Annotated in this window: 48 protein-coding genes and 3 pseudogenes (2 of these 51 cut by a window edge); 21 read left to right on the forward strand and 30 right to left on the reverse strand. The window is 63.3% G+C overall.

All coding sequences use genetic code 11. The annotated features are described in order from the left end of the window. From adh to SLG_RS13480, 3 genes are all read left to right on the forward strand, one after another. Positions 1-250: the 3' portion of an aldehyde dehydrogenase gene (gene adh / locus SLG_RS13470; RefSeq protein WP_014077037.1), read on the forward strand. It extends 1277 nt beyond the left edge of the window; the window shows 250 of its 1527 coding nt (coding positions 1278-1527); its start codon lies off the left edge, out of view; its stop codon occupies positions 248-250. 66 nt (positions 251-316) lie between these two features. Continuing rightward, the gene (adhP, locus tag SLG_RS13475; RefSeq protein WP_014077038.1) at positions 317-1348 is read left to right on the forward strand and encodes an alcohol dehydrogenase AdhP; all 1032 of its coding nucleotides are present in this window, start codon (positions 317-319) and stop codon (positions 1346-1348) included. A gap of 11 nt (positions 1349-1359) precedes the next feature. Then, positions 1360-1740: a DUF779 domain-containing protein gene (locus tag SLG_RS13480; RefSeq protein ID WP_014077039.1), complete on the forward strand. Its 381-nt coding sequence runs from the start codon at positions 1360-1362 to the stop codon at positions 1738-1740. A gap of 27 nt (positions 1741-1767) precedes the next feature. On the opposite strand, the pseudogene SLG_RS22230 reads toward SLG_RS13480, so the two are convergent. From SLG_RS22230 to SLG_RS13490, 3 genes and pseudogenes are all read right to left on the reverse strand, one after another. Further along, a pseudogene (locus SLG_RS22230) lies at positions 1768-2209 on the reverse strand (IS481 family transposase); the annotation flags it as partial. A gap of 17 nt (positions 2210-2226) precedes the next feature. Next, the gene (locus SLG_RS20465; RefSeq protein ID WP_014077040.1) at positions 2227-2679 is read right to left on the reverse strand and encodes a DUF3237 family protein; all 453 of its coding nucleotides are present in this window, start codon (positions 2677-2679) and stop codon (positions 2227-2229) included. After that, on the reverse strand, positions 2679-3227 hold the full coding sequence (locus SLG_RS13490) for a DUF3237 domain-containing protein (protein WP_014077041.1): 549 nt from the start codon (positions 3225-3227) through the stop codon (positions 2679-2681). Before SLG_RS13490 ends, SLG_RS20465 begins: the two co-directional genes overlap by 1 nt. 214 nt (positions 3228-3441) lie before the next feature. On the opposite strand from SLG_RS13490, the gene SLG_RS13495 reads away from it, so the two are divergent. After that, positions 3442-3861 carry a MarR family winged helix-turn-helix transcriptional regulator gene (locus SLG_RS13495; RefSeq protein ID WP_158512725.1) on the forward strand — a complete coding sequence of 140 codons (420 nt, stop codon included), beginning with the start codon at positions 3442-3444 and terminating at the stop codon, positions 3859-3861. Here SLG_RS13495 and SLG_RS13500 read toward each other — a convergent pair. From SLG_RS13500 to SLG_RS13545, 10 genes are all read right to left on the reverse strand, one after another. Beyond that, positions 3846-4649, reverse strand: a complete 804-nt coding sequence (locus SLG_RS13500; RefSeq protein WP_014077043.1) for an alpha/beta fold hydrolase — start codon at positions 4647-4649, stop codon at positions 3846-3848. The two genes, SLG_RS13495 and SLG_RS13500, sit on opposite strands and share 16 nt — an antisense overlap. 14 nt (positions 4650-4663) lie before the next feature. Next, positions 4664-5533, reverse strand: a complete 870-nt coding sequence (locus SLG_RS13505) for a hypothetical protein (RefSeq protein WP_014077044.1) — start codon at positions 5531-5533, stop codon at positions 4664-4666. Continuing rightward, complete coding sequence (locus tag SLG_RS13510; protein ID WP_014077045.1) at positions 5530-6858, reverse strand: spinster family MFS transporter; 1329 nt, start codon at positions 6856-6858, stop codon at positions 5530-5532. The genes SLG_RS13505 and SLG_RS13510 overlap by 4 nt, the downstream gene beginning before the upstream one ends. After that, positions 6848-8308, reverse strand: coding sequence for a carotenoid oxygenase family protein (locus SLG_RS13515; RefSeq protein ID WP_014077046.1), 1461 nt, complete (start codon positions 8306-8308; stop codon positions 6848-6850). Before SLG_RS13515 ends, SLG_RS13510 begins: the two co-directional genes overlap by 11 nt. A 68-nt stretch (positions 8309-8376) precedes the next feature. Next, the gene (locus SLG_RS13520; RefSeq protein WP_041392034.1) at positions 8377-9912 is read right to left on the reverse strand and encodes an MmgE/PrpD family protein; all 1536 of its coding nucleotides are present in this window, start codon (positions 9910-9912) and stop codon (positions 8377-8379) included. Then, positions 9899-12721 carry a TonB-dependent receptor gene (locus SLG_RS13525; protein WP_014077048.1) on the reverse strand — a complete coding sequence of 941 codons (2823 nt, stop codon included), beginning with the start codon at positions 12719-12721 and terminating at the stop codon, positions 9899-9901. Before SLG_RS13525 ends, SLG_RS13520 begins: the two co-directional genes overlap by 14 nt. Positions 12722-12847: 126 nt before the next feature. Continuing rightward, positions 12848-13795 (reverse strand): LysR family transcriptional regulator, encoded by a 948-nt coding sequence (locus tag SLG_RS13530; RefSeq protein WP_014077049.1) that lies wholly within the window; start codon positions 13793-13795, stop codon positions 12848-12850. Positions 13796-13838: 43 nt separating this feature from the next. Further along, entirely contained in the window at positions 13839-15332 is a 1494-nt protein-coding gene (locus SLG_RS13535; protein ID WP_014077050.1) for a PepSY-associated TM helix domain-containing protein, read from the reverse strand. Further along, complete coding sequence (locus SLG_RS13540) at positions 15329-15907, reverse strand: hypothetical protein (RefSeq protein WP_014077051.1); 579 nt, start codon at positions 15905-15907, stop codon at positions 15329-15331. The genes SLG_RS13535 and SLG_RS13540 overlap by 4 nt, the downstream gene beginning before the upstream one ends. Next, entirely contained in the window at positions 15904-18168 is a 2265-nt protein-coding gene (locus SLG_RS13545) for a TonB-dependent receptor (protein WP_014077052.1), read from the reverse strand. The genes SLG_RS13540 and SLG_RS13545 overlap by 4 nt, the downstream gene beginning before the upstream one ends. Before the next feature lie 104 nt (positions 18169-18272). On the opposite strand from SLG_RS13545, the pseudogene SLG_RS22500 reads away from it, so the two are divergent. The 3 genes and pseudogenes from SLG_RS22500 to SLG_RS21010 all read left to right on the forward strand — a co-directional run. Continuing rightward, positions 18273-18395: pseudogene (locus SLG_RS22500) on the forward strand (FAD-binding protein); the annotation flags it as partial. A gap of 25 nt (positions 18396-18420) precedes the next feature. Continuing rightward, positions 18421-18528 (forward strand): annotated as a pseudogene (locus tag SLG_RS22235) (formylglycine-generating enzyme family protein); the annotation flags it as partial. A 164-nt stretch (positions 18529-18692) separates the two neighbouring features. After that, positions 18693-18956: a DksA/TraR family C4-type zinc finger protein gene (locus SLG_RS21010; protein ID WP_014077054.1), complete on the forward strand. Its 264-nt coding sequence runs from the start codon at positions 18693-18695 to the stop codon at positions 18954-18956. Between the two features lie 110 nt (positions 18957-19066). Here the strand turns inward: SLG_RS21010 and SLG_RS13560 are convergent, their stop codons facing one another. Together SLG_RS13560 and SLG_RS13565 are read right to left on the reverse strand one after the other, a co-directional pair. Beyond that, entirely contained in the window at positions 19067-19789 is a 723-nt protein-coding gene (locus tag SLG_RS13560) for an anti-sigma factor family protein (RefSeq protein ID WP_041392035.1), read from the reverse strand. Positions 19790-19793: 4 nt separating this feature from the next. Continuing rightward, entirely contained in the window at positions 19794-20333 is a 540-nt protein-coding gene (locus tag SLG_RS13565) for an RNA polymerase sigma factor (RefSeq protein ID WP_014077056.1), read from the reverse strand. A 61-nt stretch (positions 20334-20394) separates the two neighbouring features. Here SLG_RS13565 and SLG_RS13570 point away from each other — a divergent pair, with 61 nt between their 5' ends. Together SLG_RS13570 and SLG_RS13575 are read left to right on the forward strand one after the other, a co-directional pair. Beyond that, the gene (locus tag SLG_RS13570; protein ID WP_231848677.1) at positions 20395-21684 is read left to right on the forward strand and encodes a S8 family serine peptidase; all 1290 of its coding nucleotides are present in this window, start codon (positions 20395-20397) and stop codon (positions 21682-21684) included. 97 nt (positions 21685-21781) lie between these two features. Further along, positions 21782-22441 carry a hypothetical protein gene (locus tag SLG_RS13575; RefSeq protein ID WP_014077058.1) on the forward strand — a complete coding sequence of 220 codons (660 nt, stop codon included), beginning with the start codon at positions 21782-21784 and terminating at the stop codon, positions 22439-22441. 453 nt (positions 22442-22894) lie between these two features. Here the strand turns inward: SLG_RS13575 and SLG_RS13580 are convergent, their stop codons facing one another. Continuing rightward, positions 22895-23416, reverse strand: coding sequence for a DUF1993 domain-containing protein (locus SLG_RS13580; RefSeq protein WP_014077059.1), 522 nt, complete (start codon positions 23414-23416; stop codon positions 22895-22897). A 217-nt stretch (positions 23417-23633) separates the two neighbouring features. Between SLG_RS13580 and SLG_RS13585 the strand changes: the two genes are divergently transcribed. After that, positions 23634-25118, forward strand: a complete 1485-nt coding sequence (locus SLG_RS13585; RefSeq protein WP_083853398.1) for an MFS transporter — start codon at positions 23634-23636, stop codon at positions 25116-25118. A 120-nt stretch (positions 25119-25238) separates the two neighbouring features. On the opposite strand, the gene SLG_RS13590 is transcribed toward SLG_RS13585, so the two are convergent. The 6 genes from SLG_RS13590 to SLG_RS13615 form a co-directional block, all read right to left on the reverse strand. Then, positions 25239-26423, reverse strand: coding sequence for a hypothetical protein (locus SLG_RS13590; RefSeq protein WP_051003764.1), 1185 nt, complete (start codon positions 26421-26423; stop codon positions 25239-25241). A 198-nt stretch (positions 26424-26621) separates the two neighbouring features. Continuing rightward, the gene (locus SLG_RS13595) at positions 26622-27533 is read right to left on the reverse strand and encodes a LysR family transcriptional regulator (protein WP_014077062.1); all 912 of its coding nucleotides are present in this window, start codon (positions 27531-27533) and stop codon (positions 26622-26624) included. Between the two features lie 34 nt (positions 27534-27567). Then, complete coding sequence (locus SLG_RS13600) at positions 27568-28635, reverse strand: hypothetical protein (protein ID WP_148276599.1); 1068 nt, start codon at positions 28633-28635, stop codon at positions 27568-27570. 50 nt (positions 28636-28685) lie between these two features. Beyond that, positions 28686-30158, reverse strand: a complete 1473-nt coding sequence (locus SLG_RS13605) for an FAD-dependent oxidoreductase (protein ID WP_051003876.1) — start codon at positions 30156-30158, stop codon at positions 28686-28688. Positions 30159-30237: 79 nt separating this feature from the next. Then, positions 30238-33126: a TonB-dependent receptor plug domain-containing protein gene (locus SLG_RS13610; protein WP_014077065.1), complete on the reverse strand. Its 2889-nt coding sequence runs from the start codon at positions 33124-33126 to the stop codon at positions 30238-30240. Between the two features lie 515 nt (positions 33127-33641). Further along, complete coding sequence (locus tag SLG_RS13615) at positions 33642-34556, reverse strand: SDR family oxidoreductase (protein ID WP_173385004.1); 915 nt, start codon at positions 34554-34556, stop codon at positions 33642-33644. 211 nt (positions 34557-34767) lie between these two features. Between SLG_RS13615 and SLG_RS13620 the strand changes: the two genes are divergently transcribed. Both SLG_RS13620 and SLG_RS13625 read left to right on the forward strand, forming a co-directional pair. After that, complete coding sequence (locus tag SLG_RS13620) at positions 34768-35229, forward strand: MarR family winged helix-turn-helix transcriptional regulator (RefSeq protein WP_014077068.1); 462 nt, start codon at positions 34768-34770, stop codon at positions 35227-35229. Beyond that, positions 35226-36041, forward strand: coding sequence for an NAD-dependent epimerase/dehydratase family protein (locus SLG_RS13625; protein ID WP_014077069.1), 816 nt, complete (start codon positions 35226-35228; stop codon positions 36039-36041). Before SLG_RS13620 ends, SLG_RS13625 begins: the two co-directional genes overlap by 4 nt. A 51-nt stretch (positions 36042-36092) precedes the next feature. Here the strand turns inward: SLG_RS13625 and SLG_RS13630 are convergent, their stop codons facing one another. Further along, positions 36093-37070, reverse strand: a complete 978-nt coding sequence (locus SLG_RS13630) for an AraC family transcriptional regulator (RefSeq protein WP_014077070.1) — start codon at positions 37068-37070, stop codon at positions 36093-36095. Between the two features lie 110 nt (positions 37071-37180). On the opposite strand from SLG_RS13630, the gene SLG_RS13635 reads away from it, so the two are divergent. Continuing rightward, the gene (locus tag SLG_RS13635) at positions 37181-38497 is read left to right on the forward strand and encodes an MFS transporter (RefSeq protein WP_014077071.1); all 1317 of its coding nucleotides are present in this window, start codon (positions 37181-37183) and stop codon (positions 38495-38497) included. Between the two features lie 112 nt (positions 38498-38609). Continuing rightward, positions 38610-39404: a MipA/OmpV family protein gene (locus SLG_RS13640; protein WP_014077072.1), complete on the forward strand. Its 795-nt coding sequence runs from the start codon at positions 38610-38612 to the stop codon at positions 39402-39404. Between the two features lie 59 nt (positions 39405-39463). Here SLG_RS13640 and SLG_RS13645 read toward each other — a convergent pair whose 3' ends face one another. Next, on the reverse strand, positions 39464-40360 hold the full coding sequence (locus SLG_RS13645) for an SDR family oxidoreductase (RefSeq protein WP_041393363.1): 897 nt from the start codon (positions 40358-40360) through the stop codon (positions 39464-39466). 98 nt (positions 40361-40458) lie between these two features. Between SLG_RS13645 and SLG_RS13650 the strand changes: the two genes are divergently transcribed. From SLG_RS13650 to SLG_RS13675, 6 genes are all read left to right on the forward strand, one after another. After that, positions 40459-41283 (forward strand): helix-turn-helix transcriptional regulator, encoded by an 825-nt coding sequence (locus tag SLG_RS13650; protein WP_014077074.1) that lies wholly within the window; start codon positions 40459-40461, stop codon positions 41281-41283. A 213-nt stretch (positions 41284-41496) separates the two neighbouring features. After that, the gene (locus SLG_RS13655; RefSeq protein WP_014077075.1) at positions 41497-44433 is read left to right on the forward strand and encodes a TonB-dependent receptor domain-containing protein; all 2937 of its coding nucleotides are present in this window, start codon (positions 41497-41499) and stop codon (positions 44431-44433) included. A 214-nt stretch (positions 44434-44647) separates the two neighbouring features. Continuing rightward, positions 44648-46021 (forward strand): MFS transporter, encoded by a 1374-nt coding sequence (locus SLG_RS13660; RefSeq protein ID WP_014077076.1) that lies wholly within the window; start codon positions 44648-44650, stop codon positions 46019-46021. Between the two features lie 58 nt (positions 46022-46079). Then, positions 46080-46667, forward strand: coding sequence for a MarR family winged helix-turn-helix transcriptional regulator (locus SLG_RS20470; RefSeq protein WP_051003766.1), 588 nt, complete (start codon positions 46080-46082; stop codon positions 46665-46667). Positions 46668-46706: 39 nt separating this feature from the next. Continuing rightward, the gene (locus SLG_RS13670; RefSeq protein ID WP_041392040.1) at positions 46707-47996 is read left to right on the forward strand and encodes an aconitase X; all 1290 of its coding nucleotides are present in this window, start codon (positions 46707-46709) and stop codon (positions 47994-47996) included. Then, positions 47993-48424: an aconitase X swivel domain-containing protein gene (locus SLG_RS13675; protein ID WP_014077079.1), complete on the forward strand. Its 432-nt coding sequence runs from the start codon at positions 47993-47995 to the stop codon at positions 48422-48424. Before SLG_RS13670 ends, SLG_RS13675 begins: the two co-directional genes overlap by 4 nt. A gap of 178 nt (positions 48425-48602) precedes the next feature. Here the strand turns inward: SLG_RS13675 and SLG_RS13680 are convergent, their stop codons facing one another. From SLG_RS13680 to SLG_RS13695, 4 genes are all read right to left on the reverse strand, one after another. Next, a complete protein-coding gene (locus tag SLG_RS13680) occupies positions 48603-51119 on the reverse strand; it encodes a TonB-dependent receptor (protein ID WP_051003767.1) in 2517 nt (838 codons plus the stop codon). Positions 51120-51212: 93 nt separating this feature from the next. After that, positions 51213-52568, reverse strand: coding sequence for a spinster family MFS transporter (locus SLG_RS13685; RefSeq protein ID WP_014077081.1), 1356 nt, complete (start codon positions 52566-52568; stop codon positions 51213-51215). Continuing rightward, positions 52565-54193 (reverse strand): thiamine pyrophosphate-requiring protein, encoded by a 1629-nt coding sequence (locus SLG_RS13690; protein ID WP_014077082.1) that lies wholly within the window; start codon positions 54191-54193, stop codon positions 52565-52567. Before SLG_RS13690 ends, SLG_RS13685 begins: the two co-directional genes overlap by 4 nt. A gap of 1 nt (position 54194) precedes the next feature. Beyond that, a complete protein-coding gene (locus tag SLG_RS13695; protein ID WP_014077083.1) occupies positions 54195-55148 on the reverse strand; it encodes a TauD/TfdA dioxygenase family protein in 954 nt (317 codons plus the stop codon). Between the two features lie 360 nt (positions 55149-55508). On the opposite strand from SLG_RS13695, the gene SLG_RS13700 reads away from it, so the two are divergent. Next, positions 55509-56279 carry an IclR family transcriptional regulator gene (locus tag SLG_RS13700; RefSeq protein ID WP_014077084.1) on the forward strand — a complete coding sequence of 257 codons (771 nt, stop codon included), beginning with the start codon at positions 55509-55511 and terminating at the stop codon, positions 56277-56279. Between the two features lie 110 nt (positions 56280-56389). On the opposite strand, the gene cobA is transcribed toward SLG_RS13700, so the two are convergent. Both cobA and SLG_RS13710 read right to left on the reverse strand, forming a co-directional pair. Continuing rightward, entirely contained in the window at positions 56390-57184 is a 795-nt protein-coding gene (gene cobA / locus SLG_RS13705; protein ID WP_014077085.1) for a uroporphyrinogen-III C-methyltransferase, read from the reverse strand. Then, positions 57177-57671 carry the final stretch of a nitrate reductase gene (locus tag SLG_RS13710; protein ID WP_014077086.1) on the reverse strand. Its footprint extends 2097 nt past the window's final position, so the window shows 495 of its 2592 coding nt (coding positions 2098-2592); the start codon falls outside the window, past its right edge; it ends in the stop codon at positions 57177-57179. Before SLG_RS13710 ends, cobA begins: the two co-directional genes overlap by 8 nt.

Consider the following 57671-nt stretch of genomic DNA (forward strand, 5'->3'; position numbering starts at 1 on the left):
CGACACGCTTTACGGCCTTGGCGCCGGCGTGTGGAGCCGCGAAGCCAACACCTGCTATCGCTTCGGCCGCGGCATACAGGCCGGGCGCGTCTGGACCAACTGCTACCATGCCTATCCCGCTCATGCGGCCTTCGGTGGCTACAAGCAGTCCGGCATCGGACGAGAGAATCACAAGATGATGCTCGATCACTATCAGCAGACCAAGAATATGCTGGTCAGCTACAGCCCCAGGAAGCTCGGCTTCTTCTGAACGCCCCCCTGCCCGCGCGCCCCTCCTCTTCCGGCGCGCGGGCCCCTCGATCTTAGGAGAAAAGCAATGGCCAAGACCATGAAAGCAGCGGTCGTCCGTGAATTCGGCAAGCCTCTCATCATCGACGAAGTGCCGATCCCGCAAGTCGGCCCCGGCCAGATCCAGGTCGCCATCCAGGCCTCGGGCGTGTGCCACACCGATCTCCATGCTGCCGAGGGCGACTGGCCGGTCAAGCCCAATCCGCCCTTCATCCCCGGACATGAGGGCGTGGGCTTCGTTTCCGCTGTAGGTGCGGGCGTCAAGCATGTGAAGGAAGGCGACCGGGTCGGCGTGCCCTGGCTTTACTCCGCTTGCGGTCACTGCGTGCATTGCCTGGGTGGCTGGGAGACGCTGTGCGAGGAGCAGCAGAACACCGGCTATTCGGTTAATGGCGGTTTTGCAGACTATGTGATCGCCGATCCCAATTATGTCGGTCACCTCCCCGCTAATCTGAGCTTCAACGAGCTGGCTCCGGTGCTCTGTGCCGGTGTGACGGTCTATAAGGGCCTCAAGATGACGGACACCAAGCCGGGCGATTATGTCGCCATTTCCGGCATTGGTGGCCTCGGGCATATGGCGGTGCAATATGCCAAGGCGATGGGCCTGAACGTCGCCGCCATCGACATTGACGACAGCAAGCTCGCACTGGCCCGCAAGCTGGGCGCGGACCTGACGGTCAACGCTCGCCATGAAGACCCTGCCACCCTCATCAAGAAGGCCACCGGAGGCGGCGTGAACGGCGTGCTGGTCACGGCGGTCAGTCCCAAAGCGTTCGAGCAGGCGATCGGCATGGTCGCGCGTGGCGGCACGGTGGCCCTCAATGGGCTTCCGCCGGGCACCTTCCCGCTCGACATTTTCGGCATGGTGCTGAACGGCATCACGGTGCGCGGTTCCATTGTCGGCACCCGGCTGGACCTGCAGGAAAGCATCGACTTCGCGGCGGAAGGCAAAGTCAAGGCGACCATCGAGACCGCAAAGCTGGAAGACATCAACACCGTCTTCGATCGCATGCACAAGGGCCAGATCGACGGGCGAATCGTGCTGGAAATCGCGAGCTGAGGAGTTCAGCCATGTCCGACGGGGTGAAAAAGGTGCAGCGCGTCGTCGCCACCCCGGCGGCGCTCGACCTGATCGCCGAAATCCGTGCCGAACACGGCCCCTTGCTGTTCCACCAGTCGGGCGGATGCTGCGACGGCTCATCACCTATGTGCTACCCGGCGGGCGAGTTCCGCATCGGGGACGGAGACATATTGCTTGGCGAAGCCGGAGGTGCACCCGTCTATATTGGCCGTGCGCAGGGCGCTGCGTGGGCGCACACGCAGTTGGTCCTCGATGTCGTGGCCGGGCGGGGCGGCATGTTCAGTCTGGATAACGGACGCGAAAAGCGGTTCCTGACGCGCGGTCGGGTATTCGATGACGCGGAACAGGCATGGTTGCGCGACAACCTCTGACGTGAGCGGCAGCTTTCAAAAATCCCAACGCCCCTCGGCCGCCTGCACCCGGGCGATGTCGATGTGAAAGTAGTCGATCGGATGAGCCCTGAAGCACTTCTTCCAGGCGGCCTCGCTTTCCAGCGCGGCAGACGACCGATGCCGTGGCGTTGCAGGCAGCGATGCAGGATCGCGTCAGGTGCGGAAGCAATGGTTGCAACGCGCAGAGACAATCGTCCAGGGGCAACAGCGTGCAGTGGCGGAACGCCCCAACCATCGCCTCTTCCTCAGTTGTGAGGACGGTGAAATGAGTGGCCCTGCACCCATCGGCGCATCGCTGACATGGGTCCGCTTGCGCCACTTCCGTACCGTCGTCGGGCTGATCCCATAACGACCGGCCAGTGCTCTCGCGCCCTCTTCACTATGCCGTATCGCTCGACGGACTGTCTGTCGTTGGGGCGCTGCCCATGATGATCAATCGTACCACCATATTGCGGGAGCAGACGCCTAAAGCACTTCGAAAAATCTTATCAGCGCAGAAGCGTCGTTCGGCTCCTCTATCACGCCGACGAAAAACAGGCCGAGCACCCAATTATGGTCGCTGCGCACATCGACATCCATACAGCTCGTGACGCGCTGGTACCCGTCGAGGCGCGCGTAGCCGATGTTACGAATATAGAGCCATTCACCTTTCTTGTCGCGCAGGACGATGTGCGTGTTGAGATCGGTTACGCCGTCGGTTCGTTTGAGCGAGTAGTCGCCTCCGCCGCTCGGATAGACTGCGCCCTCGATCTTGCCCGATATGGCGCCCCCGACGATCTTGCGCATGCGGCGCTCGCCATGCGGGGTCTGCTCAATGCGCACGGGCTCGAACTCCAGGCGGACCTCGAAGGCGGGCGCGAAACCGATTTTGGCAATGAACTGTGGCTCACGATCGAGCGCAATGGACAACTCAGTCATTACAACACCTCGTAATAGGTGAAGACGGTCCGATCGGGATCGGTCCTGCGCAGCCCGTGGCCGATGATCAAGCTGTGATTCAGCCAGTCATGCGGGCTATCCTTAGGCGCATCGAAAAAGGGCGAGGTCCTCATTCTGAGCGGCACGTCCTTGTCTGGTGGCGCGACGAAGTCCTGATTGATCGGCGCGCCAGCTTCCCGCGGTGGCAGCCCCCGGTCGAGCGCAGTCGCCGGATCCCAGTCGACCCGGCGCATATAGCCGCGATTGTTGATGTAGATCTGGTGCCCATCGTTCGCCTCGAACATGTAGTGCGCGTCCAGCGGGCCACCGCCGCCGCCAAAGTCCGCACCGCCATAAGGCACGACCTTGCCCTGCAGACGCGGCCCCCAGATATCGCCGCCAATCGTCGGCACGAAGGCACGCCGGAAGGGCGCCTCGATCATGATGCGCTCGCGGAAGAACACGCTGACGGAGAAGGCCCAGCGATAGGAGACGCCACTCATCGTTTCGATGGGCGAAAGGGGCGGAGATATCTGCGGATCGCTCATGTCATGACCTTCCTCTCGAGGGTTGGAGCGGCACTGTATTGATCCCTTGCCGGACCGGAAATTTTGCGGAAGGGGCCACTGGACATGCGGCGATCAACCGCCCATTCAAGCGTCCATGAGTGGCGCCAAACCGACCGAAACTCGCGCTGTTGGAAATAGCCAGCGGCCTGCGCGAGCCAGCCGACTGAGCGCGGTCCATCGTGGCGATGTCACCTTGCCGGCGGAACTTAGCAACGCCGTGGGCTTCCAGATCAGGCGTGCGACGGGCGTTGCCGATGCGCTGTTCGCCGAGACATTTGGCGACATGGAAATCAACGCGGCACAATATGCCATTCTGATGGTCGTTCGCCACAATCCGGGTTGCCCGACCTCGGCGGCGGGAAGCCTGGTCGGCATTGCCCCTAATAATTTCGTTCCCCTGCTCGATAGCCTGACGGCGCGGGGCTATATCCGCCGGACTCTGAGCACCAAGGACCGCCGCGTCCGGCACCTGCGGCTCACCCCGCGCGGCGAGGAGTTCTGCGAGGCGCTGGTGGCGCGGCACGAGGCGATCCAGGCCAGGATCGAAGAGCGCATGGGGCATGGGTCTGTCGCCGAGTTTCTAAGGTTGCTGAAGCTCTATTGCGGCGCCTGATCGGCAGCCAGGCCATCGCCCAGATGCTCGATCATCGCGGCATTGAAAGCCTGCGGATTTTCGACATTGCTGAGATGCGCCGCGTTCGGCAGGACGACGCTGCGGCCGTTCCGCACGCTCTGTGTGATGAGTGGCAGCGCGGCGCCGCGCGGGCCGTCTTCCGCTCCGCCGATGACGAGGGTCGGCGCGGAAATCGACGGCAAAGCGTCACGCAGATCGACATCGCGCAGGGCGCTCGCGTTGCCCGCATAACCTGCGACCGGCATCCCGGCCATGGCCGCCACGAGCCTCTCCACGGCATCTTTCCGTCCGGCGCGAAAGCCCTCGCTCAGCCAGCTCTCGATGGTCGTGCGAGCGATGTCCGCCATGCCTTCGGCGCGCGCCCGCGCGGCGAGATCGTCCCACCCCTGCTTGTTCGGGATGAAGGGCGTCGTATTGGCGAGCACCAGACGACGAATGCGCTCGGGGTGATGCGCAGCCAGCCACATGCCCGTCATGCCGCCCTGCGAAACGCCGACGAAATCAGCGCGCGCGATGCCCAAGGCGTCCATGATGGCCAGGACGTCACTGCCGAGCAGCGCGACGGAATAGTCGCCCTCCGGAGCCTCGCTCGCCCCCTGCCCGCGCGTATCGAAGCGCACGACGCGCCGCCCGGCGAGCACGGGCATCTGGACATCGAAGCAGGCGATATCGCCGCCGATATGGTGGGACAGGATGACGGGGACGCCATCCTGCGGACCCTCGACGAGAACATTGAGGCGGCAATCGCCACTGGCGATGAAGGGCATTGAACGGCTCCAGCTCAAAGGGTGGTCGAGCCCCAGCGGGCCGCGGGTGCCCATGGGGTTTCCATATAATAGGGGACGGCGATGAAGGTCGCCTCGACCGCCGTGATCCGGCCGGCCTTGATCTTGAACAGCTCCAGCAGGTGCCAGCTATGCGGCTCGCGGAAGATCGACTTCATGGCCGTGCCGTCGGTCAGCACATAATCGTCGAGAATGCCCTTATGGTCGATAAACCCTCGTGCCATCACGAGGCCCCTTGTCTCGTCGACCACGACAAAGTCCCGGTCGCGCACGCGCTCGTTGAAGCGATAGCGGCCGAGCCGGAACAGCTTCTCGACGTCGGCATAAGCCTTGCCATTCTCGTAGCGCACACAGTCCTCGGTGAAGGCGGTGTTGCGGATCGCGCCGTCATTCTGCTCCAGCGTCTCGAAATAGCCGTTCGCGATACCGATCAGCGCGGCCCGGTCCATCCGCTCATGGTCGGCGACCGGCCGCGCGAGATCGGGATCATGCCGGAACTCGTCGACCGGTCCGATGGGCGTGGGAGGACCCGACAGGTTGCGCGGGGTGCTGAAGACATGCTCGGCCTCGACGATCTCGTCTCCTTCGACGCGCAGGCGAATGGCGAGATATCCAGCAACATCGAGCGTGCGGATCGCCGTGAAGATGCCGATGCTGCGCTGCACGGTGTCGACCAGCGTCAGCGCCGGCCCCAACTCCTCGGAGATGCTGTCCCAGGTGCCGTCGGGAAACGGCAAGGCAACGCTGTTCTCACTGAAGCGGACAGTCGGGGCGATCGGCGCCCGCGAAGGGTCCCGCGCGGCATAGGCTGCGCGATAAGCGTCGGCAATGCGATGAAGCATGGCTTCCTCGGCCAGATCGGTCATGGGGTCGGTCCTTTCGCGGGCGTGAAGATACGCGCAGCCTCCAGGTCGTCGCGCAGACGGCCGGATGCGAGCACCATGAGAATGGAAGCGATCACGACGCAGACGGTGGCCACGATCATCGAATAGCGCACGGCCTCGTCGCCATAGAGGCCGGCCCAGCGATCGTTCAGCCAGCCGATCGCCAGAGGGCCGATGATCTGCCCGACCATGTTGACGCAGAACAAAAAGATGGCGGCCGTCGTGGCGCGCATCGAGGGCGGGACGATGGCGACCATCGCTGCATAACTCGGGCCGAAATGCATGGCGCCGGCAAGCGAGGCGAGCCCAAGGCCAGTCAGGGCAATCGGCAAGTCGTCCGACAGCAGGAACAATAGCTCCGCCGGCACCGAAATCGCTGCCCCGATGGCGGGGAGAAGAAGCAGCCAGCGCGGGTTCCTGCGCGCGGCCCAGCCGGCCAGCGCGCCGCCGCCGATCACGCCGACGATGCTCGAGAGCCCCCGGATCGGACCGAAGGCGGCCGCCGCCTCGCCTGGCGTCAGGCCGTGTACGCGCATCAGGAAGGTCGGCGTCCAGGTGATCATGGCATAGGTCGTGACGGCGAGGCAGGCGCCCGAGGCGCACATCAGGCCGAAGCTGCGCCGCGTGCGCAGCCAGGCCCAGACCGTGCCGAAGGACGGCGCGTCGGCCTTGCCGTCCTTGCCGAGGCGCTGCGGCTCTGGAACGGTCAGAAAGAGCAGGATGGCGATGACGATGCCGAAGGAGCCGGCCACGAAATAGGCCGAGCGCCAGCCATGATGCTGGGCAATATAGCCCGCGACGGGAAGCATGAGCAGCGCCGAGAGGCCCGACCCCGAGGTCATGATCGAGAGCGCCAACGGCCGGCCGCGCGGACCGAACCGGTCGGACAACATGGCCGTTGTGGGGGCGATGCCCGCCGCTTCCGCCGCGCCCATCAGAAAGCGCGTCAGGGCAAGTTGCGCGACATTGGTGACGGCGCCGGTCAGCACCGTCATCAGGCTCCAGGCCGCGCAACCGAGCGCGAGGATGTTCCGCCGGTTGCCGCGATCGGCCAGCCGCGCGATCGGCACGCCGAGGCCGGAATAGAGCAGCACGAAGGCGAAGCCGGTGATGAGGCCGAGCATCGTGTCCGAGATGTGCAGTTCCTGCTTGATGAGTGGCAGGACGATACTGAGGATGCTGCGATCCAGGAAGCTCAGCGCATAGATGATGGTCACGACGACCAGCGTGTAGATGGAGATCGGCGTCCAGTCGCCGCCTGGCTCCGCCCAGCCGGGCGGGGTTTGCTGAGCGGCCTCACCAGACATTGAGTTGCGCATCGCTATACCACCGGGCATGGACCTGAACATTGGCGCGGAAGGGCAGGATGACCCGGCCGACCGCACCATCCTCCGGATGGCGTGCATCCGCCACCACCAGTTCGGTGCGCATCTCGGCATAGTTGCTGGCGGTTCCGATCAGCCAGCCATCCCCTTCCTCGGCCTGATCAAGTCGCGGCACGAATGTCACCTCCTGCAGGGCGTGGGTTGGCCCAGCGTAGAAGGCGCGCATCGTGCGGTCCTTCAGGTCGAACACGCCATAGCTGTTCGTCAGGCGCCGCGCGCCGGTGCCGAGGCGATCCCGGTCGACCGGCTTGGTCGGGTCGTTGAACGAGGTATAGGCATAGCGCGTCTCGCGCCCCACGAACCGTTCGTCGACGCGTCCCAGATCGACCACGGCCAGATCCGGGAACAGGGCCTCCTCCCGCACGCTGTCGTCGCCGGAACTGAGATCGAAGGTCAGCCGCCTGATCAGCGCCCGGCTCTTGAAGGGATCCCATCTGGAGCCATCCGCGAAGGGAAAGAACGGGAACGGATTGTCCTCGAACATCGGCGCATCGAGGATGACCTTGTCGCCTGTCGTCCAGGCATTGAACGTGTGGATGACAGCGCGGGTCGGCCCCTTGAACCAGCGCAGGTCCTTCGCCTCGCCATCGCGCGGGATGATGCCGTAATAGCTGGGCCTCGTCCCGTCCCAGTGCCAGTGGATCTTGCCCGCCTTGAGCCGCTCCAGATCGGTCACATAACCGAACACAGGGAAAATCACATGTTTCTCGGTGATCGCGAAATCATGGATCATGCTGACATAAGGCATTTTGAGCCGGGTCTCGCGCGTCACCGCGCCGGCGCGATCAATGGTATAGAGGAACACGTCGTTGGTCGCGGGGCCGGTCGCTTCATAGCCGAAGGTGACCATCTCGCCGGTCACCGGGTCGACCTTGGGATGGGCGGTGAAGGTCTGGCTGCGATAGCGCCCGCCGAAATCGTGGAAGCCCCTTGTTTCGAGCGTGACCGGGTCGATCTGCGTCGGCGGCGCGTCTTCCTTGAGTGCGAACAGGCGTCCGGCATTCACTTCGACATTGGTGTTGGCCACCGTATTGCGCCACGGCTCGTCGACATGACGGACCGACGGATCGGTGTCGAAGGGATTGCGATAATAGCCGTAAAGCTGACGGTCGGCGGCGCGATTGTTGCGATACCGCTCCGTCTCGATCCAGCGGCCCTTATAGTCGACGCGGCCATTGCGGAACCGGAACCGGCTCACATAACCGTCCTGGCTGAAGGGCGAGTCATCCTTGTGCGCCGGTGGATAGGCCCAGTCGCCGCCGACACGGATGAAGGCGCCGTTCAGTCCGTCGGGGATGGTCCCCTCGATCTGGCAACGGGGCACTTCCGCCTCGAAACCCTGCGGGGCAAAAAAGTCTGATGTTTGGGACATTTTGGGAATGACTCTCGATCCGGCAGCTGGGTTGGAGGAAAGGTAGGGATGATGGGCAAAAGGCTGGTTCAACTGGGATAGCGGGTGGCGCGCGAAAGAAGCGCCGCGAAGGAGGCCATGTCGCGCTCCTTCTCGACCTCCCCGATCCGCTGGCGCAGTTCATCGGCCAGGCCCTTCGGGACGTTTCCGGCAAACGCCACCTGCTGGTAGAATTTGCGCTCCACCTCCTCGACGGTGCTGCCCCCGTAACGGCGGGGCCGGCCGATCAGCCTTTCGGTCAACACGGTGCCATCCCGGCGTCGAACACCGAGCCGGATTCCCGTCTCGCCCGCCGGGAGCTGGGTCAGCGTCGTGCGCTCGATGAGGCTGACCAGGGCCGGATCGGCAATCGCCGGGAGGGCATAATCTTCCTGCCGCAGATCGCCGCGCAGCAGCGCGGTCGCACAGGCAAAGGCCAGGCTGAAATTAGTCTGCGAATGCAGCGACGGCCCGGAGCGCAACGGCTTGGAAATGAACAGCCCAAGGATACGGGGCTCGACCTCGATCGTCACGGAGTCGATCGTCGCGAGATCGAGCTTTTCCCGCGCGCGGAGGGTCAGCGCGCTTTCGATCGCCGGGTGTGTGGCCGCGCAGGATGGCCAGGGCTTGAAGTAGATCTCCCCATTCCATTCCCGCCCGAGCCCGCCGGTCAGCAGATCGGGCCGGGCACAACCCGCCGTGAACTGCGCATAGAAGCCGCACGGCGAGAGCAACGGATCGGTCATGCCGCTCCAGCCAATTTCGGCGAACCGCGCCGCCAGGATGCCGTTGCGCGCTGCCGTGCCTTGCAGGATCTTCCAGCTATTGGCGCCATCCCAGACATTCTGAACCGTGCCGCCGATCTGATCGGCCGCGATGCCGAGCGCCTGCCGCGCCTTTTCCGGCGAGAGCTTTCTCGAATGCGCGGCGATTGCGGCGGCTGCCATGGTGACATGGAGCGGGACGCCGTCCCAGCCGTCATTGAAATCGAGGCCCGACGCCGCGATGGACCGGGCGGCGAGATCGTCGCCGAGCGCGAGCGATGTCAGGAACGCCTTGCCATCAGACTTGGCCGCTTCCGCGAGCGCCAGCGCCGTCATGACGGTCGTCGGCGCATTGTGGGAGGGTGAGATGACATCCCGCACCTTCACCGTCATGACCTCGAAGTCGAACGCGCGCGCGAGCATTGCATTGGCCATTGCCGCATCGGGAACCGACGCCTTGCGATCAAGGCCGAAGACGGTCGCGTCGCCCCCGCTGTCGCTGGCGAGCAGCTCGGACATCGATCTTTGATTTTCGCCGCGCAGGCCGCCAATGGCGCAGCCGATGACATCGAGAAGCCGCAGCTTGGTGCGTTCGCGGGCGCCGGCGTCCAACTGGTCGAAGTGGGCGGACGCGACATGATTTGCGATGACCGCGCTGAGGCCGCCATCCTCGCGGCTGGGCGCGGGCTTCTGTCGCGCGGCCCGGGTGGGCGCCGGCGCCGGGGGCGGCGTCGATGCGGCCAGCGTGGCGGCCGGCAGCGCCAGAGCTGCGCCGGCCAGGACGGTGCGGCGGCCGAGCGCCATGCGATCAGAAGCGGACATTGACGCCCACCGTGAAGGTGCGACCGATCGTGTCATAATAGATTCCGTTCGTCAGCGTGAAGACCGTTGTCGATGGCAGGGCCGGCGGCGGGGTGTTGAACAGGTTGTTCACGCCCGCGAACAGCCGGAACCTCTCCCCCACCTCCTGGCTCGCCTGCAGGTTGAGATATTGATAGGCCGGGACATGGTTGTTGTTGATCGACGTCGCGGCATTCAGGTTTGCCGTATTGTCGATATTGCCCGCCGAGATCGTGGTGACCTGCCCGGTCAGCGAGAAGCCGCCGCCCTGATAGGTGAGAGACGTGTTCGACCGGAAACGCGGCAGGCCGGCCGGGCTGTTGTCCTTCACATAGTCGATCGTCGCCGAGCCGTTGCCAAGGTTGCTGTAATAGTGGAAGACATAGGTCCCGCTGAAGCTCAGCGTGAGCGACCCGTTCCAACCATCCCTGATGTCACTGAGCGCCAAACGATAGCTGCCGGCAATGTCCAGTCCGTTGGTGCGCAGCGACGCGGCGTTGAGATAGCGGGCATTATAGGCCGTCGGCGTCGTCCCCGCGAAGGTGAAGAGCGAGCAGAAATAGGTCTGCCCCGCCGAGCACAGATTGCCCGCGACCGTGCCCGACACCGTCGTCACGGCATCCTTCAGATCAATATTATAATAGTCGATCGAGAGGGTGAAGCGCGGCGCGAAGCTCGGATTGATCACGGCGCCGATCGTCAGCGTGTCGGCCTTTTCCGGCCGTAGCGCCGCATTGCCGATCGTAGCGTTTTGCGGGATCAGCGCTGCGGTCACGCCATTGACGGTCGCCGAGAGATTGGTGACCGCACCGGCGGAGAACAGCTCGAAGATGGCGGGCGCGCGGATATCGCGCGAACGGGTGGCGCGAAAACGAAGGCCGTCAAACGGTTCCCACACCGCCCCGCCCTTCCAGGTCGTCTGGGTGCCGGCTGTGCTGTAGTCGGCAACGCGCAGAGCGCCGTTCAAGTCCAGCGAGCGCAGGCCGGGCAGATTCCGGGCGAGCGGGACGATCGCCTCGAGATAGCCTTCCTTGACATTGAACCGGCCGCTATAGGGCGCCGCGTTCGACGTTTCATAGAGCCCGGCTGCGGCGACGGCATCGGCACCGACCACTTCCTTCTCGCGGCGATATTCCGCACCGAGCGCGACCGAGACCGGCCCGGCCCAGCTCGAAAAGGGCGTGCCGCGCAGGTTGGCCGCGGCCGTCACCTGATCATATTTGGCGGTCGCGACCGAACGATCCAGAATATAGTCGATAGCAGCGGCAGACGGCGTACCGTTGCCGAACAGATTGATGGGCACGCAGCCGGCGGCATTGGCATTGAAGGACGGACCCGGCAGCGTCGCGCGGCAAACGATGTCATTGCCCGATTGCACCGCATCCGTCGCAAAGCGGAACTTGGTGAGATTACGGTTATTGAGAACCGTCTGCCGATAGTCATTCTCGGCCCAGGTAACATGCGCATCCCATGACCAGCCGCCGCCGAGCTTGCCCGAGGCCCCGGCCATTAGGCGCGGAGTGCGATTGGTGACGTGGACCTTGAACAGGCCGATATCATAATCGAGACGCGAGATGGTGAAGCTCGGCAGGGCGCCCATCGCGCTGCGCACGACCGCCGGAATATAGGGATTGCTGGCGAGGATGGTCACTGCCGCATCACGCGGCGGCAGCGCCGTCATCTGCGCGCGCGTCTCGGAATAGGAGGCCTCGGCCTTCAGGGTCAGCGCGTCGCTGAACTCATATTCGGCATGGAGATAGGGATTGAAGCGCTCGATCCCGGGCGCCAGCGAGACACCGCGCGCCAGCGACTGGCCCTGGCCGCCGATCTGGAGGGAGGCATTGCGAATGCCTCCCCCGTCGAAGGGCGCCACGGTCGTCGCCGATGTGAACTCGTAATTGCGCAGGGAGAAGGTCGCTGGGCCGGTGATGAGTCCCCCGAGCGACGAGCCTGCGTGGACGTTGGTGGCGATGATGTTCGCGGGCTGCCCATTGGTCGCAAAGGCAGGATTGGCGACGCGGCCATATTCATTGGCACCCCAGGGCCGCGTGTAAATGTCCCCGACTTCGTCGTTCTTCACATAGTCGATGCCGGCGACGATATGACCACCCTCACCGAACGCGGCCCCGCCCAGAGCCGCAAGGCGATAATTGCCGGCGTCGCCATATTTGCTGACGCCGGCCTGAGCGCGCAGCTCCAGCCCGGTGAACCGGTTTTTGAGGATGATGTTGACGACGCCCGCCACCGCATCCGAGCCCCACTGCGCCGAGGCACCGCCGGTCACGACCTCGACACGTTCTACCATGAGCGTCGGGATGGTGTTGAGATCCGGCGCGCTCGGCGTCGTGCCCGTGCCATTACTGGCGGGAGCCAGTGGAGGAACACGCGCGCCGTTGACCAGAACCAATGTACGCGCGGCGCCCAGGCCACGCAGATCGGCGGTTGAGGCGCCGGGGGTCTGGGTGCGAATGGCATTCGCGCTCGGGCTGGTGGTCGCCCGGAAGGCGGGCTGTTCGTTCAGTAACTGAGCGACGTTGGTCACCTGGCGATTGTCAATCGCATCCGAGCCAAGAACGTTGGTCGGTGTCGGTGCGTCAGCTCCGTGGGGAGCAGCGCGCGAGGCGGTCACGATAATGTCTGCTGCCGTGGCTTGGCTGCTGATCTCGGCTTGCTCGACCTGAGGTGTGATCTGCGCCAGCGCTGCACTCGGCAGTGTGAGAGCGCTTGCCGCCGAACTCATGAGCAGCGTCCTTCGCAGGCGTCGTGCGCCCCGACAGAAAAATTCCGTCATCTTCCCTCTCCATATGATTCTTATTTAGTTCTTGAGGAAGAACTATTCTGAAAAAAGCACTTCTGTCAACAGGGAGCGGTATTGGGCGAACGAGAGAAGGGTGGCTCTACGGCCATCATCGCACCGCTAAGCTACGCTGGGGCGGGGGCCGTCCATCCCATCAGTCAGCTTCACCGAGCTTTCAAGCAGCCCTGCTTGCTCGAAGTGCTTCTTTGAACAGTTCGAAGGCCGTCGTTCCCCTTCGATCGGGTAATAGAGGTGGTAGCCGGAGAAACGCTCGCACCACGGTTCCAGCAGGCATGCGAGGCGGCCATCGGCAATCGGTGACCCCACCAGATCCTCCAGAATATAGAGAATGCCGAAGCCCTCCAGTGCGGCAGCCACCAGCAGGTCGGCATCGTTGAACACTGGCCCGCGTCCCGGCGCGACCGTCATCGCATGACCGTCGCGCTGGAACGACCAGGGAGACGGATCCCCATGGGCATCGCGATAGGTGATGCAGCGATGCGCCGTGAGGTCGGCGGGTTCCATCGGCGCCGAATGGCCGCGCAGATAGCCTGGCGCGGCCACCACCGCGACGCGAAGCGGCGGCCCGACTGCCAGCGCAATCATGTCCTTCTCCAAATGCTCGCCAAGTCGGATGCCCGCATCGTAGCGACCCGCCACGATGTCGGTCATTCCGTTCTCCACGCAGACCTTCACGTCGATGCCGGGGTGACTGTGTATGAAGGACGGAAGCATCGGCCATAGCAAGGTCTCCGCGGCGTGTTTGTCCGTCGTGATCCGGACGGTGCCAATCGCCGCGCCGCTTGCACGGGACAGCGTCTCGATCGCAGCATCCAACCCAGCCAGTGCTGGCGATAAAGTGGCGAGTAGGCGCTCCCCAGCCGCGGTTGGGGCGACGCTGCGCGTCGTGCGGGCAAGCAGGCGGAACCCGAGTTGGTCCTCCAGCCGCTTCATGGTCTGGCTCAATGCCGACTGCGTGACCCCCAGCCGCTTCGCGGCACGCGTAAAGCTCCGGTCGGCGGCAATCGCAGCAAAAACGGCGAGGTTACCGAGCCGATCCGGATGCATTGATGATCCATCAAGCCGTTGATCAAGTCAGATAGTCTGGCGATCACGCTACTTGAATCATCGTCGGCACGATCTTGCGCCAGCGGAAAGAGATCGCAAGCAATCCCAGGCCGATCAGGCAAATGGAAGCATCGACGATCAGGGCCATGCCGTCATCGACGCCGAGCACGATAGAATGCCACACCGCAAGGGCGATCAGCAACGCGCCTGTTCCGGCTCGGCCGATCCGCGTCAGACTGGTGGGCGAGAGGACAGGCGATGCGCCGAGCGAGGCGAGGCTGATCCCGGCCCAAATCGAGATTGGTAAGGTGACTGCAGGGGTGAACAACGCTGCCGACGCCGCCCCGGCCAATGCGAGCGGCTGCCCCCAGACGGTCGCGGCCCAGACGCGTTCCCAGCCTGGCACCGGCCTGCCCTTGTCGCGTCGTCGCGCCAGCCAGATGTTGACGCCGCCAGCTGCCAGATAAGTGAGGCCAAGCCCCAGCAACGCATAGGCAATCTTGACGATGCCGCCGCCGAACCAGCCAAAATGCAGCGGACCAAGCGACCCTAGAATCTGCTGGCCCACATTGTTCTGCGCTGCTTTCTGCTCGTAATAAAGCCTCCCGGCGCGATCGAAGGCGTAGACATCGCTGCTGGCGATGCGGGATGTGTCGCTTTCCACCTCGAACATGGCGGCCGCGCCCTGCTCGGTCGGATGTTCGGCAATGAGATAGCTAATGCGCGCGCCCTGCGCCTGTTCGGCCACGCTGGCAAACAGCGGTCGCAGATCGATCGGCGGGGCAGGACGCTTGTCTTCTGCCGGATGGGGCGGCGTGAAGATGGCATAGACCTTGGCGGTATCGCCCTGAAACACGGCAAGGCCGATCGCGCCGATAATGACCGTGCTGAGGCCAAGCAATGCGCCGGTCAGCGAGACGGTGAGGTGGAAAGGGAGTGCCCACACGCCGAGGCGATTGTGCAGATCGGCTTCCTGCAGTCGCCGCGATCCCCCGAGCCGCAGATGGAAAGCATCGCGGAAGATACGCGGATGAGCCAGCAATCCGGAAATCAATGAGGAGAGCAGTGCAACGCCGCTCAGCCCGACGATGAAGATACCCCTGCTCTGCGGCAAGTGCAGGTTGATGTGCAGGCGCGTCAGGAAATGCGTCCAGCTTTCGCGCAATTCCCCGGTGATGCGTCCCGCGCTGTCGACGATCCAGGTGGTCCGCGTGCCATCTTCGGTATCGACCCGCAGGGTGGGCCAGGGCCGCTCCTCGCTGGGCATCAGGATGAAGACGTGCTCGACAGCCCCTTCCGTGCGCGCCATCGCTTCGCGATAGGCCGCCTGAGCGGCTTCGCCGGAGAGGCGCTCCATGCGCTCGGCGCCCGGATTCTCCCAACGATAGAATTCGTTGGCGAACACGGCGATCGCTCCGGTGAGGCAGACCAGATAAAGAAGTGCGGCGAAGGCGAGGCCCAGGCCACTATGACCCTTGAGTACCGCGCGCACGAGATCAGGCGACGGGAAGGATGCCCGCTTTTTCGTCTTCATCATGTCAGCCCCTTCAACATGGCTGCGCCAAAGCCGATAACGGCCGTGCCCACGAGTACGGCCGTCGCGCGCAGGATGCGGCTGTCGGCAAGGGTCCATGCCATTGCACTCCCCCAGGCAAATGGCACGATCAGGCCACCGATCAGCAGCCGTGTCTGAATTTCACCGGGCGCCCAGACGGCATAGCTGATCCCCAGCCCCATGGCCGCCACCATGCCGATGGGGCCGGCGAGCGACCAGCGCAAGGTGGTGCGCCACGCGCTTGGTGCCCGCTCTGCAGGCTCCGGGGCCAGCCCTTCCCGCGCGGCACGGCCTGCCCGGGCGGGACGGAGCGTATAGCCCGAAGCGATGACTCCGAGTGCCACGACGGACAGCAGCGTCACCGCCACGAACGGGCCGCGCGCCTCGCCGATCGCCCATGCCGGCCAAAGCAATGTGACGACGAGCAGAGCAAGCCCCACCGAGCGCCAACGGGCCTTGCCTTCCTTGAGTCGCCATGCCCGGCGCAAGGACCATGCGCCGGCGAAGCAGCCGGCAATGATTGCAGCGATGGCTGCCAGGAATCCCGCGTCACTCAAAACCCGGCCTCCAGCACTACGCCGATGCTGCGCGGCGCACCAATCACGGCGAAATTGGTAAAGTCATTGACGTACTGGTCATATTTCTCGTCGAACAGATTGTTGGCGAAGAGCGAAAGCCTCCAGTGATCGGCTTCATAGCCGATCCGCGCATTGACCAGCGTGCGCGCGCCAACGCGGCTGTCCGCCTGCGGGATCGACACGTCGGTCATCACCGCGCTGCGATAGCTGGCATTGACATTGGCATTGAAGCCGCCCCCAAATCGCACATTGGCCCCTCCGGAGAGCGTCCATTTCGGCGCATAGGGGAACTCCAGACCCGAAAGGTCGGTGATCGAGCCGACATCGGTCACGAACTCGTCGAACTTCGTGCGGGTATGCCCCACGCTCGCGTACCAGTCGAAGCTCCGCGAGACCCGGTGCGCCACTTCGAGCTCGAAGCCGTAGATGTGCGACTTGCCGGCGTTGACCGTGTGCGTATCATAGGTTCCATTGCCGAAATTGGCGGTGGTCTGCTGCTCGGTCCAGTCGATGTAGAAGGCATTGGCGTTGAGAGTCAGCCGACCATCCAGCCACGCCGAGCGCAGGGACAGCTCATAATTCCAGGTAAATTCCGGATCATAAGCGAACAGCTGTGATCGCGCCGTGTTGAAGCTGCTGCCACCCGAACGATAGCCGCGTTGCACGACGAAGGCAGTCGAAAGATCGGGCGTCCACGCCATTTCGATCCCACCCTTGGGCAGGAACGCGTTAAATTTGCGGGTGCCGACCGGCGCAGAGCCGTTGGCATCTTCCACCAGCCCCAGGACAAAGCCGTTCAGGGCCGTGATCGCGCCATCGAGCGGCGCCGGGTAGAGCGTTGCGTCCGGCAACGTGCCGACGAATGTCGCGATCGCCTCGCCGCCGATCTTGTTGCGCTCATGATCATAGCGGAAGCCGCCGATCAGCGACAGCTGATCCGTCAGCCGATACCGGGCGTCGGCGAACACCGCCATGGTTTCGACCTGCGTCGGGAAATCCGACGTATAGTCGACCGGGATGTTGGGCAGCGCAGCGGTGTAGATCGCCGCAACCTGCTGCGCTGTCGCGGCGCCAAGACTGGGCGTGAGCGCATTTATAATCGTGCTGGCTGGGGTCGGCACCAGTGTGACCTGATGCGATCGGCGATATTGATCGCGATTATAGTAAAACAGGCCGACAAGTCCGCTCAGCCGATCGCTCTCATAGTTTAGCCGCAATTCCTGCGTGAAGGTTTTCGCGCCGCCCGCGATGTCACTATAGGCGATGCTGGCGGCCGAGGAATCTCCGTCATATTTGCGGATGAAATCGGTGTCGGTCCACGTGCCGAGTGCGCTGAGAGACAGGCCACCGCCCAGATCATAGCGCAAATCCAGCGTCACCTGATCATTATCAACATCGCTGCTGTTGGGATAATCGGACGGGTTGGTTCGCGTATCGAAATAATTGCCGTTCGCACGATCGACATAAACGAACAGATAGCCGCCCTGCGTCTCGAAATGATGGTAGTTCAGGCGCGCCTCGAAATCAGGGAGAGCCGAAGGCGTCCAGAGCAGCTTGCCGCGCACCGAAACCGAGTCGACGGGGTTTTCGGGTGCCTTGCGAGTGGGGTTGTAAATATATCCATCGGAATCGCGCTTTTCGGCAGAGATTCGGAAGGCCAGTTCGTTCGCCACCAGCGGTCCGCCGCCGGCAATCGCGAACTGAGTGGTGTCGAAGGATGACACGAGCGCGCGGCCCTTCACGCCCCAGTCGAAGGTCGGGTCCTGGGTGCGGATATGCACTGCGCCGGCGAGCGCGTTGAGGCCCTGGATGGTGGACTGCGGTCCACGAAAGATCTCGACTTGTGCAACATCCCACATGTCGGTGGGGCCGTTGGAGAGGATGTCCTGCTGAACCGGGGCGCCATCGACGAAAACGGTGGCCGTCGCAGCATCGCCGCCGCCCGAAACACCGCGCTGATCGATGCCGCGGATCGAGAAGCCGGAAGCACCATAGGTCTCGGAGACGTTGGCAGTGCGCTGATAAATTTCCTGAATGGTGAGGACATTCTCTTCCTCGAGACGCTCAGCGGTCACGACGCCCACCGACGCCGTCGTTTCCTGCAAGCTGCGCGACGCCTTTTCGCCCGTGACGATGATTTCCATCGGCTGATCAGCAGGCGCGATATCCTGTGCGAGTGCCGCAGCAGGCCATGCGAGAACGGTGAGCAGCGACGTGGATAGCAGGCAATTGGCGTTCATGGGTCCCCCTGACGTTCGTAAGGGGAGCCTCTATTTTTCACGCTAATGCGAGTCAAATGCAAATAGATGCTGTCTCGCCTTATGCGACGCAGAATTTTAATGTGATGAGCCACGCTCAGGTGTCCCGCCTGCTGGTATCGGCCGACCGCGTCACCGGCGTCGAGGTCCAGCGGAACGGACGGATCGAACAGATACAGGCTGACGGCGAGGTCATCCTTTCATCCGGTGCGATTGGCTCTCCGGCCATTGTTCGGCCGGCGCGTTCTGAAAGGAGGATCCCATCTCTGCGCGGAGAATTATTGCAAGCGCTATCGCCCGGCGGCGCGCTATCCCCAGACCATCGACACGGCGACGTCCTAAATCGGCTTCCGCTGCGCGCGCGACTTGCCTTCGCACTGATTGCTAGAGCGTATTTCCAAATCCAACCGTCCCAGCTGTAGCTCGGACGGTTCCTCCATAGCAGACGATTGAATCAGGAACCGGCTGTTCCCAGATAGTGTCTGCCTAAGGAGGAAGGAATCGAGATGGCCGGTGGATGGTCACGCGATGGCGCGGTACAAGATCAGATCGACGATACAATCAACGACGCAGTCCGTGCCGCCCGGTCACGCATACACACGGGCGAAGGCAGCGAGCATTGCATCGATTGCGGCGAACGCATCCCTGCCCGCCGACGCGAGGCGCTTCCTGGCGTCCGTACCTGTGTGCTTTGCCAGAGCGAACAGGATAAAGCGGTGGTTCATTCGACGATCAACCGACGCGGAAGCAAGGACAGTCAGTTGCGGTAAACCTGTCGGAATGAGGCGGGTGTGCGAGGCGTTGCCAGTCAGTTCCGTTCACATTCTTCCCTGACAGACCCATCTGGCGAATTTCGGTAGGCCACTCCCCTGTCACCGCTTCACTTTGCGGTCCAATCATTTTGCATCGCTCTCCTCTCCGCGGCGGCATCCAGGGGATCTCCGCTGATCTGGGTATCGATGTAGGCCATGATGGCGGCATTCCCGCTGCTCGCCATGCGATAGTCAGCCTGGGTCTGGGGCTGATATGCGACCAGCGCGCGCACGGCCCAGCTGCCTTCCTCGCGGCAGGCCACGCCTGCGGTGGAAGAGGTCTCGAAGCTCCGACATAGATTGCCGCCAGCGTCACGGAACGTCAGGCGAACCTGCACCTGCTGATCAGATCCACCCTCGTGGCTTGCGCTCGCCAGCTGTGTATCGAGCGCGGCGAGCACCTGCGCGTTGACAGCAAGCCCATGCTGCGGCGCTGTATCACCGCCAGTGAACATATACCCCCCCATGAATCCCGCAACAAGGGCCGCCGCCACGCCAGCCCAGCGCGGCAAGCCAGAGCCGGGGACGACGCGCTTCATGCGCGCGCTTGCCAGGCCCGCCACCCTGGCATCCTCTCGCGCCACAGCGCTGATCCCGGCGGGTACCGGCGCTGTGGCTATCGGACCGAAAGCCGCGCGCAGCTGCGCCTGCAACTGGCGTTGCGCTTCCAGCTTTTCGCCCAGCGCCGGAGTCGCTGCGACCAGCGCCGCCACGCGCTTCGCCTCGGCCTCGGGCAACTCGCCGTCCAGCCAGGCGTAAAGGGTCTCATCGTCAATCATCGGGTCAGTCATTGCCTCATCCTTCGCCGACAAGCGCCAGCAGCGCATTGCGTCCTCGCACCAGCCGACTGGACAAAGTGCCAACGGGTATGTCCAGTATCTCCGCAGCTTCGCGGTAGCCGCACCCTTCGATCAGCACGAGCGCGACTGCCTCACGCTGGTCTTCCGGAAGGCGGGCCATGGCAGCCATCAGCCTGTCGAGGTCCAGCCGCGCCTCCAGTCCCGGGCGTGGATCTTCGCCCACCTGTTCACCAACCTCTTCCGGTAGCAGCCGCGCCATCTCCCTGCTCCGCGCACGCGCCGTGTCGATCCAGGCATTGCGCGTGATCCTGTACAGCCAGCTATCGAGCCGCGTGCCCGGTTGCCACTGGCTGCGGGCCCGCAGCGCGCGCTCAACGGCGATCTGCACCAGATCGTCTGCATCGACAGAACTGCGCGAGAGCCCGTGCGCAAAACGCCGCAGGCGCGGCAACATGGCGGAGAGGCCTTCTTCGAATGCGTCCAAGCCCTTTCCTTTCAGCGTCGTGGATGAAACGACCCTCGCTCTGCGTTTCATCCATAGCCGGAAAAAATGATAAGGACCGACCATGGGAAGACAATCACCTGCAATTCTCGTCATGACCGCGCTGCTCACCGGTGCGGCACAGGCACAGCTGCTCCCGGGGAATATCGGCGCACTGCCGGGGCAGGTGGCAGGTCGGGTGATCGATCCGCTCCTGGGGGATGCCGCTGCGAGCCTTGGCAACACAGTAAACGGCCCTGTAGATACGCTGAGCGTGCGCGCCGTCCAGACGCTGAACCGCGCCTCGCTGCGCGATCTGCGCCTCGAGCGCCTGCAGGCGCTCATCCGCGCGAACCGCGAGGTGTTGGAGGCCGATGACGATGGCCAGCCGGTGCGACGCGGAGAAATCATCGCGCTCGATGCCTCACCGGCCTTGCTCGCGCGGGTCCAGGCCGCCGGTTTTTCGATGTTGCGCGAAGATGAGATGGAAGGGATCGGCGTGCGCGTCCATGTGCTGAGCGTCCCGCGGGGGGAGTCCGGGCGCAAGGCGCTGGAACGTTTGCACAAACTCGCACCGGAGGGCGCTTTCGATCTCAATCATGTGTTCGAGCCAGCCGGCAGCGCGCTCGGCGCGGCGGCGGGCGCTGCTGCAGCGGCCGCTCGCAGCGTCAGGGATCGTGGTGATGCCATCGGCATGATCGACGGCGGCGTGGCCGCTCATCCAGCGCTTGCCGGCGCCTCGATCCGCCAACGCGGCTTCGCGGACGGCGGGCTGAAAGGAAGCGGGCATGGCACGGCCATTGCCTCGCTGCTCGTCGGCGAGGAGGGGGCTTTTCGCGGCGCCGCTGCCAGCCGTTCGCTGCTCGCCGCTGATGTCTACGGCGGTGACCCGGCCTCAGGATCGGCTGAGGTCATCGCGCGGGCGCTGGGCTGGCTGGTAGCCGGCGGTGCACGGGTCATAAACATTTCGCTCGTCGGCCCGCCTAACCGGCTGCTGGCCCGCGCCATCGAACTGGCTCATGAGCGCGGCGCCACTATCGTCGCCGCCGTGGGCAATGATGGACCGGCCGCCCCACCCATGTATCCGGCGTCCTATCAGGGCGTGATTTCCGTAACGGGCGTGGATGCACGGGACCGGGCGCTGGTCGAGGCCGGGCGCGCCGCCCATCTCGATTTCGCTGCCCCCGGCGCGGACATGGTCGCCGCATTGCCCGGCAAGGACTATACCAAAGTGCGCGGCACCTCCTTCGCGGCCCCGCTCGTTGCGGCGCGACTGGCGGCGGCCGGTGGTTCGCCGGCAAATCGGGTCGCCATTGTGGCTGACGAGGCCGTCAGCGGGCACGGAAAAGTCGGGCGCGGCATTGTGTGCAAGATGTGTCGCACGGTGCCCGCAACGACTCGCTGAGAAAAAATTCTGGCGTCGGGGATGAAGTCGCAGACCCTCATCGTTCTTCTTTCGACGGGCGGCCATCGAGCGGCCCGCATCTTGAAGGAGATGAGACATGAAACGGATTTTGATCACCACTCTCGTCGCTGCCGTTTTTGCGCTGCCCGCGCAGGCGCAGCTCCTCGGCAACGTCGGTGGCTCGCTCGGCGGCACGCTGGGCGGTGCGGGCAATCTCGGTGGCACGCTGGGTTCAGCCTCGCAGAATGTGAACGGCACACTGTCCGGTTCGGGTCGGGCTCACACCAGCCGGTCGGTCGACACGCGTTCGGGCTCGGCGAGCGCCAGTGCGGGGCTCGCCGGCACGGTTGCCGGAACGGTCGATAGCGCGACTTCGGCGACTGGCCCGGCAGGAACGTCGGCCAGTGGTGGCGGCAAGCCCGGCACCAGCCAGAGCATCGACAAGAGCGCCAGCGCCTCAATCCAGGGTGTCGGTTCGGATGACTCCCGCAGGACTGCCGGCGACGTCGTCGGCACCACTCGCGACACGGCGCGCGGAACCTCCGATACGGCTCGCAACAGTGCGCAGGGCACTGCAGATACGGCGCGCAACGCGGCTCGAGGCGCGGCTGAAACCGCTCGCGGTACGGCGTGGGGCGCTGCCAGCACGGCGACGCGCGACGCCGTCGACGCGGCTCGCGCGGTTGAAGTCAGCGGGTCAGTCGAGGGTTCGGGCTCCGGCGCGTTCGGCCAGCCCGCCAGCGCCAGCGACGAATAAAGTCCCAGCGTCGCCGTCGGGCAACGCCGCGTGGGACAGGTCGTCCGGGAACGTGCTCCGGGTTCGATGAGGCCGGGGCACCTTTCTTCGATGACGATCTGGTCAGGCCAAATCCTGACCGCCACGAGGAGGGTTCCGGCGCGGGGTCGAGGGGAGAGCGATCGAAGGATGATCGGTCATAAGCGTGTAGACATTGCTGCCATATCCATAGTCCAACATTGCTTTGTTGAAGTGCGCAAAAGCCTCTTCCTAGTTTCGCGCTTGGATCGATGCATTCTTGTCTTCCAGCGTGCTCATCTCGCTATGGTTAGCGTTCGATGGTGAAGACCGCGGTAAAACTGAAACACGGCAGTGCAACTATTCGTCAGTCTATGACCATGGCGGTTTCTTGATGTGAATCCGCGTTACCGCTAACCGCGCGAGGCCCCGAAGGCGGCAAGGCTCTCCTCCATGTCAATCCCGCTTTCGGACACGCCCAATGAAATCGCGCTTGCCAATCTGTACGCCTTTCATGCGCAGGATGTCATAAGCGGTCGTGGCGTGAAAATAGAAATTCGGCTGGGAGAAGGATAGCAGGAATTCCTCGGCGGAAAAGTCTATGGCATTAGAGCCAAATTCAAAGCGCATGTCCTGCCCGATGAAGCTTTCGACTTCCTCGGCACTTGTCGCTTCAAGTGCAGCAATAGCTCCGGCGACGCGTTCGCGCAGTCCGTCGAATGTGGTGGGCGGTATGGAGGTGTCCGGCGAGAAGGTCCCATTTCTGACGCCCTCGATGGCACCGATCGAATGCACGGTGGTCGATTTGACCTGATAGGCGAAAGGAAGCATGTCGTCCGCAAGACGTGCCTGAATGAGTGTCTCGGGTTCAATGCCTTGCTCACCACAAAAGGCCTCGGCTTTGCCGATCAGGTTCGAGATCGAATTGAGGATCTGCAAATAGGACGGGATTGTCGCGGCATAGAGTGTGAAGGCCATTGCGCTGACTCCTGCAAAGGTTGGGCATTCCTGCGCGCGGTTGGCGGGCGACGTCAATTTGAAACCTAGCCCAACGCCGGTCGGTCGAGCAACGGTACTGCTGGAGGTCAGCGCGTCTGGTCCACTTCGCCGACAAAGCGGGCGCCCCCCTTCCCGATCCTGCGCGTTTCGAGAAGGTTGATCAGCCTAGATACTCGCTTCTCCCGGAAGTTCGCGAATGGCAGACGCGCCAAGCTGTTGCCTGAGGCGCGTGACGTCGTGCCACACCGTCGACAGCCGAGAACAAATAGTCGGCAGGGGATCGACAGCAGCCATGCCTGCGGCACCAGACACCAGTTCGGCCAATAAGGCCATGATCGATGTGGCCGAGATACTTCGGGTTGCCGCCTTTGGGCGGTACCATCTCTGGATTCTCATCCTCTCATGCGCCGTCACGTTCTTCGATGGGCTGGACTTTCTGCTGATTGCCTACACGCTCCCCTACATTCGCGATGAGATGCATCTGAGCGAAACGGCGATGGGCTATGTCAGCGCCGCCGCCTTTGTCGGCCAGATGATCGGGGCCCTCGCTGGCGCTTATCTCGCCGATCTGCTGGGCCGGAAGCCCATCATCCTGACATGCACGATGCTCAGCGCTTTTCTGACCTTCTCGACCGGCTTTGCACAAACGCCCGAAACCCTCATGATCCTGCGCCTGCTTGCCGGGCTGACCATCGGCGGGCTGCTTGCCCCGGCATGGTCGCTCAACATCGAGGTGATGCCGCGCGCGATGAGGGCGACATCTGTCACCATCATCATGCTCGGCTTCAGCCTCGGTGCGTCTGCCAGCGGCGCACTCACGAATCTGATCGCGCCCCACCTGGGGTGGCATGCCGTCTTTTTCCTGTGTGGCGCATTAACGCTGATCCTGGCCCTGGTCCTGCTGTTCACGCTGCCTGAATCCGTCCGCTGGATGGTTGCCAAAGGAAAACCGGCCAGCGCCGTCCTCCCGGCCCTCCAACGTCTCGCGCCGAACGAGCCTCTCGATCGCTCCAGTAGCTTCTATTTGTCCGACGAAGCGTCCTCCTCGGAACGCACCTCACCCGCCGCCATGTTCCAGCAGCTGTTCAAGGGCTGGCTGGCCTATATCACGCCGCTGATCTGGGTCGCATATTTCTGCTCCTCTTTTGCGATCTATCTCAAAACGAGCTTCGGGGTGCTTTTTCTTGAAGAGCTGGGGCTTTCCGTACCCGATGCCACCTGGCTGGGCGCCGTGACCGGCCTGCTCGGTGCGCTTGGCGGTGTGCTGCTGCTCGCGTTGACCGAAAAGCGCGGACCCGCCTGGATTGCGCTGGCTCCGGCCATCGGAGCGCCCTTCACGCTCCTTCTCGGCCTCGGCCTTGTCCTGAACGGGCCATTCTTCATTCCCGTCGTCCTGATGAGCTCCATCATGGTCGGGACGGGCCATGCTGCGGTGGTTGCGATGACCGGCATCTATTACCCCAGCGCGATCCGCGCCACCGGCGGTGGCTGGGCGAGCTTCGTGGCAAAATTCGCGTCCGTGGCAGCTCCGATCATCGGCGCCCATTTCTTTCTGGGAACCAAGGAACGCGTGTTGCACGGCTACCTCTTTTCGGCAGCTTGCCTGCTTGGGGTCATTGTCTGCGTGCTGGCTCTGGCGAAATTCGCGGCGCGATTGACCGAGCAGAAGCCGGACGCTTAGGCTATTCCGCGACGCTGGCGAGGCCATGCGAGCCGCACGCGTCCCAGCGCAACCTTGCCGTTAACGAGGATCGCGCCGGACATGGATGGGCCAGAAAGACCCAGGCAATCCTGTCTGCGCTCAGCTCCGCACCGCCCGCCCCACGACGGATTCGATCACGGCCCGATGCGCTTCGACGACAGGCTCCAGCAATGCTGCGTCGACCTTGTCGATCGTGTCATCGGCCACATGGCACCAGCGATGAATGCCAAGACCTGCAAAGGCATTCGCATAGCCGCGGTCGATGATGGAGGACAGCTCTCCCGCTCCGCCCACGACTTCGATCGGCTGCTCATAACCTGCAAGGCCGCGAAATGCGGATGTCGCGTCTGCCATCAGGCTGTGCGAAGACATGAGAACCCGCTGCGGATCCGCGGTCGACAGGAGCTGGCGATTGCGGCCGAGCACCTCATAGGCGTCGCGCGTCGCGAGGCCGGCGCCCAAATGGGTCCAGACTTGCGTCTGGGCCGGAGGCGGCCCTTCCGAAAGGGAGTGATGCGCGCCGGCAAAGTCCAGCTCATGACCGCCCGCATTGATCGCGAAGAGGGAGTGATCGGGATAGCGAATAGCGGCCCAGCGGCACAGCTCCAGGAACGCTGCCGTGCCCGGGGCGCGCTCCCCGACACAAAGCCCCCAGCCTGAGCGCGGCGTCGAGAATGCGAGCCACTTTGGCCCTGCCAGGCGACGGGCAAGGATGTTGCAGCTATTGCCGGTCGCGCTCTTCCCGGTGAGCACCAGGGTTAGAGGCCGCTGCGCTGCCACTGCCTCGACAACGGCCGGCAGGTCACGCGGCGCCATGAGGGCAATGGGGACCTCAGCAATCGGCTTCAAACGCGTGTTAAGAGCAATGATGTTTCCAGTCGGGCCCGTGGTGACGATCACGATGGCCGCCGGCTTGTGAGGAATGACCTGATCAAGCATCAGCTTGGCGTCACCGGTGAAGATGGCCGCATGGCGGCCATAAGGCAGCACGACGATAGCGATCTTGCCCGTTACGGCGCGGGCCTCAAAGGCGTCACGGACCAGAACAGCCGGCGCCGTGAGCCCGGCCGGGGGCGTCGTGATGACGACGGGCTGGGCTGCGACCGGCACATGCTTGCTCCCGAAGCGCAACTCCGACACGCCGGGCTCGAACACCGGGATCGGGAAGTCGACCTGGTTCACGTCGAATCCTGCGGCGCCAAGCCGCTCACCGATCCATCTGGCCGCGGCCAGATCTCCCGGCGATCCCGACAATTTGCTGCCAAAGGCCGCATAAGTTTCCATGTCTTCGCGCAATTGCTTCTGGAGCGGAGATGCTGGTCCATTAAGACCCGAAGAAGTCGCGTTGACGGGCCCGGGCGTTGCCGAAGCCGGAGATGCGCTGCCCAGTGCCGCCACGCCGACCAGCCCGACAGAAGCCTGAAGCATATCGCGCCTGCTTTGCATCGTTTCCGTTCCTTCTCCGAGCCCTTGGGGGCATTTTCAATCCGACGGGTCTTCGCGATCCCACGGCGCTACTGGCTGGGTAAAGGCGACGATGTCTTCAACCAGTGCCTGGACCAGCGGCTGAGACATCTTCACATTCGGGACCAACGCTTTGAGCCACAATGATTTTGCGGGAAATTCGGGCATCAGCCGAACGAGCCGGCCGGCGCGCACGGCGTCGCGGGAGACGAATTCACTGAGCATGGCAATTCCCGCGCCCCGCAGCGCCGCATCGCGCAGAACCATGGCTGTGTTGACAGCAAAGCGCGATGTCACATTGACGGCCAGATCGCCGGATTCGCTCTCGAAAACCCAGGTTCCGCCGATCGATTGGGACCCCAGGCAATCATGCTCGACCAGCTCGCGGGGATGCTTGGGATGCCCCTCACGCGCAAGATAGGAAGGTGCGGCACAGATCACCATCGGATGTTCACACAATGGCACATCGATCACGCCGGCATAGGAAGCGGCCATGGCCCCGATCGCGAGGTCAAAACCTTCCTCGATAGGATTCACGGATCGATCGACGAGCACGAGATCGATACTGACGCCTGCGTGGCTTTGAACGAAATCCGCGAAAAACCGCCCGAAATAGCTGCTGGCCACGGTTGTGGGGCATTTAATCCTCAAATGCCCGTCGAGTGCCTGGCGTGACCGGCGTGCACCGGAAATGACCTCATCCGTCTGCCGTACAAGGGCGCGAATGCGAGGCAGCTGCCGCTCGCCGAAAGAGGTAAGCTCGGCCTTGCGGGGCGTCCTGATGAACAAGACGGCGCCGAGTTCATCCTCCAGACGCCCGATCCGCTTCGTGACCACGGACGGTGCGATGTTGAACTTGCGCGCAGCGCCCGCGAGACTGCCGCATTCAACCACGGCCAGAAAGGCGCGCATGTTGAGCAGCGTATCCATCAGTGAGCCATGGGAGGAAGCATCGGAGGCGGCATCATTTGAAGGTTACCCGCGCGACCGCAATCCCTTTCTCACCGGCAACCGAGTAATAGAGATAGATGCGGCCATCGTCATTGAGAACGCCAGGGTCACGCAGGGCATGCTCGAAGCCGGAAGCCATGCCGCCGCGTGATGACACGAGCGGCTGATCCGCCCCTTCATAGGGCCGTTCCGGGCGGAGAACTTCGATGGGTGTTGACGCTGTCCATTCTGACCAGTCGGAACGCAGGTCGACGCTGGAATGGAAGATGCGCTCGGGCGAGTCCCCAACATTGGTGTAGAAAATATGGAGCGTTTCCCCGATCCGGGTCACCCCCGCATGGCGCATCTCGTCAAGGATGCGCGGCCCTGCCTCGAACGGCGGCAAAAAGGAGGATGAACGGAAGAACTGGCCACTGCGCAGCCAGGTTGGATAGGCAGTGGCCTTATCCGCCATGCCCAGCCCGTAATAGGCCCCCTCGTAGTCGAAGACCCGAATATAGGGCGCGCCGAATGCCCCGGATGCAGCCGTGAAGTTCAGCCCATCCGATGACGTCGCGACGAAGCTCCGCTGCGCATAGGGTCGCCCGCCATAATCGCCGCCCGGCATTTCGGTTGCCCCGTGATAATAGAGCACGATCCGCCTGTTCTCCTCATCCACGACTGCGTCGGGTGAGGCGATATGATGCAGGGCCGAGGTCTGCTCCAGACGCAACGTGCCGGCCTTGTAGACGGTCCACGGCCCCTCGGGGTGGTCGGCATAAGCGAGCCGGATGTAACCGCCCCGATGATGGCCGAAATACATATAATATTTCCCGAGGGGATTTTTGAGCCAGCTCGGCACCTTGATGACCGACGGGCCATCGATATTGTTCCCGAGTTCACTCTCCAGACCGGGCATGTCCGGGTAAATGATGGGACGGTTTCCCAGTCGCTCGGCAGTCACCGCAGAAATCTTCACGCTCTCGCTCGATCGCGATTCGGGGGCCGGAGCGGTCCCTGGCGCTGTGCTGGCGAGGACAGGGCTCGCGAGGACAGGAAGGGTCAGCAGACAAGCCAGCACGCCCGCAAGTCTGCGCCGCATCGTCCGTGCCATCGACATGTCCCTCATCCTCTCAATAAATGCCCGTACATTCAGCTTTTGTGTGCGGTTCCCTGTTCGGCTTCCGGCACCTTGCCGGCCTGGTCATGGAGGAACACGCCCTGCCTGCGCAACTCGGCTTGGAGACTTTTCACGTCGAGCGCCCGCGGCTGGACGCCGGCACCGACCGAGAGCGCGGCTGCGGCGCCTGCGGCCTGCCCGGTGAGCCAGCATTGCGGGATCTCGCGCATGAAGCCGTGGGAATTGGCATCGCAGCTGATGTGCTTGCCGCCGGCCAGCAGGCCATCCAGCTTGCGCGGCACCAGCGCGCCATAAGGCACGGAGATCACCGGATATTTGAGGCTGACCGATGGACTGACGCCAATCTCGTCCGGCAGCGCGATGCCATCGGCCCACTGGCTGCGAAGCACCTTGCCGACCCCGCCCAGACGCCGCGTGTGCCGCACGCCGAGCTGCGAGCCGCTCTGCAGCATGTAGCATTGCTCAAACCCCGGCGCATGCTCCAGGAAGAACTCGCAATGCGTCTGCATGAAGCGGTGCGAGCGGATCTCCAGCTCGGTCTGGTCGTCCACGTCGAGCGCCGAAAGGCCGGACTGGCGGGGGCCCAGGAACAGCGCGATGTCATTGCGCCACGAGACATAAGGCGGCTGGAAGAAGCCCAGCCGCTCACGGCCCAGCTTCGCGAATTCGGCATATTGCTCGGGCTCGTTGCCGCGGAACGCCAGCCAGCGATCCATGTCCACCCCGCCCAGCATGAAGCCGGTGTTGGCGCTGTGATGGACGTCGCCTTCCTCGATGTCGGTGTCGAACTCGGCCCCGGCGCGCGCGAAGATATCCCCATCGCCAGTGGTATCCACCACCACCTTGGCGCGCAGGGCCTGACGCCCGGCCTTGGATTCGAACACCACGCCCTCGACCTTGCCATCGGCCACCATCGGCACGGCGGCCCAGCTATGGAACACCAGCCGCACGCCCGCGCCCAGCAGCATTTCCTGGCTGATGAGCTTGAGCCGCTCGGGGTCCAGCGTCGGTGACCAGCAGACCGTGCCGTGGAAGGCGGCGGTGCGCTGGCCCCAGTAGCTGGCCTTCCTGGGATCGCGCGAACCCCAGTCGGCGCGCGGCGGTCCGGCCAGGCCGGCCGTGGGCAAGCGCCCCAGCACATCATTGGCGAAGCCCTGGATGACCTGCCGGCCGGTCCAGTCGGTCATCCGGTCGATCCAGATCACCAGCCCGCCGGTCGAGAGCCCGCCCAGATGATTATAGCGCTCCATGAGCACCACGTCCGCGCCCGCCTGCGCCGCCGCCCAGGCCGCCGCCGTGCCTGCCGGCCCGCCACCCACCACCAGCACGTCGCATGTGTGGTAGACGGGGATCTCGCGCGCTGGCTCCATCCACGTTCCCGTGCCATTGGCGCGCGGCAGCACCCGGCCGCCCGTCTCGAAGACGTCGGATGCCAGAAAACGATCTTCCGACTGGCGGACTTCTTGAACTTTAGGGCGATCCATGACGGACGAACCATTTCCTTTCTGCAGGATGGTGCTCATCGCACCATCCCATCATGACTGACGAAGGGCTTTTGCCCTCTCAGAGCTTGAACCTCAGACCGACACGGAACGACCGGCCAACCTGATCGAACAATGGCGACGCCTGATCCGGGAAAGGCGGCGCGACATTGAAGATGTTGTTGAGACGGATGAACATCTCCCGACTGCGGTCAGCGTCCCTGGAAACATCGACCGTGAACGTGGCGTTGGTGTAGAAGATGTTCTTCGTGTCGTTGAAGTTGATCGTGTTGAGCGCGCCGGTGCCGACAACGAAATCATTGTCGATCTTGCCACCCTGCAGCCAGCGGAGATCCAGCGTGCTCGTCAGGCGACCTAGCTCATGCGTGATCAGACCGGAGACGCGCCAGTGCGGTGTCACATACTCGCCTGCCCGCTCTTCGGTGCTGGCCGTGGCCACGGCCGTCGTCGCCAGGGTGTCGAGATAAGTGCCCAACAGGCGAACGGAGAGCGTACCTGCCCCTTCGCCGAAGATGTTCTCCAGCGAAGAGCGATAGGCAGCCTCGATGTCGACACCCTTCGTCTTCAGGCGATCCAGATTCTCGAAGCGCACCGTGATGCCGCTGATGTCGCCATTGGGCGCACCGCCGGCGGTGGTGACGAGGTCGCAAAAGTCCGAAATACCATCGATATAGCAACGCTCGAGCACTTCATTGGCCGAAATCGTACCGATCAATCCCTTGATGTCGATGTCGTAATAGTCGACTGAGAGACGGAGGCCATCCAGCCAGCTGGGCTGGTAGACGATGCCGGCCGTCAACGTATTGGCCGTCTCGGGATCGAGATTGGAATTCCCCAGAGACGTGACCTCGACGGTGTAGTTCGTCGAACGCCGTGGGTCGCGAATATTCTGACGCGACACCGTCGTCGGAGCGAACAGCTCGGCAAAATTGCCGGCCCGGATATCGCGGGACCGCGTTGCACGGAGCCGCAGTTCCCTCGACAATTCCCAGGTCGCACCGATCTTCCAGGTCGTCACGCCACCCGACGTGCTGTAATCCGTGTAGCGCGCCGCAAGGTTGAGATCGAACGAACGAACCAGCGGCAGATCCTTCAACAGCGGGATCGCCAGCTCGCCGAACACTTCCTTCACATTGTAGCTGCCGGCGATCGGCTGACGCGAGCCGCTTTGCCACTGCCCAGCCTGCGAAATGGCATCCACCGTCGCGTCGATCGATTCCTCGCGATATTCCGCGCCAAACGCCGCGTTGATCGGACCGGCCCAGCCTTCAAACAACGCACCATTGGCACTGAATGCTGCCACTTGCTGCTTGGTGGTGAGGTCGAACCTGGACGTGCCGGTGATGTATGAAATGGCTTCCTGCGATGGCGACCCGAAGCCGAACAGATTGAGCGGCGCGCACGCCGGATCGTCATTGGCAGGATTGGAATCGGCATTCACGCGGCAGACAATGTCATCGCCCGAGCGCACGGCGTCGATCGCCTTGCGATAATTGATCATGTTGATCTGACCGACATACTCCTGAACGAAGTGATTGCGGCCATATTGATAATAAGCGTCGAACGACCACTCGCCGAGCTTGCCTTCGACGCCGACGACGCCCCGATAGACCGAAGGCGAGCCCACACGTCCGCGCACGGCACCAAGGCCGGGCTCCCGGTAGGAGCGACCGAAGTTGAAGCATGAGACGCCCGCGGCGATGGCGCGCTCGCGGAATTCGTCGCTCAGATAGGGGTTGGTGATCGGCACCAGAACGTTGCCGGTCTGACCGCCAGGAATGATCGTCGCGGAGCACGTCGGATTACCCGTGACCGAACCCTGCTGACGCGGCTCGGCGAAATAGCCGTTGGTCACGGAATGAGCGAACGTTCCTTCCGCAAACAGGGAGAGATTGTCGAACACCTCGTAGGAGACGCGCGCCATTGCCGAATAGCGCTCCACCGGCTGCTGCAGATTACCACCCGGATTGATGATTTCGGTATAGTTATCGGTCCCGCCGATCATCCGGTTACCGAAGACCTCGCCATAGCCAAACTGACCCGTTTGCCCGCCCGGCAGGAATGTGGTCCCGCGCAGCGGACCACTGGTGATCAGGCCGCCTTCCCAGAGATCAGTGCGGCGCACATCATCCGCGTAAATGTTCGCGGGCAAGCCATTCGCGGCATAGTTGGAATTGCCGGCGAGGCCACGGCTGGCCCATGGGCGAGGACGATAAGGGGTCTGGCCGACCCCGTCATTCTTCGAATATTCCCCGCCGATGAGAATGTGGCCACGCCCGCCGCCGAAGCGCGTTCCGGCCGCTAGCCCGGCAAGCACGTTCTGGGCATCACCATATTGGGAAATACCGCTCTGCACCGTGCCCTCGACGCCTTCGAGGTCCGATTTGAGAATGAGATTGATCACACCGGAGACAGCGTCGGACCCCCAGGATGCCGAGGCGCCGCCCGTCACGACCTCAGTCCGTGCGATGAGAATGGAAGGGATGACGCCAAGGTCCACCGTGCCATCGGGCGCTGTGGCGACGTGCCGGCGGCCATCGAGGAGAACCAACGTCCGCTGAGGACCGACATTCCGCAGATCAGCCGTCACCGTCGCAGAGGACAGGGCACGCGCCACACCGCTGCCCGTTGTAGAGAATGCCGGAATGAGGCGCAGGATATCATCTACGCGCGTCGGAGCGACGGATTGAATCTGCGCCGTGCTGATGACAGAAGTCGGCGTAGGGGCCGTAAACCCGCCGGCCTGAATGCGCGAGCCGGTTATCACGATGTCCTGAGCGGGCGCCGCAGCGCTTCCAGCAGCAGCGCTTTCCGGTGCGGCCTCAGCCGCCACAGGCGCATCAGCGGGCTGCTCGTTGCTCTGAGCCGTCGCCGCGCTGAACGGGCACATCACCGCGGCGATGCAAACACCCACAAGAAGGCGCCATGGCGCTGCATTGAAAGACTTCATCTGATCCTCTCCCTGCTTCAACTTATTATGGCCTCAAGGGTGAGGCGCCATTGCGCCGCGGGCTCGACACGCGAGCTGAGCGGCTCCACCCTGAAGTGATGGACAGCGTCTTAGGTCGGGCCTGGATCGTCAGGAAGATAAGCTCAGTTAGGAGATGCATTCTCAAATCGAGAATGGTCGGGCTGTATGCGCACTGGGGCGCTGGAGCATTGAAGCTCATCGCGCCTGAGAACCGAGATCGAGGCGGACGGCCAGGGCAGAGCCGTTCGACCAGATCAAGGCCGACAGACGACTTGTGCAATGGCCCAAGCTCGCGAGCATGAAGCTGATATAAAAGTACACAATCTTGCGAGAACTGCCTGCCCCCGCGATAGCGGCCGTTCGCTACCCCGAAGGAAATCGCCGAAAGCTGTCAGAGGTTCATAAATCTGACTGGGGCGCTATTATCCAGAGCTTGTCCCGTGCGTCAGTCAAATTTTGAAGCGCAATGGCAATTTGCCGGCTTTTGACCGACATCAAGCAAACTGCACTTTCGCCAGGTCCAGGGACAGCTCCCACAGACGCGCGGCGGCGGCGTCATCCAGCGCCTGCTTGGGCGGTTGCTCCTCGGTTGGATATCCTCGCGTGCCGCCAAGCCGATCGGGCCCATAATAGCCGCCGTCCCGCGCCGAGGGATCGGTTGCCGCGAACAGCGTTGGCAAGGCGCCTTGCCAGGCGGGCTGGAACAGGAACCAGAGGTAGCGGCGCAGCCGACCATGAAGGCTCGATCGGCCCGAGCCGTTCACGATGAGGTCCGTGCGCGTGATGCCCGGATGCGCCGCGTGGCTCTCGATGCCCCAGCCGGCCGCCTTGCTGCGCCGGCTCAGCTCGAGCGCGAACATGAGGCAGGCGAGCTTGGACTGGGCATAGACATGCATGGAGCGGTAGCTGCGCTCGGCCTGCAGATCGTCGAAATCGATGGCCCCCTGGCGCGCCGCGACGCTGCTGAGCGTCACGACCCGTGGTTCCTGCCCTTTCCTCAGCAGCGGCAACAGATGCGCAGTGAGCGCGAAATGCCCGAGATAGTTGGTACCGAACTGCAGTTCGAAGCCGTCGCGCGTTTCACGCCGTTCCGGCGGGCGCATGACCGCCGCATTGTTGATGAGCAGATCAAGACTGTCCTGTTCCTGCGCGAGCTGCCCCGCGAACGCCGCGACCGAGCCGAGATCGGCGAGATCCAGCTTCCCGAACCGCACCTGTGCGCCAGGCACGGCGCGCTTGATCGTCGCGACTGCCGCGGCGCCTTTCTCGGGATTGCGCCCGGCGATCACGACATTGGCCCCGGCGGCGGCCAGGGCAAGCGCATCTTGGAAGCCAAGCCCCCCGGTGCCCGTCACGACCACATCACGGTTCCATTGGGGTGGGATGTCACTGCTCGTCCAGTTCGTCATTGATGATCCTTGCCTTCCCAACGCGGGCGGGGCGCCGCGGGCAATCGAAACCCGCGATGCCCTTGCCCCGCCGTCCTGCTTCATGATGGCGGTGAGCCGGAAAACCACCATGCCGGAACGCGCAAAAAACCTGCCCATTCCTCCACGAGGTTGACAAACGTATGGCACCTTACATATTTGTAAGGTAGCTTACGAATCAAGGGAGGCATCCTTGCCGGACAAACAGGAAGGCACAGCGCAGGACAGTATCGGCGCCTGGGCGAAGCGCTGCTATTTCGCCGGTCGGGACGTCATGGATTCCGTTCTGCGTCCCCATGGCCTTGGCTCCGTGCAATGGTATGTTCTGCACCGGCTTGCCACGGTGGGCCCAGTCATCCAGCGCGATCTGGGACGGCTGCTGGAGATCGAACGCGCGACCATGAGCGGCATCGTCGCCACGCTCGTGCGCAAGGGTCTGGTCGAGCAGGTGCCCGATCAGGCCGACCAGCGGCAGAAGCTGCTGCGCCTCACCGATGCCGGCGCGAAGCTGTGGACCACCCTGCCCGACCTGTCCTTCATTCGCGCCGTGGCGTTCGGCGGGATGGACGAGGCCGATATCGAGACCGCGATCGGCGTGCTCCGCACGGCAACCGAACGGCTCGAAAGCCTGCTTGAGAAAGGAAACAGACCATGACGATCCTGGTAACTGGCGCGAGCGGACTGGTCGGCGCCCGGCTTCTTCCGCGTCTGGTGCAGGCGGGGCTGGACTGCCGGGCACTGGCCCGGCCGGGCAGCGGCGTGCCTGCGGGCGTGTCGATCGCGACTGGCGACCTGCTCGATCCCGCCTCGCTGGCATCGGCCGTGCAGGGCGTTTCGGCCGTCATCCATCTCGCGGCCGTCTTCCGCACGACCGATGCCGACCTCATCTGGAAAGTGAATCTCGACGGGACGCGCAACCTCATCGCCGCGATGAAGGCCCATGCGCCGGACCCGCGGCTCATCATGGCCAGCACGTCCCACGTCTATGACGCCGACGCCCCGCGACCCGGCGCAGAAGAGGATCGCTGTTCCCCCACGCTCGACTATCCGGCGAGCAAGCTGGCCGCCGAGATGGACCTGCGGGACAGCGGCCTCAACTGGTCGATCCAGCGCTTCGGCTTCGTCTATGGCGATGGGGACGGCCATATCGAGTCGCTTCCCCGGCATCTCGCCCAAGTGAAGCTTCACCCCGCCCAGCGGATGAGCATGGTCCATCATCGCGACATTGCGACCGCCATGATGCTGGCGCTGGATGGCGCGATGGACGGGCGGATCGTCAATATCGGCGATGATGCCCCCACATCGATCCATGAACTGGTGCAGCTGGCGGGAGGCGCGATCGAGCCCTCCTCCGCGCCGCTGACCAATCCCTGGCGCCTGCATATGGACGGCGCGCTTGCCCGCCGGCTCGGCTTTCAGCCCATCGTGAGGAGTGTCCACCAGGCGGCGCACGAAGGGCTGCTGTAACGCGCGGCCATGGGAAGGCGCGGCTCCTAAGCCGGCGCCACCGCGCAGCGCTTATGCCTCTTGCAGCGTGCGGCTGGCATATCGGCTATATTGGCGGCGCATATCCAGCACGTCCCGCTTGGGCGCGGCACCAAACATCCGCGTATATTCCCGGCTGAACTGCGACGCGCTTTCATAGCCCACCTGATAGGCAGCCTCGCTCACATTGACCCCGTCGACCACCATCAGTCGCCTGGCTTCCAGCAAGCGCAGCTGCTTCTGGTACTGAAGCGGCGTCATGGACGTGAGCGCCTTGAAATGCTGGTGAAATGACGACGTGCTCATGCGAGCCGTCTCGGCCAGCTGCTCCACCCGCAGTGTCTGCGCAAAGCTGTTCTGCAGCTGGAAAATGGCCTTGCTGACTCGCTCGCTGCTCGATTCCGGCAGGCCCAGGTTACGCAGTTCGCCGCCATTTGGGCTCGTCAGCAGCCAGTAGCAGATCTCGCGCATCACGGACGGGTAGAGGATCGGGATCGCCTCGGGCGTCTCGGACATCCGGAGCAGGCGCAGCATGCAATCGGCCAGAGGTGCATCGACCTTCCCGACGAACAGGCAGGGCCCTGACCCGCTGGTCGGCACGGGCGGCGTTTCGAGCTGTCCCAGCACCTCGCGCATGATCGTCATGTCGAGATCGATGGTGATGCCGATATAAGGCGCGTCCGCGCTTGCCTCGATGACCCGTCCGCTGGCCGGAAGATCAAGGCCGATCGCCAGACATTCCATCACGCCATAGCGAAAGGTCTCCTCACCGAAGAGAATTTCCTTTGCGCCCTGGATCACGACGCAGAGCCCCGGCCGATAGACCTGCCGCATCGGCATCCGGGCCTCGAAGGACCGCATGATGTGCATGCCGGCAAGCCGCGTGGGAAAACGGCCCTCGCCGCCGCCCTGGGCATCGATATGAGCGGCGACCGCCGCGTGAAGGGCTGAAGGCACGCGTTTCTCCGCCTGGGCGAGCGGCCAGCGCAGGACCTGCCCATCTCTGCTCACCCTATCGGCGCCTGGAGGATTGGGCAAATTTATTGAGGTATTCGGCATTCTGATCATGGGTCGCTCCATCTAACTTGCTGGCACCAACCCAAGCGAGGAGCGTCACGATCATGGCAGAAATTGCCACGCGATCAACAGAAATATCCAGCGCTTCTTTCCAGATCGGCGAGGAAAGCTCGAATGAACATGCGGATGGATGGCGCTCCGGCGCAATACTCGTCGCCCTTTTCCTCGTCAGCCTGATCTCTCAGATTGATCGGATGCTGCCCTTCATCATGGCAGAAGCGATCAAGATTGATCTTTCTCTCAGCGATACACAGATCGGGTTGCTGACAGGCCTTGCTTTCGCGGTCTGTTATACGCTTCTTTCCCTGCCGCTTGCCCGCGTTTCAGACCGGGGGTCGCCCCGTTTCGTGCTTGTTTTCTGCGCGCTGGTCTGGAGCGCGATGACGGCGCTCGGAGGCCTTGCCGCGAGTTTCCTGGTCCTGGCGTTCACGCGCTTCGGCGTGGCCTTCGGTGAGGCGGGCGCGATCCCGGCCGGACATGCGATCATCGCGCGGAAAATCCGGCCGGAGCGAAGAGGCCTGGCGATCGGGCTGTTCGCTCTGGGCATCCCTCTTGGCACCATGGTGGGGTTTGCGGCCGGCGGCGCGCTCAGCGACACGGTCGGCTGGCGCACGGCGCTGGTCGGCGCGGGCGCCCTTGGCGGCGTGATCGCTGTCACTGCTTTCGTCGCCATCGGGCCCACGCCACCGCTGCAGCGCATGGCGGCCTCTGCAGAACCCTTCATGCGCACAAGCATGCGCCTGCTGTCGGCACCCGGCTTCCGCTGGCTGTTCATCGGCGCGATCGCCAGTGGCTTTGCCGCGGCGCCTTTTTATGCCTTCGCCGCCCCCTTCCTCATCCGCACTCATGGCTTCACCGCCAGCGAGGCCGGCCTTGCCTTCGGGCTGCCGCAGGGCCTGCTGGGCATCGTGGGTACGCTGCTGGGCGGTCGCTGGTTCGACCGGGTGGTGCGCTCGGGCACCGGGCGCGTGCTGGGTCCCCCTGCCATCCTGTTCATCATCGCCGCAATGACGACAACGGCAGGCCTGTTCGCCCCTGTCGGCTGGCTCTCGATCCTGCTGTTCCTGCCGAGCATGCTGTCCTTCGCCTTCCTGCTGCCATGGGGTTTCGGCGCTGCGCACCTCGTGGCCGGCCAGGGCCGCGAGGCCATGGCGTCGAGCCTCGTCCTGATCGGCTCGGGCCTGCTTGGCCCTGCGCTAGGTCCGCTCATCGTCGGCCTGATCAGCGATGCGGGAAGCGCGGCGCACATGCCCAACAGCCTCGGGCTCGGCCTGCTGACCGTGCCCGTCGCCAGCATCCTCAGCGGCCTCGCAATTCTGATGGCAAACCACAGGATCGCTGCCTTGCTTCGGCAGCGCTGACTCCAGGGGGGCGCCAATCCCACCCGCCCCGCCGCGACCCCCGGCCACCGAAGGACAATTTTCCGGAAACGGAACGCCTTCGGCGGCCCCCTCAAAAAGAAGGAAATCGACTATGCGAACTCTCGTCTCGACCTTGCTTGTCTGCGGCACCGCCCTGTCGGCCACCGGCGTCCATGCGCAGGAGGCTTCCCCGGACACCCCGTCGCGCGGCATTGTCGCGGTTGGTGCCGGTATCGTGCCCGAATATGATGGCGCGAGTGACATGCGCGTGCTCCCCTTCGTCACGGGGGAGATCCGCCTCGGCATCGTCAGCCTCGAAATGCGCGGCCAGCGCCTGCGCCTCGATCTCAATCCGGGGTCGCGTCTCTCCTTTGGCCCGGCGATCGGCCTGCGCCTGCCGCGTGACGATGCGGACGGTCCCGTCGGCCTTCTGCCGGAAATCGACACCGCGATCGAGGCAGGTGGCTTCGTGGGCTACAGGATCGGCGGCGACCGCTTCGGCCAGGGATCGGTGCAGATGGACCTGACCGTCGTTCACGATGTGTCGGACACGCACAAAGGCCTGATCGCGACGGCGACCGCCAGCTATGCAGCGATCCGCAACCCCGTCTTCTCCCTCTCGCTCGATGCGCAGGCCGGCTGGGCCAATGCGGATTATGCCCGTACCTATTTCGGCATCGACGAAGCCGCCGCCGCTGCCAGCGGCTTGCCAGCCTATCGCCCCGGCGCCGGCTTCCGTGACGTGGGCGCCGGCGTGACGGCATCCTACTGGTTCAACCGCCGCCTCGGGGTGGTCGCCCGCGCCGGCGCGAGCTATCTCATCGGCGATCTCGCCGACAGCCCCGTCACCCAGGAGGGCAGCCGCTGGCAACCGGCCGCCGGCCTCGCCCTCGCCTATCGGTTCTGAAGGCCCGTAAGGCGGGCGGCTCCGGCGACGATACTGCACGGCGCCGCCCCTTTCGCAGTTCAGATCGCCACGGACGAATAGTCCATTCGCTCGAGATCCGCGATCAGGCCCGGTCCACTCGGCTCCCAGCCGAGCAGTGCTCGGGTTCGGGCGCTGGATGCTGACATGTCGGTGGCTGCGAACATCGCGAACCAGCCGAAATGGGTCGCCGCATCTTCAGGAGACAGAGAAACGAGCGGAAGGTCGAGGCCAGCAGCAACGCTCGCCGCAATCTCGCGAAGGGCCACCCCTTCCTCCGCGACTGCCTGATAGCGTGCCCCCGGCTCGGCCCGCTCCAGCGCGAGGCGATAGAGCCGCGCCACGTCAAGGACATGGCCGGCGGACCAGCAGTTCTCGCCATCGCCGACATAGGCAACGACGCCCTTTTCCCGTGCCAGTTCCACATAAGGCGTGATCAGGCCCTGCTTCACCGTGTCATGCACTTGCGGAAGGCGAACGACCGACAGGTTCACGCCCCTTTCAAGCAGCGCCTCGCCAGCCAGCTCAGCACTCGACCGGGGGTGGTGGCGGACGGTGAACAACGTCTCGACGGCCGGGCTGCCATCATCAGGCGCACCCATGATCACTGCCGAGGTGATGAGCAGTGGCCGCTCAGAGCCCCCGAGCACCGCGCCAAGCGCATCGATCACGTGACGATCCTGTTCGCAGCTCGCCGCATATTTTGAGAAGTCATGATCGAAGGCGGTGTGGATGACAGCGTCGGCGCGCTCGGCGCCGGCGCGGATGCTCGCAAGGTCCTCCAGATTGCCGAGATGGGCCTGCGCGCCAGCGGCGGTCAGCGCGCGTGCGCCGGCCTCCGAGCGCGTAAGGCCGATCACCTCATGACCCGCACCCAGAAGCTCAGGCAGGATTCGCGAACCGATAAAGCCGGTGGCACCAGTGAGAAAGATACGCATGGGGAACTCCTCCAGATTGACGGACCGCCCCATTCGGTGAGAAGGTATTCCTGTTAAAGTAGTGACTTTATCATGGTATAATTATCGACAGGATTCGGATGCCCCTCCAAGGCGAGAACCAGCTCGGCACATTCCTGCGCGATCGGCGCATGCGCCTTGACCCGGCGACCTTCGGCTTTCAGCCGGGGCGCCGGCGCACCCCCGGCCTGCGCCGGGAGGAGGTCGCCCAGCGTGCGAACATCAGCCCCACCTGGTATACCTGGCTGGAGCAGGGTCGTGGCGGCGCGCCGTCCGCCGATGTGCTGGACCGGATCGCCACCGGCCTGATGCTCACCGAGCCGGAGCGCGATCATCTCCACATCCTCGCGTTCGGACATCCTCCTGAGGCGCGCTATCGCCAGCACGAAGGCATCACGCCGCGCCTGCAGCGCGTGCTGGACGCCATGCCGCACAGCCCCGCCATCATCCGGACGGCGACCTGGGATGTCGTCGCCTGGAACAAGGCGGCGACGCTGGTGCTGGCCAACTATGCCGAGCTGCCGCGCGAGGGGCGCAACGTCCTGCGCCTGATCTTCGCCGATGAACGGGTCCGTGCCGCGCAGGAGGACTGGCGCAACGTGGCGCGCTACGTCGTCAGCACCTTCCGAGCCGATGCCGCGCGCGCTGGGGCCGGTCTGGAAATCCGGCAGCTGGTCGATGAGCTGTCAGCCTCGAGCGCCGAATTCAGGGCGCTGTGGAATGACAATGAAGTCATGGGACACGGCGAAGGCACCAAACGACTTCATCACCCCGTGCTGGGCACGGTCGACCTGGAATTCTCCACCTTCGCGGTCGAAGGACGATCCGATCTCATCATGATGGTCTACAATCCGACGATACCGCGAACGATCGAGCGCATTCAGGCGCTGGTTGCGGAGGCATGAAGTGGAGATTTTCGAACGGACATTCGAACATCGATCTGCGCTTCCCGACAGCGGACGCCCGTTCACCCCCCGTTGAAAGTGGCGCGAGCTTGGCGGATCCGCGACAGCGATGGCATCGCCCCCCCCAAACTGAACCCTCCAAAAAGTAGATTGCAACCTAATATTCTAATCAGTAGATTGCTACCGGAATAAAAATAACTGGGAGAGTGAAGCATGAGGGATTCCGTCAAGCGGCTGCTCGCACATTCGAGCGTGGCAGCTTTTGCAGTCGTATTGTGCGCGGGCGTTCAGCCCGTGCACGCTCAGGCGCAGGAAAGCGCGACTGACGTTCCGGCCGAGAGTGGCACGTCAAACGAAGCGATCATCGTGACGGGATCGCGCATCGTGTCCGGTTTCGATCGGCCTACACCGGTCTCTGTGATGGACGGCGCGAGGCTCGAGGAGCGAGGCTCCGCGAATATCGGCGATGCTCTTGCTGAAATGCCCGCGTTCCGCGCGACAAACACGCCGGCCTCGACTGGCCTTGCAGCAGCAGCTGGCTATGTCGGCGGCCGTATCCTCGATTTGCGTGGTCTTGGCGCTGTTCGCACACTGACACTGGTCGACGGCAAACGCTTCGTTCCCTCGACCACGCAGGCGACGGTCGACACCAACATGATTCCATCGATCCTGCTTCAGCGCGCCGAGGTCGTCACCGGCGGCGCCTCTGCCGTTTATGGATCGGACGCGGTTTCCGGCGTCGTCAACCTGCTCATCGACAAGAATTTGACGGGCTACAAACTAGCCGGCCAGATCGGCTTTTCCGAATATGGCGACAATTATACCCGCCAGTTCGGCGGCGCCGCGGGCTGGGCGCTGGGCGACCGGCTGCACCTCGTCGTCGGCGGCGAATATGAGCGCAGCAGCGGCGTGGAGGCCTGCCCGGAGCGCGAATGGTGCGCTAATGGCTTCATCAACGTGGGCCGCAATCCGCTTCGCCCAGGTCAGACGGCCACCATTCCGGCCAATAATATGCGCCGCGCCGCGACGCCCTGGAGCGCTTCGTATAATGGGGTGACCACCCCGCCCGCTTCTGCATATGTCGGCAACTTCGTGCCCTCGCTGCGCCCGATTGACGGCATTACTTTCGGCGCGGATGGAACGCCGCGCCGCTTCCAGTTCGGCACGCACGTCAATTCACTCTATCAATTTGGCGGCGAGAGCGACGGGCCGGGCGAGAATATCTATTTCGACTTTCCCATCGTCTCGCCGACCGAACGCTGGGCAGCAATGGGCTATCTCACCTTCGAGGCCACGCCCGCACTCACGCTGGAGCTCGGCGTCAATTACGGCCATGGCGAAGGCGACCATCGTGCGCCCGCCTATCGCAACACCGCAATCACCATCCGTGACGACAATGCTTTCCTGCCGCGCTCGTCCGACCCGACGCTCGATATCCCGACAATTCTCGCGCAAAACGGCCTCACCAGCTTCACGCTGGGCAAGGGGTTCAAGGATATCGGCTCCTCGCCAATCCATGTGCGCAACAATGTCCTGCGCATTGTCGGCTCGGCCGCCTATGAGATCGACAGCAACTGGCGCGCGGATCTTTATTATCAGTTCGGTCGCAATGATTTCCGCAGCGACCTGACCAATGGCGTCGTGACGAGCCGCATGCTGAACGCCCTGGATTCGGTCCGGAATTCCTCAGGTCAGGCGGTGTGCCGGATCAACGCGGATGGCATCACGACCAATGACGATCCGAGCTGCGTCGCGCTCAATCCGTTCGGTTTTGCAAACCAGCCGAATTTTGAAGACGCCAAAGCCTATGTGACGGCCAACGCCTTCCAGACCAACATCACGACGGAGCATGTCGTTGCCGCGAACCTGACGGGGTCTCTGATCGATCTCCCCGCCGGCAAACTCGGTATCGCGATCGGCGGCGAATATCGCAGCGACAATGTCGAGGGCGACACGGATGCGCTCTCGCAGGCGGGCCGCTTCTTCACCGGCGGCGGTTCGACCATCTCCGGCAAGATCGACGTTGCGGAAGTCTATGCCGAAGCGGAAGTGCCGTTGCTGGCAGACATGACCGCGTTCCAGGAACTGGGCATCAGCGGCGCCATCCGTCGGACCCATTACAACCGCTCGAGCGCGACTGCGGAGAGCAGCAGCGTGAATGCCACGACCTGGAAGGTGGGCGGCACGTGGGCGCCGATCGATGCCATTCGCTTCCGCGTGACCCGCTCGCGTGACATCCGCGCGCCCAACGTCGCGGAACTGTTCGGACCGCTCACCAACACGCAGGGCATTGTCACTGACGTCGGCCGTGAAGGCGTTCAGGCTGTTGTCCCGATCACGCTGGGCTCCAATCCGGATCTGCGTCCGGAGAAGGCCGATACCTTCACGGTGGGCGTCGTCCTCGCGCCCCGGGGCGGTTTTCTGGGCCGCTTCCGCTTGTCCGTCGATTATTACGACATTCAGATCGACGATGCGATCAGCACACTGGGTCAGCAGAATATCGTCGCGCGCTGCGCCGAGGGCGATGCGCAGAGCTGCGCGCTTGTTACGCGTGACGCGGACCGCGTGATCACGAATATTCGCGATACATTTCAGAATGTTAATGAGCTGATTGCACGGGGCTACGACATCGAGCTGGCCTATCGTCAACCGCTTGGTGGCAATATGCTGAATCTGCGCGTGCTCGCATCCCATGTGAAGGATCTGATCACGGTGGATGCCGTCGGGCCGACCGAACGCGCGGGGCAGACTGGCCTGCGCGGCGGCACGCCTCCGGGTATTCCCGACTGGACCATCGACGGCACGGCTACGCTCGATATCGGCGAGCGCTTCTCGATGACCGCGAATGCCCGCTGGATCAATGACGGCTTCTACAACGCTGCTTTCGTGGGCGCCGAGCAACCCGGCTTTGCCATCGGGTCGGCGAACAGTTCCAACACCAACGCCATGCCCGGCCGCATCTATCTGAACCTGCTCGGCACGGTGAAGGTGCCGATCACTCAGGATAACCGGATGGACGTGTATTTCGGCGTCGACAATGTCTTCGACAAGGATCCGCCGAACTATCCAGGTGCGAACGGCAGCGGTAATAACGTGCTGTTCAATCCCGTCGGTCGGATGTTCAAGGCCGGCGTGCGCGCAGCATTCTGATCCATTCAGGCGCCGGGCCTGCGAAGGTCCGGCGCCTCCTGGCCATCCAACGCGAGGCAGTCATGTTCGATCGATGCTCCAGTAACAGGCCGCACATTCTGCCGCTCGGGGCCTTTGTCCCCGCTCTCGGGCCAGCCCCCCATCGTCGGGCCCGGGGCGCGGTCCGCCGGACGGATGCGCACGCGCCTCGCACCGCTGGACAGGACGCCTGATCATGGCCCGCACGCCCCGCTCGATCGACATCGCGTCGTTCATCAATGATCGCAAGCTTGGCCCGTTCAATTACAAGCTGATCGTGCTCTCGTGGCTGATCACCGTGTTCGACGGATTCGACATGATGCTCATCAGCTTCACCGCACCCTGGATGCGGGACGATCTGGGCCTCTCCACCCACATGCTGGGCAATGTCTTCTCGGCGGGTCTGGTCGGTATGATGGTGGGCGGGTTCGCCCTGGCCTATATCGGGGACAGGATCGGGCGGCGGCAGACGATCATCTGGGCCGCCTTCGCCTTTGGCATTCTCACCGCCGCGACCAGCTTCGCGGAAAACTACGAGCAGCTGCTGTTGCTGCGCTTTCTCGATGGGTTCGCGATCGGCGGCATGCTGCCGCTCGCATGGGCGCTAAACATCGAATATGTGCCGGCCAGATATCGCTCCACGGTCGTGACCGTCATCATGATGGGATATAGCATCGGCTCCTCGCTCGCGGGGCCGGTCACCGTGTGGCTCGCGCCCGATTACGGGTGGGAGGGCGTGTTCATCTTCGGCGGTATCGGCACCATCGTCTGCGCTTTCGGCCTGCTCTTGTGGCTGCCGGAATCCGTGCGCTTTCTTGCCTCCAAGAACCTCAAGCCGCAGGTGATCGCCGCGACTCTCAACAAGATCGACCCGGCGCTGAAAGCCGCGCCGCAGGATCGTTTCCTGCTGTCGGACGAGAAGAAGGACGAGGGCAATTTCACAGTCGGCAAACTGTTCACCGGCGACCTCAAATGGCTGACGCCCCTTTTGTGGATCGGCTACATCGCCAGCACGCTCGCGGTCTATTTCAAGGCCAACTGGGGACCGATCGTCTATGAGGATCTGCAGTTCTCGCGCGAGACGGCCGCCTATGTCTCGTCCATCGGCGGCGTGGCAGGCGCGGTGCTGGGGCTGTTGCTGATGCGCTTTACCGATGGCAAGGGCCCCTATGCGGTCGCCTTCTATCCGGCCATCGCCTTCCCCCTGCTGCTGCTCGTCGGCCTCGTGCCGATGGACCCCGCGGTCTTCCTTGCCGTCTCGGTGGCGGCGACCAGCTTTGTGGGCGGCGCGCATTTCGGCATTCTTTCGATCGCAGGGGTCTTCTACCCCTCCTCGATCCGTGCGAACGGCGCCGGCTGGGCCACCTCCATCGCCAAGATCGGCGGCATCGCCGGGCCGATCGTCGGCGCTTATGTGCTGTCCAGCGGCCTTCCCATCGTGCGCAGCTTCGCTATCCTGGCGCTGTGTCCCGCCGCGCTTGCCTTGTGCGCCTTCGGCATCGGCGCCATCGTGAAACGGCGCCGGACGCCGACGGCCCCTCCGGCTCCCCATCTGGCTGAGGCGAACTGAGCATCATGGTCCTGCTGGCATCCCGCATGAGACAAACGGGTCGCAGAGGGCCTCGCCCGTGAAAGAGCAGCGACGCACCAAGAAGGCGGAAGGCGGAGAGAGCCCCGAGCAGTCACCCGGCGTTGCGAAGAACGGCTTCTACGGCGGCTATCCCAAGGACCAGGCCGAGCGCCATTTGCGGAACTTCTACACGACCACCGTTCCGGATGCGCAGGATGTGTTCAATTTTCGTACGACGCGAGCGCTCGTGGTCGCTGGGCGACGCTGGCGCAAGCTGGCGAACGACCGGCTCAAGCCGATCGGGCAGAACATGGCCCGCTGGGAAACGCTCTACCTCATGGCAAGCTCGGAGGATGAGATCAGCCAGGGTGAACTCGCCCGTGTGGTCGGCGTCGAAGGGCCGACCATGGTATCGATGCTGAACTCGCTCGCGCGTGATGAACTCATTGATCGTTACCAGAGCAAGATTGATCGCCGCATCACGCACAACCGTATCACGGAGAAGGGCATCCAGGTGGCGCAGAACATCATGGCCATCACGAACAAGCTGCGCAGCGAAGTGCTCCGGGACATCGATCCGGCCAAGCTCGCGGTGACGCTGGAAGTGCTGGAGCAGATCCATTTTCGGTTGGACGAACTGAGCTAACTGAGAAGCATTCATTGGAATGATGTCGGAGACGGAAAGATGGTCAAACTGACAGATGCGGAACAGGCGATGCTTGATGGGCAAGCCGGAGCGGCAACAAGCAAAGCCATGGAATTGCTCATCCGCTATGCCGATGCGCTGGGTGCCGAGCGCTTCGTCGAGACGAACAATGTCGCGGGCGTTCCCGGCTCCGCGCTACAATGGGTGAAGGATCATTATGCGGCCGACGGCGGCGATTATCGCGCCGTCTTCTCGCGCTTCGACCTGGATTCCGACGAGGTCGTGGACGTGCCGCGCATGAACGCGTTCTCCTGTCATCTGCAGGGCGGGATGGACCCCGCGCTCTGGCAGGAGCAGGGCATGAGCGCGGATGCGCATGCCAATTTCGTGTCCGACGAAGCCGAGGTGGCCGCGCACGGCATTCAGATCCTCAAGACCTGCACGCCATATCTGGCCGGGAATGTGCCCGTCATGGGCGAGCATTGCGCATGGATGGAATCGAGTGCTGTCGTCTTCGCCAATTCGGTGATCGGCGCGCGCACCAATTGCGAAGGCCGCGAATCCACCAGCGCCGCAATGCTGGCCAAGCGCATTCCGGACTGGGGCTTCCATCGGGATGACTTCCGGAAGGGGCAGCATCGCGTCAGCGTGGAGATGCCGGTGGACTCGATCTTCGAGTGGGGCATGCTCGGCTATTTCGTAGGTGACGCCGTGCAGGATACCATCCCGGTCATCACTGGCGACATCAGCAACCCAAGTCTCATTCGCCACAAGCATTTCGGCGCAGCGGCCGCATCCTCCGGCGGGGTCGAAATGTATCACATGGTCGGCATCACGCCGGAAGCACCCAGCGTCGAGCATGCCTTTGGCGGTGCGGCGCGTGGCGAGCATTTCGTCTATGACGCCGCTGCCCGGCGACGCATCTATGAGACGCTCAACAGCGTCGGCCAGAGCGAGGATGTCGACTATGTCATGCTCGGCTGCCCGCATTATTCCATTGAACAGATCGCTCAGGCGGCAGCGCTCATCGAGGGGCGAAAGGTTCATGCCAATTGCGCGCTGTGGATTTTCACGAGCCGCGCCGTCAAGGCGACGGCGGACGCGAACGGCTACACCAGGATCCTGCGTGACGCGGGCGCCTATCTGATGACCGACACCTGCTCCGCGATCAGCCAGGCCGTCCCGAAGGGCACGAAAGTGGCCGCCCTCGATAGCGCCAAGCAGGTCCACTATCTGCCCGCGATGATGGGCATCGAAGGTTGGTACGGCACGACGGCCGAATGCATCGACGCTGCCTGTACCGGCAAGTGGAAAGGAAAACTGGCATGACCCAGCTTCTGGAGAAGCCTCGGATCGTCCTGCGCGGCCGCAAGGTCGTGGGCGGCGTCGCTGAGGGCGAGGCGCTTGTGACGCGACAGACCATCTCCGGCTGGGGTGGCGTCAATCTCATGAACGGAACTGTCATCGAAACCCGGCACGAGCTCAAGGGCCAGAGCTTCGCGGGCAAGGTTCTCGTTTTTCCCGGCGCCAAGGGCTCGTCTGGCTGGTCCGGTATCTTCCACATGGCCAAGCTGCGCGGCATGGCCCCGGTTGCAATGGTGTTCAACATCATGACGACCAAGGCTGCGGTGGTCATGCGGACACCTGCGGTCACGGACTGCGACCAGGATCCGCTGGATCATATCCGGACCGGCGACTGGGTCCGCGTCGATGGCGACGCGGGGAGAATCACTATATGGGACCGCAAGCCGGATTGAAGCGATCGCTGCCTCGTTTTCCGCTGAGCGCTGGCCTGTATGCGCCGCAGTGTGCTGAGGAGGCCGGCCCACAAATTGAGCCTGATCTCTGAGCCGATCTTTCTCCGTCCCAGATGGGACCTGGCGAAAGACCGACCCAGAGATGACCGGTGTCGGCGATGACGACGCCGTCTAAGGTTCAGAACTTCTTTCGAACAGTGACTGCCCATTCCCGGGGACGCCCGGGCTGGCCACTGGAATAGCCCTGCCCGCCGACCGTCTGATCGTAGATCGTGAGCAGATAGTATTCGTCGAAGAGATTTGTCACTTCGAGCGAGACATCAAGATCTTCCTCATCGTTGCGCCAGGTGAGCCGCGCATTTGCGACCGTGTAGGCGTCGATGCGATTGCTCGAACGGTTTGCGGACACCGTATAGATCTTGCTCTGGAACGAGGCATCGATGCGCGGGGTCAGCGAGCCCGCCGTACCGAGGTCGATCTCATATTGCGCGCCGGCGCTCCACTTCCATTTCGGCGTGTAGGGCGCATAGTCGCCGAATTGCGGGCCGTTCAGATTGGTCGGGCCGCCCACCGCCACCGTGGTTGTGCCGACGGTGTAGGTTCCAAAGCGCGTATACTCGAAATCAAGATAGCTGACCGCGCCATCGATGAGCAGACCATCCACCGGACGGATGGTCGCCTCCACTTCGACGCCCTTGATATCCGCATCACCCGCGTTGACCGGCAGAGCGCATGGCGCGCCAAACCCTGCGCCGGTGATAGCCGTGCAATTGCTGAGCGAAAGCTGGATCCCTTTGTACTTACTCAGGAATGTTGCGACGTTCAGGCGCAGCCGCCGATCGAAGAAGTCGGTCTTCAAGCCCAGTTCATACGCGTTCAGCGTTTCCGGGCCGAATGAAAGCGCCTGCTGAACAAAGAATGGCCGGGGATTTACGCCGCCGCCCTTGAAGCCCGTCGAGAACTGAGCGTAGGCCATGACGTCGTTGGAAAAGGCATATTGCACATTTGCGCGATAATCCACGCGCTCCCCGCTGAACTTCCCGATCGTTCCATTAAGCGGCAGAACGCCGTTTGCCGTTACCGAGGTCGGGTCAAGATAGGGCCGTTGGCGGATATATTGGTAGGTCTTGCTCTCCTTGGTGTACCGGATGCCGCCCGTCAAAGTCAGCGGGTCGATCGGGTTCCAGGACAGATGGGCAAACACCGCCTTGCTGTCTGCGTCGACCGGGTCACTTTGCTGAAACTGGAGATTTGAAGAACGCAGATCCTGGAACGAGGTATAGACGGACTTCTGGTCGCTGTAATAGGCGCCAACCGTGTAGTCGATCGTGCTCCCTATCTGGCCGTTCAGCCTGAGCTCCTGACTGAAGAAGCGAAAGGTCAGCGGCCCATAACCAAGGCTGTGAGCCATCGGCGAGACGTCATTATCGTTCGAGAAATTTGACGTGTAGCGCCGGAATGCCGTGATGGAATTGAGCTGCAAATGGTCGGCGAGCGCCCATTCGATCTGGCCCGAGACGCCCCAGCCCTTGAATCTCACCCGGCCATCGCCGCTCGACGCCCGGAAATTTCCGTCGGCAGGCATGTCGTAGGTGCCGAAGTTGCAATATTGGCCGCAAACAAAGCGATTGTCATAGGCCAGCAGCGTATCCGGGGCTGCAAACGGGTTTATGTCGCGGCCCGGGGGCGAAGCGGCAGCGTAGTTTTGCGGCGGCGATGATCCTGTCGCCGGAATGAGCGGCAAGGGGAAACGGGGACTCGCCACCGCGCCGTTCGGATATTGGCGCAGCAGCAGCACCGACCCTGCCGCGACGCGATCATCATCGGTATAATCACCGATGATGTTGATATCGAGCGTATCTGTCGGTCGCACGCGAAGCTGGCCGCGCATGGCGATATAGCCAACCTCTCCCTCCTTCGCGAGAACACAGTCGCCGCGATTGGTCCGCGCCGGGATTCCGCCAACGGGGTTCATCAGCATTGGCGTCTGGTTGGGATTGGAAGCCGTTGGAAAGGCCGGGGTGAAGGTCGCCGTGCCGCCCGCCGGATAGAGGCAACCGAAATCGAGCCGATCCACATAGCCTTCCTGCTTCTTCGCGACGCCCGAGATGCGCGCATCGATCCCGCTTGCGACATGGAAATCCGCGCTTCCACGCAGGTCGAGCCGATTGCGGATGCCATATGTCGCGGCCACATAGCCGGTGTTGCTGCCTTCGGGTTTCTTGGAATAAAGTTTGACCGCGCCACCGATGGAGTTTCGGCCGGCCAGCGTCCCTTGCGGACCACGCAGCACCTCGACGCGATCAAGGTCGAGCAGATCTATGATTGAACCGGTCAATGTCGCATAATAGACATCATCGACATAGAAGCCCACGCCGGGTTCGAGCGCCGGGTTGAAGTCAGTCTGGCCAACGCCGCGAATATTGGCACTCAGGGACGGGCCATAAGCGGCTCCCTGCGGTTTGAGCGTGACTGAAGGAGCCTGATTGGCAACCTGACTGATATCGGTCTGGCTACGCGCTTCCAGCATCCCCGCATTGACGGCCGTAATCGCGATCGGCGTGTCCTGGAGATTTTGAGCCCGGAACTGCGCTGTTACGACGATATCGGTCTCGGAAGCTTCGCTCCCTGTCTGTGCGGTTTGCCCGTTTGCCGAAGATGTCGCGAGCAAGGCCATGGCCGTGCCGCCGATCAAGAGTATTCTGCTATTCATTTTTGCCTCTCCCTTCCGTCTTTATCTTTTCATCACGACAGGTCCTGCGCTCGCCGAGCGAAGGCGCGTCTCACGTCATTGCCGCTGCTCCCTGGTGGTGGCTCTTCCAGCGATGAAGAAGCACAGGCCAGCCAGGACCGCTGTTCCGGCGACGATGAGCATTGAGTATCGAATGGCCTGAAGACCAAATGTCGGCTCCAGCAGGTCGTTCATGACCCCGACAAAAAGCGGACCGACTGCCTGCCCGAACATGGCCGAACAGAAGAGCAGGATGGAGGTCGCAACCGCTCGGGTGCGCAGCGGCGCAACGGCAACGACCCCGGCGAACACCGGGCCCTGATGGACAAGCAGGAGAAAGGCGCTGACGGCAAAGCCGCCGAGCCAGACGACATGATGGTCGCTCAAGGCAAAGGCCGCCTCGGCCGGGCCCACCAGAACGCAGGCGATGGCAGGCAGCGTCATGCGCCAGTGCGCGTGACGACGCCCGAGCCTGTCGATCAGGAGGCCGCCGAGCAGGACGCCCGCCACGCCGCAGGCGCCGCGCAACGGGCCGATGGTCGCAGCAATCTCGCCCAGCGAAAGGCCATGGACGCGTGTGAGGAATGTGGGGGTCCAGACCGAGGAGGCGAAAACATTGAGACCCATGAAGGTCGATCCGGCCAGAAGCGCAAGATAAGCGCGCGAACCCAGCAGGAGCCGGAGGCTCTGCCAGAAACGGACAGTGCTCTTGTCCTTGCTCGGGATCGCATTGCCGCGGGCCGTGCTGTTCTCCGAGGCTCCGCGGCGAGGCTCACGGACGGTCAGGAAGAAGAGCAAGGCCAGCCCCAGCCCGGGCAGCCCCGCGACGATGAACATCTGGCGCCATCCATAATGCTGCCCGACCCAGCCTGCGATGGGAAAGAAGAGAATGGACGAGATCGAGGCGGCTGTCGCGAAGATCGAATAGGCGAGCGGCCGGCGTTCGGCCCGAAACAGATCCGCTGTCATCGAGTTTGACGGCGCGATACCGCAAGCCTCGCCGGCACCCATGAGAAAGCGGGCAATTGCGAGCTGCCAGATGTTGCCGACCCAGGCTGTGGCGAGGGTCATGAAACTCCAGAACGCAAAGCCCAGTGCGATGATGTTGCGTCGGTTCCACCGATCCGCTGCCCAGGCGATCGGTACGCTCATGATCGAATAGAAGAGGACGAATGCCAGCCCTGACACGAGCCCCATCACCGTGTCTGAAATATGCATTTCCGCCTTGATCTGGGGTAACGCCAGGCCAAGCAGTGAGCGGTCAAGATAGTTGAATGAAGAGACCAGCGTCAGGAACCCCAGGCTATATATTGCCTGGGCCGACCAGTCACCGCGCGGGCTCGCCTCAAGCTCGCCGGCATTTTCGGCATTGGCCGCGGGCGTGGAGCCGTCAGGGATCGGAAGCCCCCTCACAGCCGCGATGCTCTCTTTTCCTTGGCGGTGATGAATTCGATCAGGGCCGGTTGACCGGCTTGCGTCGCGGCGATGCCGCGTCTGATTGCGTCGGCGATATCGGCGGGACGTTCGACACGCTCGCCATATCCGCCAAGCGCGCGCGCAAAAGCAGCATAGTCTCCCGAGATGTCGGTCGCACGGTAGCGTTCCGTGGCGGCCGGCATGATATCAAGCTCGATCGCCATGGCGCTGTTGTTGAGAAGGATGGAGAGGATCGGCAAACGCTCGCGGACTGCGGTCTCGAAGTCCATGCCCGTGAAACCGATCGCCGCGTCGCCCCACACGTTGATGCACAGCTTGTCCGGGCAAGCCAGCTTTGCGCCCATCGCCAGGCCAAGCCCATAGCCAAGCTGCGTCGACTTCCCCCAGCCGATATAGGAGAGCGGCGTCCTGCTTTTCCAGAATGGGGTGAGTTGGTCTCGGGGTGAACCCGCGTCATGTGTGATGATGGTGTTGGCCACATCCACCGTCTGCTGAAGTTCCCAGAGCACCCGATAGGGTGTCATCGGGACGCTGTCGCTGGTGAGGATCGGCAGCCACTCGGCCATCCATGACCGTTCGACCTGCGCAATCTCCGCTGCGATCGGGGCCATATCCCGAGGATCGTCGATCAGTCCCCGACTGGCGTCGAGCAGCATTGAAAGGGTGAGCTTTGCATCTCCGACAAGGGCAAGTTCGCAGGGTACCGACTTGTTGATGTCCGCCGGGTCGAGCGTCGCATGAATGATGCGTTTGCCCGCTGGCATACGCACCCCAAAGGCCGTCTCCGAGAAACTGCAGCCGATGCCGAGAATGACGTCGGCCTCATCAAGGAAATGCCGAAGCTGGCCGGGAACAGCTGCGCCGCCTGAGCCCAGCGCGAGGGGATGCGTCTCGTCAAAACAGCTCTTGCCTTCAAGGCTCGTCGCGACGGGCACGGCCAGCGCCTCGGCCAGAGCCCGCAGTTCATCATAGGCCTCCGCCCAGTGCACGCCCTGCCCGGCATAAATGACGGGACGTTTCGCCGATGTGAGCAGCGCGGCGGCGGCCCGAACACCGGCCGGATCGGGCGCACTTTTCGCACTGACCGAGGGGTGGTAGACAAGGGGTTCCTCTACCTCCTCGGGCAGAACGTCCCAGGGCAATTCGATGATGACCGGCCGCAAGCGACCGTTGCGCAATTGCGTGAAAGCGCGGCGCATGACGTTGCCGACTTCCTCGGCCACGTTCAACGGTTCCGCATGCTTGCAGACGTCTCGCATCGAAACGGTCGCATTATAGTTGTCGGGCAGGTGCGCGATGCGGCGCGCATAGCCCTGGGGGAGAACAAGCACCGGAACGGATTCCGAATAGGCCTGGGCGACACCGCCATAGGCATTCTCGGTGCCGGGGCCATGTTGCATGGCGAAGACACCGAGGCGCTTGCCCCGGCTCAAGCGGGAAAGGGCATCCGCCATATGGACGCCCGTCCGCTCCTGCCGGACGATGACCGGCCGGATCCCGATCTCGGCCGCCGTTTCCAGCACCGCATTACGCGGATAGCCGAAGATGACCTCCACGCCCTCTTTCGCGAGGATCTCCGCGATGGCTCTGCTGACCTTCATCTCAGGCTTTTGGGCTGAAGTCGCCAGGACCGAGGGGGCGTTCTCCCTTCACGGTCGTCCGGACGAGGTGACGGCGCTCGAATTTGAAATCATGAACACCGCGATGAAGCGTGAAGCGATTGTCCCAGACGATCAGCGTGTCCTTCTTCCATTTCACCCGGCAGTGATAATGGAGGTGCTGGGCGAGGGACTGGAGGTAATTCAGCAGAGCGCGGCTCTCTGCTTCATTCCATCCGACGAAATGCTTGAAATAGGCGCTTGTCGCAAAGAGGGCCTTGCGGCCGGTGACCGGATGGACACGCACTGCAGGATGCGTGTTGGTCAACTGATCTTCGGTGAAGTCATGGCTCTCGCGCAGGCGGAGGCGTTTTTCCGGCGGCAGATTTTCATTCTTCGACCAGATCTCTGCACCGGAATAAACCACCTGGAGCCCGTCCAGGAGCGCCTTCATCCCGTCCGAGAGATGTTCATAGACAAGATAGGCATTGGAAAACGCGGTGTCGCCGCCCCATCGCGGAACCTCGAGCGCTCGCATGACGATGCATTTGGGCGGCTGCAGCAGAAACGGGCTGTCGGTATGAAAATGCTCGAATGACGGAACGACATTCTCGGGCTCAAACGCCTCGCGACGCACTTCCTGCATATCCCGGTGCTCGCCATAGATGGGAGCCTGGGGCAGTTCGGTGATTTCACCAAAATGATGAGAGAAAGCCTTGTGCTGCTCAGGGGACAAGTTCTGGTCGCGCAGCACGATCACGGTGAAATGTTCAAAGGCCTTCATGATCTCTGCAAGCGTCTCGGAATCCAGAGGCTCGCGCAGATCGACGCCGCTGATTTCACACCCACAGGCACCACTGATTGGTTCGACACCAATGCGCTTGAACTCGGGCATCGGAAGGCCCGCGACGATCGGGGGAGGCAGCGTTGCGTCGTCGGGCATTGTCTTTGAAGCCATTGCTATTTCCTTGAAACAGGCGCGCGAACGCAGCTGGCGCGCTTAAGGTCTAAAATTCCTCACTGGGAATGCCCCGACAGCTCGTCACATGGACCGCTTGCGAGCGTCGCGCGTTCACTCGTTCCTGTCGCCGAGCGCGCGTGGCCGAGCCGACCAACATCCTCCCCCCTCATATTTTTTCCGGAGCCGTTCGCCGGCTCACCTTGGTGATTGGCTAAACCCGCACGCGCGCTCTCGTCAACATAATTTCCGATATACGTAATTACTTTTCCGATATACGGAAAATAGTCGCACTTTTTCTTTCTTGGCACGATTGAACCGGGCTATGGATGAAGGGTGGGCCAATGAAACGGTGGGGCAATGACAGAAGACGATCGCGGAGCAGGTGCACGGACAATTGCCCTGCTCAAGATTGTGGCGGAGAGCGGGGCCACATTCACACTGACTCAGCTCGGAGCGAAGGCCGCCTTGCCGCCCAGCAGCGTGCATCGCCTTCTTCAGCCGCTGATCCGCTCAGGCATGGTCGAGCGCGGGACGGGACAGGCCTATCGCGTCGGCAGCGAGTTTCATCGGGTGGCATCGCTCATCATGCAGCATGTCGATCCGGGTCGGCTGGCGGATCCGATCTTGCGGCGCCTGTGGTCGCAGTGGGAAGAAACCTGCTCCCTTTGTGTCTACAAGCCATCAACTCACACGGCCGTCGTCGTTGCCACCATACAGACGCCGCATCCCCTGCGCTTCATGATCGAACGTCACACGGAACTCTCACTGAGTTGGGGATCGCTCGGGCGCGCCATTCTGGCTTCACTTCCAGATGCAGATGCGGCCGAAGCGATGAAGAATCACGCCCTGGGCCCTCTGAGCGGCCAGGCCATGCCCTCCGCCGCTCAAATGGCATCGGTCATCGAGAAGGTTCGCACGGACGGCGTGGCAAACTACAGGAACGAGGAAATGGATGTCGCCGGTGTCGCGGCTCCCGTCTTCCGCGCCGACGGGACGGTTTTGGGGAGCTTAGGCGTCACAGCACCGGCCAGACGGCTGCTGCCGCATATAGCGCTCGACATAGAGAGCTCGGTGAAGAGTGCGGCTCGGGAGCTGTCTGCTCTGCTGGGTTATAAAGCCCGCGATTGATGTGCTTCCCGCAAGCCGGCAATACTCATCACTGGGCAAACAAGGAAGAACCATCGATGCACCGAACGAAGCTCCAGCCCCCCGAGCCCGACGCTGAATCGGTTGCCCTGCTAGCCGCTTATCGCTGCATGGCCGGCCGCCTCTTTCACAATCCCTTCAACGGAACCTGCAGCCAGCCCGCAGTGGACGGCTTCGCCGATCAGCAGAAGCGTCGGATCGTCCTGGCCAATTGCCCGGACGAGGAAGGCCAGGGCATCAAGGCGGCCACGTAGCAGCCGTTCGTCCGGCAGCGAGACATTGACGGCAATGAGCACGGGCGTGGCCGGGTCGCGGCCGGCTGCGATGAGATTCCGCGCGATGTCCGCTGCGGCCGCGCGGCCCATGTAGATGGCGAGCGTGCCGTTGATACGGCCAAGCGCTTCCCAGTCGTGCTCGATTGTCTCGCCCCGTCGTGCATGGGCGGTGAGAAAGGTCAGTTGTCTCGCCATGCCGCGCAGCGTGAGCGACGCGAGCCCCTGCGCCGCCGCGGCACTGGCCGCCGTGATGCCGGGACAGATACGCACCGGCACGCCATGCTCGGCGCAGGCAGCGAGTTCCTCTGTCGAGCGACCGAAGATCGAAGGATCCCCGCCCTTCAGGCGCAGGACATGGCGGCCGGCCAGCGCCGCTTCGACGATCAGCCTGTCGATCGTGCGCTGATCCTTGGAATGCCGCCCGGCGCGCTTGCCGACATTCACCATTTCGGCCTGAGGCGCCATGGCAAGGATCGATCTGCCGACGAGCGCATCGTGGAAAACGATGTCAGCCTGGGCCAGCAGGCGTTCCGCCTTGCGGCAGAGCAGGTCTGGATCGCCCGGCCCCGCTCCGACCAGCCAGACCATCCCGGCGGGAAATTCCTCAACCATTGGCAGCTTCCTTCCGTTCATCGGCAATGAGGCGAGCGATCGTGGGCCGGCATGAGCCACAATTGGTACCGGCCCCCAGCGCCACCCCGATGGATGCGATATCGGCCAGCCCTTCATCGCGGATCGCCGCGACGATGGTGCGCATCCCGACATCGAAGCACGCGCAGACGATCGCGCCTCTCTCCACCTGCCCGCCGGGCGCGCGACCGGCGAGCACCTGCGGCCCCTGCGGCTGCTGGAGCTGGCCGATCAGCCAGTCCCGCGAAGGCAATTCGCCGCTACGCGTCACGAACAGCGCGGCGACGAGGCGCCCCTCATGCAGGATGGCGACACGGCGCGTGCCCCGGGCAGGATCGCTCGCCTCGACCCGCTCGCCGCGCGGCAAGGCATGATCGAGCGTGAGCGGATCGCCCAGCCCCGCGATCTCGCAGAGCGTGCCGCCCGGCACCGTGATCCGCGTCGCCCACAGACAGTCGGGCAGCGGCAC

Origin of the sequence: Sphingobium sp. SYK-6, from assembly GCF_000283515.1 — a bacterium.
In the GTDB taxonomy this organism is placed as follows: Bacteria; Pseudomonadota; Alphaproteobacteria; order Sphingomonadales; family Sphingomonadaceae; genus Sphingobium; species Sphingobium lignivorans.

Excerpts from the sequence above, each read along its gene's own strand:
- adhP (WP_014077038.1), top strand. The coding sequence starts at position 317 with ATGGCCAAGACCATGAAAGCAGCGGTCGTCCGTGAATTCGGCAAGCCT.
- SLG_RS13480 (WP_014077039.1), top strand. The coding sequence starts at position 1,360 with ATGTCCGACGGGGTGAAAAAGGTGCAGCGCGTCGTCGCCACCCCGGCG.
- SLG_RS20465 (WP_014077040.1), bottom strand. The coding sequence starts at position 2,679 with ATGACTGAGTTGTCCATTGCGCTCGATCGTGAGCCACAGTTCATTGCC.
- SLG_RS13490 (WP_014077041.1), bottom strand. The coding sequence starts at position 3,227 with ATGAGCGATCCGCAGATATCTCCGCCCCTTTCGCCCATCGAAACGATG.
- SLG_RS13500 (WP_014077043.1), bottom strand. The coding sequence starts at position 4,649 with ATGCCCTTCATCGCCAGTGGCGATTGCCGCCTCAATGTTCTCGTCGAG.
- SLG_RS13505 (WP_014077044.1), bottom strand. The coding sequence starts at position 5,533 with ATGACCGATCTGGCCGAGGAAGCCATGCTTCATCGCATTGCCGACGCT.
- SLG_RS13510 (WP_014077045.1), bottom strand. The coding sequence starts at position 6,858 with ATGTCTGGTGAGGCCGCTCAGCAAACCCCGCCCGGCTGGGCGGAGCCA.
- SLG_RS13515 (WP_014077046.1), bottom strand. The coding sequence starts at position 8,308 with ATGTCCCAAACATCAGACTTTTTTGCCCCGCAGGGTTTCGAGGCGGAA.
- SLG_RS13520 (WP_041392034.1), bottom strand. The coding sequence starts at position 9,912 with ATGTCCGCTTCTGATCGCATGGCGCTCGGCCGCCGCACCGTCCTGGCC.
- SLG_RS13525 (WP_014077048.1), bottom strand. The coding sequence starts at position 12,721 with ATGACGGAATTTTTCTGTCGGGGCGCACGACGCCTGCGAAGGACGCTG.
- SLG_RS13530 (WP_014077049.1), bottom strand. The coding sequence starts at position 13,795 with ATGCATCCGGATCGGCTCGGTAACCTCGCCGTTTTTGCTGCGATTGCC.
- SLG_RS13535 (WP_014077050.1), bottom strand. The coding sequence starts at position 15,332 with ATGATGAAGACGAAAAAGCGGGCATCCTTCCCGTCGCCTGATCTCGTG.
- SLG_RS13545 (WP_014077052.1), bottom strand. The coding sequence starts at position 18,168 with ATGAACGCCAATTGCCTGCTATCCACGTCGCTGCTCACCGTTCTCGCA.
- SLG_RS21010 (WP_014077054.1), top strand. The coding sequence starts at position 18,693 with ATGGCCGGTGGATGGTCACGCGATGGCGCGGTACAAGATCAGATCGAC.
- SLG_RS13560 (WP_041392035.1), bottom strand. The coding sequence starts at position 19,789 with ATGACTGACCCGATGATTGACGATGAGACCCTTTACGCCTGGCTGGAC.
- SLG_RS13565 (WP_014077056.1), bottom strand. The coding sequence starts at position 20,333 with ATGAAACGCAGAGCGAGGGTCGTTTCATCCACGACGCTGAAAGGAAAG.
- SLG_RS13570 (WP_231848677.1), top strand. The coding sequence starts at position 20,395 with ATGACCGCGCTGCTCACCGGTGCGGCACAGGCACAGCTGCTCCCGGGG.
- SLG_RS13575 (WP_014077058.1), top strand. The coding sequence starts at position 21,782 with ATGAAACGGATTTTGATCACCACTCTCGTCGCTGCCGTTTTTGCGCTG.
- SLG_RS13580 (WP_014077059.1), bottom strand. The coding sequence starts at position 23,416 with ATGGCCTTCACACTCTATGCCGCGACAATCCCGTCCTATTTGCAGATC.
- SLG_RS13585 (WP_083853398.1), top strand. The coding sequence starts at position 23,634 with ATGGCAGACGCGCCAAGCTGTTGCCTGAGGCGCGTGACGTCGTGCCAC.
- SLG_RS13590 (WP_051003764.1), bottom strand. The coding sequence starts at position 26,423 with ATGGAAACTTATGCGGCCTTTGGCAGCAAATTGTCGGGATCGCCGGGA.
- SLG_RS13595 (WP_014077062.1), bottom strand. The coding sequence starts at position 27,533 with ATGGATACGCTGCTCAACATGCGCGCCTTTCTGGCCGTGGTTGAATGC.
- SLG_RS13600 (WP_148276599.1), bottom strand. The coding sequence starts at position 28,635 with ATGCGGCGCAGACTTGCGGGCGTGCTGGCTTGTCTGCTGACCCTTCCT.
- SLG_RS13605 (WP_051003876.1), bottom strand. The coding sequence starts at position 30,158 with ATGGATCGCCCTAAAGTTCAAGAAGTCCGCCAGTCGGAAGATCGTTTT.
- SLG_RS13610 (WP_014077065.1), bottom strand. The coding sequence starts at position 33,126 with ATGAAGTCTTTCAATGCAGCGCCATGGCGCCTTCTTGTGGGTGTTTGC.
- SLG_RS13615 (WP_173385004.1), bottom strand. The coding sequence starts at position 34,556 with ATGACGAACTGGACGAGCAGTGACATCCCACCCCAATGGAACCGTGAT.
- SLG_RS13625 (WP_014077069.1), top strand. The coding sequence starts at position 35,226 with ATGACGATCCTGGTAACTGGCGCGAGCGGACTGGTCGGCGCCCGGCTT.
- SLG_RS13635 (WP_014077071.1), top strand. The coding sequence starts at position 37,181 with ATGGCAGAAATTGCCACGCGATCAACAGAAATATCCAGCGCTTCTTTC.
- SLG_RS13640 (WP_014077072.1), top strand. The coding sequence starts at position 38,610 with ATGCGAACTCTCGTCTCGACCTTGCTTGTCTGCGGCACCGCCCTGTCG.
- SLG_RS13645 (WP_041393363.1), bottom strand. The coding sequence starts at position 40,360 with ATGCGTATCTTTCTCACTGGTGCCACCGGCTTTATCGGTTCGCGAATC.
- SLG_RS13650 (WP_014077074.1), top strand. The coding sequence starts at position 40,459 with ATGCCCCTCCAAGGCGAGAACCAGCTCGGCACATTCCTGCGCGATCGG.
- SLG_RS13655 (WP_014077075.1), top strand. The coding sequence starts at position 41,497 with ATGAGGGATTCCGTCAAGCGGCTGCTCGCACATTCGAGCGTGGCAGCT.
- SLG_RS13660 (WP_014077076.1), top strand. The coding sequence starts at position 44,648 with ATGGCCCGCACGCCCCGCTCGATCGACATCGCGTCGTTCATCAATGAT.
- SLG_RS13670 (WP_041392040.1), top strand. The coding sequence starts at position 46,707 with ATGGTCAAACTGACAGATGCGGAACAGGCGATGCTTGATGGGCAAGCC.
- SLG_RS13675 (WP_014077079.1), top strand. The coding sequence starts at position 47,993 with ATGACCCAGCTTCTGGAGAAGCCTCGGATCGTCCTGCGCGGCCGCAAG.
- SLG_RS13690 (WP_014077082.1), bottom strand. The coding sequence starts at position 54,193 with ATGAAGGTCAGCAGAGCCATCGCGGAGATCCTCGCGAAAGAGGGCGTG.
- SLG_RS13695 (WP_014077083.1), bottom strand. The coding sequence starts at position 55,148 with ATGGCTTCAAAGACAATGCCCGACGACGCAACGCTGCCTCCCCCGATC.
- SLG_RS13700 (WP_014077084.1), top strand. The coding sequence starts at position 55,509 with ATGACAGAAGACGATCGCGGAGCAGGTGCACGGACAATTGCCCTGCTC.
- cobA (WP_014077085.1), bottom strand. The coding sequence starts at position 57,184 with ATGGTTGAGGAATTTCCCGCCGGGATGGTCTGGCTGGTCGGAGCGGGG.